General features: G+C 64.2%; 55 protein-coding genes, 2 tRNA genes, 1 other RNA gene and 1 pseudogene (1 of these 59 cut by a window edge). 36 read left to right on the forward strand and 23 right to left on the reverse strand.

Going from position 1 to position 56,812, the window contains the following annotated elements:
• Positions 1-93, forward strand: a pseudogene (locus tag QQM37_RS04835) (phosphate signaling complex protein PhoU); the annotation flags it as partial.
• 99 nt (positions 94-192) lie between these two features.
• Here QQM37_RS04835 and QQM37_RS04840 read toward each other — a convergent pair.
• Positions 193-939 carry a phosphoglyceromutase gene (locus tag QQM37_RS04840; protein WP_285725441.1) on the reverse strand — a complete coding sequence of 249 codons (747 nt, stop codon included), beginning with the start codon at positions 937-939 and terminating at the stop codon, positions 193-195.
• A gap of 57 nt (positions 940-996) precedes the next feature.
• Between QQM37_RS04840 and QQM37_RS04845 the strand changes: the two genes are divergently transcribed.
• A complete protein-coding gene (locus QQM37_RS04845) occupies positions 997-1,899 on the forward strand; it encodes a class I SAM-dependent methyltransferase (RefSeq protein ID WP_285725442.1) in 903 nt (300 codons plus the stop codon).
• Positions 1,900-1,971: 72 nt separating this feature from the next.
• Here the strand turns inward: QQM37_RS04845 and QQM37_RS04850 are convergent, their stop codons facing one another.
• Positions 1,972-2,301, reverse strand: a complete 330-nt coding sequence (locus QQM37_RS04850; RefSeq protein WP_285725444.1) for a DUF2516 family protein — start codon at positions 2,299-2,301, stop codon at positions 1,972-1,974.
• 9 nt (positions 2,302-2,310) lie between these two features.
• A complete protein-coding gene (locus tag QQM37_RS04855) occupies positions 2,311-3,516 on the reverse strand; it encodes a trans-sulfuration enzyme family protein (protein WP_285725445.1) in 1,206 nt (401 codons plus the stop codon).
• 89 nt (positions 3,517-3,605) lie between these two features.
• On the opposite strand from QQM37_RS04855, the gene tmk reads away from it, so the two are divergent.
• The 3 genes from tmk to QQM37_RS04870 all read left to right on the forward strand — a co-directional run bounded on the left by tmk (position 3,606) and on the right by QQM37_RS04870 (position 7,146).
• Entirely contained in the window at positions 3,606-4,310 is a 705-nt protein-coding gene (gene tmk, locus QQM37_RS04860) for a dTMP kinase (RefSeq protein WP_285725446.1), read from the forward strand.
• Complete coding sequence (locus QQM37_RS04865; protein ID WP_285725447.1) at positions 4,307-5,482, forward strand: DNA polymerase III subunit delta'; 1,176 nt, start codon at positions 4,307-4,309, stop codon at positions 5,480-5,482. Before tmk ends, QQM37_RS04865 begins: the two co-directional genes overlap by 4 nt.
• A 74-nt stretch (positions 5,483-5,556) precedes the next feature.
• On the forward strand, positions 5,557-7,146 hold the full coding sequence (locus QQM37_RS04870; RefSeq protein WP_285725448.1) for an alpha/beta hydrolase: 1,590 nt from the start codon (positions 5,557-5,559) through the stop codon (positions 7,144-7,146).
• 92 nt (positions 7,147-7,238) lie between these two features.
• Here the strand turns inward: QQM37_RS04870 and phnE are convergent, their stop codons facing one another.
• The 4 genes from phnE to QQM37_RS04890 all read right to left on the reverse strand — a co-directional run bounded on the left by phnE (position 7,239) and on the right by QQM37_RS04890 (position 11,922).
• Positions 7,239-8,966 (reverse strand): phosphonate ABC transporter, permease protein PhnE, encoded by a 1,728-nt coding sequence (phnE, locus tag QQM37_RS04875; protein WP_285725449.1) that lies wholly within the window; start codon positions 8,964-8,966, stop codon positions 7,239-7,241.
• Between the two features lie 4 nt (positions 8,967-8,970).
• Complete coding sequence (phnC, locus tag QQM37_RS04880) at positions 8,971-9,861, reverse strand: phosphonate ABC transporter ATP-binding protein (RefSeq protein WP_285725450.1); 891 nt, start codon at positions 9,859-9,861, stop codon at positions 8,971-8,973.
• Between the two features lie 123 nt (positions 9,862-9,984).
• Positions 9,985-10,938, reverse strand: a complete 954-nt coding sequence (phnD, locus tag QQM37_RS04885; RefSeq protein ID WP_285725451.1) for a phosphate/phosphite/phosphonate ABC transporter substrate-binding protein — start codon at positions 10,936-10,938, stop codon at positions 9,985-9,987.
• A 246-nt stretch (positions 10,939-11,184) separates the two neighbouring features.
• Positions 11,185-11,922 carry a phosphonatase-like hydrolase gene (locus QQM37_RS04890; protein WP_285725452.1) on the reverse strand — a complete coding sequence of 246 codons (738 nt, stop codon included), beginning with the start codon at positions 11,920-11,922 and terminating at the stop codon, positions 11,185-11,187.
• A gap of 211 nt (positions 11,923-12,133) precedes the next feature.
• Here QQM37_RS04890 and QQM37_RS04895 point away from each other — a divergent pair.
• A tRNA-Thr gene (locus QQM37_RS04895) sits at positions 12,134-12,209 on the forward strand.
• 86 nt (positions 12,210-12,295) lie between these two features.
• Here the strand turns inward: QQM37_RS04895 and QQM37_RS04900 are convergent.
• Positions 12,296-12,922: a YesL family protein gene (locus tag QQM37_RS04900; protein ID WP_285725453.1), complete on the reverse strand. Its 627-nt coding sequence runs from the start codon at positions 12,920-12,922 to the stop codon at positions 12,296-12,298.
• A gap of 141 nt (positions 12,923-13,063) precedes the next feature.
• On the opposite strand from QQM37_RS04900, the gene QQM37_RS04905 reads away from it, so the two are divergent.
• From QQM37_RS04905 to QQM37_RS04935, 7 genes are all read left to right on the forward strand, one after another.
• Positions 13,064-14,149 carry a LacI family DNA-binding transcriptional regulator gene (locus tag QQM37_RS04905; protein WP_285725454.1) on the forward strand — a complete coding sequence of 362 codons (1,086 nt, stop codon included), beginning with the start codon at positions 13,064-13,066 and terminating at the stop codon, positions 14,147-14,149.
• 156 nt (positions 14,150-14,305) lie between these two features.
• Positions 14,306-15,589 carry an extracellular solute-binding protein gene (locus tag QQM37_RS04910; protein ID WP_285725455.1) on the forward strand — a complete coding sequence of 428 codons (1,284 nt, stop codon included), beginning with the start codon at positions 14,306-14,308 and terminating at the stop codon, positions 15,587-15,589.
• A complete protein-coding gene (locus tag QQM37_RS04915; RefSeq protein ID WP_285725456.1) occupies positions 15,586-16,509 on the forward strand; it encodes a carbohydrate ABC transporter permease in 924 nt (307 codons plus the stop codon). The genes QQM37_RS04910 and QQM37_RS04915 overlap by 4 nt, the downstream gene beginning before the upstream one ends.
• On the forward strand, positions 16,502-17,374 hold the full coding sequence (locus QQM37_RS04920; protein ID WP_285725457.1) for a carbohydrate ABC transporter permease: 873 nt from the start codon (positions 16,502-16,504) through the stop codon (positions 17,372-17,374). Before QQM37_RS04915 ends, QQM37_RS04920 begins: the two co-directional genes overlap by 8 nt.
• A gap of 3 nt (positions 17,375-17,377) precedes the next feature.
• On the forward strand, positions 17,378-18,406 hold the full coding sequence (locus tag QQM37_RS04925; protein ID WP_285725458.1) for a hydroxyacid dehydrogenase: 1,029 nt from the start codon (positions 17,378-17,380) through the stop codon (positions 18,404-18,406).
• A gap of 239 nt (positions 18,407-18,645) precedes the next feature.
• Complete coding sequence (locus tag QQM37_RS04930; protein ID WP_285725459.1) at positions 18,646-19,395, forward strand: hypothetical protein; 750 nt, start codon at positions 18,646-18,648, stop codon at positions 19,393-19,395.
• Position 19,396: 1 nt separating this feature from the next.
• Entirely contained in the window at positions 19,397-19,702 is a 306-nt protein-coding gene (locus tag QQM37_RS04935) for a hypothetical protein (protein ID WP_285725460.1), read from the forward strand.
• Here the strand turns inward: QQM37_RS04935 and QQM37_RS04940 are convergent.
• Both QQM37_RS04940 and QQM37_RS04945 read right to left on the reverse strand, forming a co-directional pair.
• Positions 19,680-20,141 carry a hypothetical protein gene (locus QQM37_RS04940; protein WP_285725461.1) on the reverse strand — a complete coding sequence of 154 codons (462 nt, stop codon included), beginning with the start codon at positions 20,139-20,141 and terminating at the stop codon, positions 19,680-19,682. The two genes, QQM37_RS04935 and QQM37_RS04940, sit on opposite strands and share 23 nt — an antisense overlap.
• Positions 20,142-20,194: 53 nt before the next feature.
• Positions 20,195-20,797, reverse strand: coding sequence for a bacterial proteasome activator family protein (locus QQM37_RS04945; protein ID WP_285725462.1), 603 nt, complete (start codon positions 20,795-20,797; stop codon positions 20,195-20,197).
• A 125-nt stretch (positions 20,798-20,922) separates the two neighbouring features.
• On the opposite strand from QQM37_RS04945, the gene QQM37_RS04950 reads away from it, so the two are divergent.
• The 7 genes from QQM37_RS04950 (at position 20,923) to QQM37_RS04980 (ending at position 27,377) form a co-directional block, all read left to right on the forward strand.
• On the forward strand, positions 20,923-21,447 hold the full coding sequence (locus QQM37_RS04950) for a PaaI family thioesterase (RefSeq protein ID WP_285725463.1): 525 nt from the start codon (positions 20,923-20,925) through the stop codon (positions 21,445-21,447).
• A gap of 114 nt (positions 21,448-21,561) precedes the next feature.
• Complete coding sequence (locus QQM37_RS04955; protein ID WP_285725464.1) at positions 21,562-22,341, forward strand: DUF1684 domain-containing protein; 780 nt, start codon at positions 21,562-21,564, stop codon at positions 22,339-22,341.
• A 96-nt stretch (positions 22,342-22,437) separates the two neighbouring features.
• Complete coding sequence (locus tag QQM37_RS04960; protein WP_285725466.1) at positions 22,438-23,958, forward strand: ABC transporter substrate-binding protein; 1,521 nt, start codon at positions 22,438-22,440, stop codon at positions 23,956-23,958.
• A gap of 29 nt (positions 23,959-23,987) precedes the next feature.
• Complete coding sequence (locus QQM37_RS04965; RefSeq protein WP_285725467.1) at positions 23,988-24,932, forward strand: ABC transporter permease; 945 nt, start codon at positions 23,988-23,990, stop codon at positions 24,930-24,932.
• The gene (locus tag QQM37_RS04970) at positions 24,929-25,783 is read left to right on the forward strand and encodes an ABC transporter permease (RefSeq protein WP_285725468.1); all 855 of its coding nucleotides are present in this window, start codon (positions 24,929-24,931) and stop codon (positions 25,781-25,783) included. Before QQM37_RS04965 ends, QQM37_RS04970 begins: the two co-directional genes overlap by 4 nt.
• Positions 25,780-26,598, forward strand: a complete 819-nt coding sequence (locus QQM37_RS04975; protein ID WP_285725469.1) for an ATP-binding cassette domain-containing protein — start codon at positions 25,780-25,782, stop codon at positions 26,596-26,598. Before QQM37_RS04970 ends, QQM37_RS04975 begins: the two co-directional genes overlap by 4 nt.
• Positions 26,595-27,377 (forward strand): ABC transporter ATP-binding protein, encoded by a 783-nt coding sequence (locus QQM37_RS04980; RefSeq protein WP_285725470.1) that lies wholly within the window; start codon positions 26,595-26,597, stop codon positions 27,375-27,377. Before QQM37_RS04975 ends, QQM37_RS04980 begins: the two co-directional genes overlap by 4 nt.
• Positions 27,378-27,409: 32 nt before the next feature.
• Here the strand turns inward: QQM37_RS04980 and QQM37_RS04985 are convergent, their stop codons facing one another.
• Complete coding sequence (locus QQM37_RS04985) at positions 27,410-28,183, reverse strand: DeoR/GlpR family DNA-binding transcription regulator (protein WP_285725471.1); 774 nt, start codon at positions 28,181-28,183, stop codon at positions 27,410-27,412.
• 214 nt (positions 28,184-28,397) lie between these two features.
• Here QQM37_RS04985 and QQM37_RS04990 point away from each other — a divergent pair, with 214 nt between their 5' ends.
• Genes QQM37_RS04990 through QQM37_RS05015 form a run of 6 tightly spaced genes read left to right on the forward strand, consistent with a single transcriptional unit; the run spans position 28,398 to position 33,985 of the window.
• Positions 28,398-29,552, forward strand: coding sequence for an extracellular solute-binding protein (locus QQM37_RS04990; protein WP_285725473.1), 1,155 nt, complete (start codon positions 28,398-28,400; stop codon positions 29,550-29,552).
• Entirely contained in the window at positions 29,549-30,496 is a 948-nt protein-coding gene (locus QQM37_RS04995) for an ABC transporter permease (protein ID WP_285725474.1), read from the forward strand. Before QQM37_RS04990 ends, QQM37_RS04995 begins: the two co-directional genes overlap by 4 nt.
• Entirely contained in the window at positions 30,496-31,323 is an 828-nt protein-coding gene (locus QQM37_RS05000; RefSeq protein WP_285725475.1) for an ABC transporter permease, read from the forward strand. The genes QQM37_RS04995 and QQM37_RS05000 overlap by 1 nt, the downstream gene beginning before the upstream one ends.
• A gap of 18 nt (positions 31,324-31,341) precedes the next feature.
• On the forward strand, positions 31,342-32,391 hold the full coding sequence (locus QQM37_RS05005; protein WP_285725476.1) for an ABC transporter ATP-binding protein: 1,050 nt from the start codon (positions 31,342-31,344) through the stop codon (positions 32,389-32,391).
• Complete coding sequence (locus tag QQM37_RS05010) at positions 32,388-33,176, forward strand: glycerophosphodiester phosphodiesterase (protein ID WP_285725477.1); 789 nt, start codon at positions 32,388-32,390, stop codon at positions 33,174-33,176. Before QQM37_RS05005 ends, QQM37_RS05010 begins: the two co-directional genes overlap by 4 nt.
• Positions 33,173-33,985: an inositol monophosphatase family protein gene (locus QQM37_RS05015; RefSeq protein WP_285725478.1), complete on the forward strand. Its 813-nt coding sequence runs from the start codon at positions 33,173-33,175 to the stop codon at positions 33,983-33,985. Before QQM37_RS05010 ends, QQM37_RS05015 begins: the two co-directional genes overlap by 4 nt.
• A 110-nt stretch (positions 33,986-34,095) precedes the next feature.
• Here the strand turns inward: QQM37_RS05015 and QQM37_RS05020 are convergent, their stop codons facing one another.
• From QQM37_RS05020 to QQM37_RS05045, 6 genes are all read right to left on the reverse strand, one after another.
• Entirely contained in the window at positions 34,096-35,244 is a 1,149-nt protein-coding gene (locus tag QQM37_RS05020) for a mannitol-1-phosphate 5-dehydrogenase (protein WP_285725479.1), read from the reverse strand.
• Positions 35,244-37,193 (reverse strand): PTS mannitol transporter subunit IICBA, encoded by a 1,950-nt coding sequence (locus tag QQM37_RS05025; RefSeq protein ID WP_285725481.1) that lies wholly within the window; start codon positions 37,191-37,193, stop codon positions 35,244-35,246. Before QQM37_RS05025 ends, QQM37_RS05020 begins: the two co-directional genes overlap by 1 nt.
• A gap of 87 nt (positions 37,194-37,280) precedes the next feature.
• Entirely contained in the window at positions 37,281-38,003 is a 723-nt protein-coding gene (locus tag QQM37_RS05030) for a TetR/AcrR family transcriptional regulator (RefSeq protein ID WP_285725482.1), read from the reverse strand.
• A gap of 179 nt (positions 38,004-38,182) precedes the next feature.
• A complete protein-coding gene (locus QQM37_RS05035; RefSeq protein ID WP_285725483.1) occupies positions 38,183-39,022 on the reverse strand; it encodes an aldo/keto reductase in 840 nt (279 codons plus the stop codon).
• Positions 39,023-39,138: 116 nt separating this feature from the next.
• Positions 39,139-39,495, reverse strand: a complete 357-nt coding sequence (locus tag QQM37_RS05040) for a VOC family protein (protein WP_285725484.1) — start codon at positions 39,493-39,495, stop codon at positions 39,139-39,141.
• A 50-nt stretch (positions 39,496-39,545) separates the two neighbouring features.
• The gene (locus QQM37_RS05045) at positions 39,546-40,907 is read right to left on the reverse strand and encodes an MFS transporter (protein WP_285725485.1); all 1,362 of its coding nucleotides are present in this window, start codon (positions 40,905-40,907) and stop codon (positions 39,546-39,548) included.
• A gap of 382 nt (positions 40,908-41,289) precedes the next feature.
• Here QQM37_RS05045 and QQM37_RS05050 point away from each other — a divergent pair, with 382 nt between their 5' ends.
• The 4 genes from QQM37_RS05050 to QQM37_RS05065 all read left to right on the forward strand — a co-directional run bounded on the left by QQM37_RS05050 (position 41,290) and on the right by QQM37_RS05065 (position 47,113).
• A complete protein-coding gene (locus tag QQM37_RS05050) occupies positions 41,290-44,940 on the forward strand; it encodes a S8 family peptidase (protein ID WP_285725486.1) in 3,651 nt (1,216 codons plus the stop codon).
• Between the two features lie 152 nt (positions 44,941-45,092).
• Entirely contained in the window at positions 45,093-45,566 is a 474-nt protein-coding gene (locus QQM37_RS05055) for an SRPBCC family protein (protein ID WP_285725487.1), read from the forward strand.
• A 56-nt stretch (positions 45,567-45,622) separates the two neighbouring features.
• Positions 45,623-46,342, forward strand: a complete 720-nt coding sequence (locus tag QQM37_RS05060; RefSeq protein WP_285725488.1) for a DsbA family oxidoreductase — start codon at positions 45,623-45,625, stop codon at positions 46,340-46,342.
• An 81-nt stretch (positions 46,343-46,423) separates the two neighbouring features.
• Positions 46,424-47,113: a TetR/AcrR family transcriptional regulator gene (locus QQM37_RS05065; protein WP_285725490.1), complete on the forward strand. Its 690-nt coding sequence runs from the start codon at positions 46,424-46,426 to the stop codon at positions 47,111-47,113.
• 26 nt (positions 47,114-47,139) lie between these two features.
• On the opposite strand, the gene QQM37_RS05070 is transcribed toward QQM37_RS05065, so the two are convergent.
• The 4 genes from QQM37_RS05070 to QQM37_RS05085 all read right to left on the reverse strand — a co-directional run bounded on the left by QQM37_RS05070 (position 47,140) and on the right by QQM37_RS05085 (position 49,466).
• On the reverse strand, positions 47,140-48,057 hold the full coding sequence (locus QQM37_RS05070; protein WP_285725491.1) for a LytR C-terminal domain-containing protein: 918 nt from the start codon (positions 48,055-48,057) through the stop codon (positions 47,140-47,142).
• Between the two features lie 6 nt (positions 48,058-48,063).
• Positions 48,064-48,363 (reverse strand): type II toxin-antitoxin system VapB family antitoxin, encoded by a 300-nt coding sequence (locus tag QQM37_RS05075; protein ID WP_285725492.1) that lies wholly within the window; start codon positions 48,361-48,363, stop codon positions 48,064-48,066.
• Positions 48,364-48,436: 73 nt separating this feature from the next.
• Positions 48,437-48,949 carry a glutathione peroxidase gene (locus tag QQM37_RS05080; RefSeq protein ID WP_285725493.1) on the reverse strand — a complete coding sequence of 171 codons (513 nt, stop codon included), beginning with the start codon at positions 48,947-48,949 and terminating at the stop codon, positions 48,437-48,439.
• A gap of 34 nt (positions 48,950-48,983) precedes the next feature.
• The gene (locus tag QQM37_RS05085; protein WP_285725494.1) at positions 48,984-49,466 is read right to left on the reverse strand and encodes a DUF4188 domain-containing protein; all 483 of its coding nucleotides are present in this window, start codon (positions 49,464-49,466) and stop codon (positions 48,984-48,986) included.
• A gap of 70 nt (positions 49,467-49,536) precedes the next feature.
• On the opposite strand from QQM37_RS05085, the gene QQM37_RS05090 reads away from it, so the two are divergent.
• Positions 49,537-50,142: a TetR-like C-terminal domain-containing protein gene (locus QQM37_RS05090; protein WP_285725495.1), complete on the forward strand. Its 606-nt coding sequence runs from the start codon at positions 49,537-49,539 to the stop codon at positions 50,140-50,142.
• A gap of 48 nt (positions 50,143-50,190) precedes the next feature.
• Here QQM37_RS05090 and QQM37_RS05095 read toward each other — a convergent pair whose 3' ends face one another.
• A complete protein-coding gene (locus QQM37_RS05095; RefSeq protein ID WP_285725496.1) occupies positions 50,191-50,571 on the reverse strand; it encodes a MarR family winged helix-turn-helix transcriptional regulator in 381 nt (126 codons plus the stop codon).
• 85 nt (positions 50,572-50,656) lie between these two features.
• On the opposite strand from QQM37_RS05095, the gene QQM37_RS05100 reads away from it, so the two are divergent.
• Positions 50,657-52,171: an MFS transporter gene (locus tag QQM37_RS05100; RefSeq protein WP_285725497.1), complete on the forward strand. Its 1,515-nt coding sequence runs from the start codon at positions 50,657-50,659 to the stop codon at positions 52,169-52,171.
• Between the two features lie 231 nt (positions 52,172-52,402).
• Here QQM37_RS05100 and QQM37_RS05105 read toward each other — a convergent pair.
• Positions 52,403-52,490, reverse strand: a tRNA-Ser gene (locus QQM37_RS05105).
• Between the two features lie 164 nt (positions 52,491-52,654).
• Between QQM37_RS05105 and ffs the strand changes: the two genes are divergently transcribed.
• The 4 genes from ffs to recR all read left to right on the forward strand — a co-directional run.
• Positions 52,655-52,750, forward strand: an RNA gene (gene ffs / locus QQM37_RS05110) — signal recognition particle sRNA small type.
• 16 nt (positions 52,751-52,766) lie between these two features.
• The gene (gene gluQRS, locus QQM37_RS05115) at positions 52,767-53,663 is read left to right on the forward strand and encodes a tRNA glutamyl-Q(34) synthetase GluQRS (RefSeq protein ID WP_285725499.1); all 897 of its coding nucleotides are present in this window, start codon (positions 52,767-52,769) and stop codon (positions 53,661-53,663) included.
• Positions 53,664-53,694: 31 nt separating this feature from the next.
• Entirely contained in the window at positions 53,695-56,274 is a 2,580-nt protein-coding gene (locus tag QQM37_RS05120; protein WP_285725500.1) for a DNA polymerase III subunit gamma and tau, read from the forward strand.
• A gap of 84 nt (positions 56,275-56,358) precedes the next feature.
• Positions 56,359-56,812: the 5' portion of a recombination mediator RecR gene (gene recR / locus QQM37_RS05125; RefSeq protein WP_285725501.1), read on the forward strand. The gene runs 146 nt beyond the window's last position; only the first 454 of its 600 coding nucleotides appear in the window; the start codon lies at positions 56,359-56,361; the stop codon falls past the right edge of the window.

Raw genomic sequence — 56,812 nt, forward strand, 5'->3', positions numbered from 1 at the left:
GAACGCTTCGGCGATCATGGCGTCTCGGTGGCCCGCAAGGTCTCCTACCTGGTCACCGGGCAGTGGCAGCCTGAAAGCTACACGACGTTCTGAGCTCTTCCATTTCGATGTTCTTCCATCGATAGACCGACGGCGCCGCTCCCTCGAAGGGAGCGGCGCCGTCGGTCTATCGACAGTTATTTCTGAATGCCGTTACTTCTTGCCCTGGTTGGCCACGGCCTGAATCGAGGCGGCGGCGGCCTCCGGGTCCAGGTAGCGACCACCCGGGACGAGGGGACGCAGGTTCTCGTCCAGCTCGTAGACCAGCGGAACCCCGGTGGGGATGTTCAGCTCGGAGATGTCGTCATCGGAGATGCCGTCGAGGTGCTTGACGAGGGCGCGCAGCGAATTGCCGTGCGCGGTGACCAGCACGGTCTTGCCCAGGCGCAGATCGGAGACGATCTCAGACTCCCAGTAGGGCAGCATGCGCTCCAACACGTCCTTGAGGCATTCGGTGCGCGGCACGGCATCGCCCAAGTCGGCGTAGCGCGGGTCCCCCACCTGAGAGAAAGGTGAATCGTCGGCCAGTGGCGGCGGCGGCGTGTCATAGGACCGGCGCCACTGCTTGAACTGCTCTTCACCGAACTCGGCCAGCGTCTCCGCCTTGTCCTTGCCCTGGAGCGCACCGTAGTGACGCTCGTTGAGCCGCCAGGAACGCTTGACATCGATCCAGCCCCGGTCGGCTTCCGCCAGAGCCAGATTCGCGGTGTCGATGGCGCGCTTGAGACGCGAGGTGTAGAGCACCTCCGGCAGCAAGCCCTGCTCGGCCAGCAGCTGGCCGCCACGGATGGCTTCTTCCCGCCCACGCTCGGTCAGTTCCACGTCCACCCAGCCGGTGAAGAGGTTCTTTTCGTTCCAGACGCTGTGGCCGTGCCGCAGCAAGATCAAGGTGTAGGTCATGGGCTCAGTCTACTGGCCCGGCGGCATCCACCACGGAATAACCGGTACTGTGAAGCGGTGGTGGAGCGTGCACGCAAACTCGGACCGATGGCGGGTGGACCGCACCCAGCGGCCGCTCAGGACGGGGTCGGTAGCCAGCTTTCCGGGACTACTACTTCCGGCCGACCGGCTTCCGGCCGTGCAGCTTCCGGCCGACCGGTAGGGAACGTGACCCGGGGAACCACCAACCCGAACCGACTGCGACGCGTCGACCGCTGGATCGCCGCAACGGCAGCCCAGCGGCTCCGGGGTGTCCCACGCCCACTGGTGGTGGATCTGGGCTACGGCTCCAGCCCCCGCACGGCCGTGGAACTCTATGACCGACTGGCCGCCGTGGTGCCGCAGGTGGAACTGACCGGCATCGAGATTGAACCGGGCCGGGTCCGCGAGGCGCAGCCTTTTGCGACCGAGCGGCTGCAGTTCATCCGTGGCGGCTTCGAAGTGCCCACCGACCGGCCGCCGCAGCTGATCCGCGCCTTCAATGTGCTGCGCCAATATGAGGAGGCCGATGTCGACGCGATCTGGGCCACCCTGCGCAGCCGTCTGGCTCCCGGTGGGTTGCTGGTCGAAGGCACCTGCGATGAACTGGGCCGGCTCGCCACCTGGGTGGCCCTGGAGAAGGAGGGCCCGGTCAGCCTGAGCCTGTCCCTGCGGTTCGGCAGCTACGAGAACCCCTCAGAATGCGCAGCCCGGCTTCCCAAGGCGTTGATTCACCACAACATTCCGGGCCAGGCGGTGCACACCTTCCTCGAAGCGCTCGATCAGGCCTGGTGGGCGCAGGCACCGCTGGCGGCCTTCGGGTCACGGCAACGCTGGATGGCGAGCTGCGCCAGCCTGCGTGCGGCCGGGTGGCCGGTCCTCGACGGAGCGGCACGATGGCGACTGGGCGAAATCACGCTCGCCTGGAGTGCTGTCGCCTGACAGCCGGATTCCGCAGCCGGCCCCGGCCAGGGGCCGTAGGTCACGGGCCTCTCGGGTTACCGGGCCATACGTTTACCAGGGGCCGTAAGGGCCCATCCGGCGGTTACCACCCCGGCGGATCTCGCGCAGCGCCGGGCGCACATCCGCAAGATACGTGCCCGCACCGACGCAGGCAGCCATATTGAGCAGAAGCGGGAAGTTCAACCCCGGCACCAGCAGATAAAGCGCACCCATCACGGCCGAGAACGCGGTGATCGCCGTCCAGAACGATTTGGTCCGTTTATCTGAGCGTTCAAACTCCTGGGGCTTGGCCAGCAGGCAGTCGATCAGCGCCCAGAGCTGTACCGCCAACGCCGCAGCGCCAGCCAGGAACAGAATGCCTATAGTTATCCACCCCACCACGGTTTCAGCCTACGGCATGGAAGGAGGCGCCTGCTGTGCTGCTGCCGTCAGCGCCTGGTCCAGATCCGCCCAGAGATCCTGCACATTCTCAATGCCAACGCTCAGGCGCAGGAAGCCCTCCGGAACAGTCACGGGCTCATTGGCGTGCCGCCGCCGCCGCTCGATGAGCGACTCCACGCCGCCCAGCGACGTCGCAGGGGTCCACAGGCGCAGTCCGCTCACGACGGCATCGGCCGCTTCCGCGCTGGGCAGCTCCAGCCCCAGGATCGAGCCGAAACCGGACATCTGTGCCGCCGCCCTGACGTGACCCGGGTCCCCGGGCAGCCCGGGGTAGCGAACTCCACTGACCCGGGAATCTCCTGCCAGCCGCCGGGCCAGCCAGTCGGCACTGGCCTGCGAGCGCTCCACGCGCAGCGCGAGGGTTCGCAGGCCGCGCAGGCCCAGCCAGGCCTCGAACGGACCGGCGATGCCGCCGTGCAGCGAACGGAAGTGCAGCAGCCGCGCGCGCAGTCCGGCATCGGAGGTCAGCAGTGCCCCGAGCAGCACATCGGAATGCCCGGCCAGGTATTTGGTCACCGAGTGGAGCACGACGTCGGCGCCGAACTCAAGGGGGCGCTGCACCAGCGGTGTCGCGAAGGTGTTGTCCGCAATGACCAGGGCACCTTCCCGGCGAGCGGCCGCCGTGACCGCCGGAAAATCTGCCACCTCCAGCAGCGGGTTGGTCGGCGACTCGATCCACAGAGTCGTGGCACCAGCCAGGGCAGCCTCCACCGCAACGGTCTCCGCGATATCCACCAGCCGCAGTTCGAAGAGACCCTTCTGTGCGAGCTCGGAGGCCAGCACCAGTGCCCCCTGGTAGGAGTGACGGGGCATGACGAGCACGCCGCCCACCGGCACCAGGTCCAGAGCAGCGGCGGTGGCGGCAAGGCCGGAGGCGAAGAGCAGGCCGCTCTGGCTGGCGCCCTCGAGTTCGGCCAGCGCATCCTCCAGCGGATCCCAGGTGGGGTTGGCGTAGCGGCCATAGGCACGATCGCCATCGCGCACCTCACCGATCCCGTGGAAGGTCGAGGAGAGCACAATCGGCGGGTTCACGGCGGCATCGTGCGCGCGTTCCGGACGACCCGCCGCAACCACCACGGTGTCCAGCTGCAGGCCTTGGACCTCGGAACCCTCGATTGGCAGGCGGGCAGGCGGAGTGGCATTCGTCCCAGGCATGGACACAGTTTACGGTGGCCCGGCACCGTTCATGGGAAGGAACCGGGGCTGCTGGGAGAACTGTCACCGCTGACCGATAGGCTGGACGGGTGAGCCTGGACCTGCCCGGAAATACCTTCCCGCCCGCGGGAGCCGCCGCCGCGCCCGGACTGTTCATCGCCTTTGAGGGCGGTGATGGTGCCGGGAAATCGACCCAGTCGCGCCTGGTGGTGGAGAAGCTGCAGGCGCTCGGTCATACCGTCATTCCCACCCGGGAGCCCGGCGGCACGGATCTGGGCGAGAAAATCCGCTCCCTGGTGCTCGATCACGGGCACGGTCCGGTCGATGCCCGCACCGAGGCACTGCTCTTTGCCGCCTCACGCGCCGCCCATGTGGCACAGGTGATCCGCCCCGCTCTGGCCTCCGGCGGCATCGTGGTCTGCGATCGCTACATTGACTCATCAGCTGCCTATCAGGGCACCGGTCGAGGCCTGGGTGAGGAGGCTGTGCTCCGGCTCAACGGCTGGGCCACCGAAGGTCTTCATCCCGATCTGACGGTGTTGCTCGATGTTGCGCCGAGTAGCGGACGGGCCCGCAACTCTCTCCGGGACGCGGTCCAGGGCGCGGACCGGCTGGAAAGCGAATCCGAGGAGTTCCACGCAGCAATCCGGCAGGCGTTCCTGCATCTGGCGCGGGCGGTCCCCGAGCGCTATCTGGTGCTCGATGCCGGCCTGCCGGTCGAACAGCTGCATGCCGCGATCCTGGCGCGGGTGCAGAGGTTGCTCGAACAAGTGCTGCCCGGTGGTGCCCAGTGACCGAGGGAGTGTGGGCGGAGCTGCAGGGCCAGGAGACGATCGTGGAAATCCTGCAGCGGGCCGCCCGGGAACAGACACCGGCACATGCCTGGCTCTTCACCGGTCCGCCCGGCTCAGGGCGCTCCAATGCCGCCAAGGCCTTCGCCGCCGCACTCAACTGCGAGCAACCGGACCCGGCCCGGCGTGGCTGTGGTCATTGTCAGGCCTGCCGGACCATCCTGGCCGGCACCCATCCGGATGTCACCTTCGTCGCCACCGAGAAGACCACCATTGCCATCGACGAGGCCCGTGAACTGGTCACCCGGGCCCAGGACCGGCCCGCCAACGCCCGCTGGCGAGTGATGATCATCGGCGATGCCGACCGGATGGCCGAGCGCACCACGAATGTGCTGCTCAAGGCCATTGAGGAGCCGCCGCCGCGCACCGTCTGGATTCTGTGCACGCCCAGTCCGGCCGATGTCCTGGTCACCATCCGCTCACGATGCCGGATGATCGGCCTGCGGGTGCCCCCCGTCGAGGCGGTCGCGGCGCTGCTGGTCAGCCGGGACGGCATCGACCCGGAGACCGCCCGCCAGGCTGCCCATGCCGCCCAGAGCCACGTCGGCATCGCCCGCCGCCTGGCCCAGGATGCCGAGGCTCGCGCCCGCCGCGAGGCGATCGTCCGGCTGCCGCTGAGCCTGCGCAGTGTCCCGCGCGCCATGCGGGCCGCCGCCGAGCTGATGGAGCTGGCGACCGAAGAGGCCAACGCCTCCAATGAGGAGCGCGACGCGGTGGAGAAGGAGGCGCTGCTGCGCGCTCTGGGTGCCCCGGAAACCGGAACCCTGCCCCCATCTGTCCGGGCCCAGGTGCGCCGGCTGGAGGAAGACCAGAAGCGGCGCTCCAAGCGCTCAGTGACGGACACTCTGGACCGGGCGCTGACCGATCTGCTGTCCTTCTACCGGGACGTGCTGCTGGTGCAACTGGGATCGATACGACCGGACCAGGGCTCCGACATCGACCACACTCTGGTCAATCAGGCGCTGGTGCAGGAGCTGACGGCCTTCGCCGGTCAGGGCAGCCCAGAACAGACGCTGCGCCGGATCGAGTCGATCAACGCCGTCAGAAAACGCCTGGTGAGCAGCAATGTCGCACCACTGTTGGCGCTGGAAGCCATGGCGGTCAGCCTGCTGTAGGCCACCGGCCACAACCGGAACACCCGGTAGATTGTTTGCAAGGCCAGCACCATGCCGTCGAGCCAAGGAGCCCCATGACCCGCCGCAGCACCGACCACACCACCCAGCCCCGGACCGTTGCGCACCGGCGCGATCAGGGCTGGCGCGGCATCGGGCTCGCTCTGCTGCTGACCCTCGGACTGGTTCTCACCGCCTGCACTCCGATCTTCCCCCCAACCGGTGGCGGCATCGGTGCCAGTCAGGACCCCAGTGTGAGCTCCAATGCACCCTCAGAACTGAAGCAGTACTACACGCAGAAGCTGGACTGGACCAGCTGCGAGACCGGGATGTTCTGTACCGAGGTCACCGTCCCGATGGATTACAGCAAGCCCTCCGGGGACACCATCAAGCTGGCCATGGTCCGTCTCCCGGCGACCGGGACCAGGCAGGGTGCCATCCTGACCAATCCGGGCGGACCGGGCAGCTCCGGCTACGACCTGGTGGTGGACAGCGGCAAGAGCCTGTTCTCCGCCACTCTGCGCTCCTCCTACGATCTGGTGGGCTTCGACCCCCGCGGCGTGCAGCGTTCCGCCCCGGTGACCTGCCTGACGGATGCCGAACGGGACCAGGAGCGGCAGGTGGACTATGACCCGGACACCGCTTCCGGGTACCAGGCGATCGCCGCTCAGAACAAGGCAGATGCGCAGAAGTGTCAGCAGAAGACCGGGCCGGTGCTGGGACTGATCGATACCGTCTCCGCCGCCAGGGACCTGGACATTCTGCGGGCTGTGCTCAACGAATCTAAGCTCAATTACCTGGGCTTCTCCTACGGGACCAAGCTGGGTGCCACCTATGCGGATCTCTTCCCCACCCTGGTCGGGAAGTTTGTGCTCGATGGCGCGCTGGACCCGACGCTGACCATCGAGCAGCTGGGACTGGGCCAGGCCAAGGCCTTCGAGGTGGAAATCATGGAGTGGGTGAAGTCCTGCCTCAAATCCAGCAACTGCCCGGTCAGCGGAAGTCCGGATCAGGCTCTGCAACAGATTCGGGATCTCAATGCCAGCTACACCCGAACGCCGCAGAAAACCTCCGACGGGCGGCTCCTTACCGGCTCCGGGTTCAACTCGGGTCTGACCCTTGCCATGTACGCCACATCGCTGTGGGACAACCTCAAAAGCGCGCTCAAGCAGGCTTTCGCGGGCTCCCCCGACGGCATGATGCAGCTCGCTGACTATGCGGCGGACCGTGACCCTTCCACCGGCAAATACACCACGAATTCGGCCTTCGCCTTCACCGCGATCAACTGCCTCGACTACCAGATGCCCAAGGATGAGAGCGCCATGCAGGCCGAGTCGAAGACGCTGGAAGCGGCATCGCCGACCTTCGGCAAGTACCTCGGGTACTCGGGCCTGAGCTGCCTCGACTGGCCGTACCATTCCACCGTGACGCCCAAGCCAGTCTCCGCCCAGGGCAGCGGACCGATCATCGTTCTCGGGACCACCCGGGACCCGGCGACACCGTATGAATGGGCCGTGGCGCTGCGCAAACAGCTGGCCAGTGGCGTGCTGGTGACCCGCGACGGCGACGGGCACACCGCCTATGGGCGCGGCAACACCTGCGTCAACCGCGCCGTGGACGACTACTTCGTCAAGGGGACCACCCCGCAGGATGGGCTCAAGTGCTGAACTCCTTCTGATCTTGCATCGAGTGCTGCGTTGTGTGCCGATTCTGACGGGCGGAAAATCGGCACACAACGCAGCACTCGATGCAAAAGTCGCTACATGGACTTGCGCACCCACATGGCCATGCCCTCGAGGACCAGCACGATGGCCATGATGACCAGGGCAATCGTGAGCACCACGTTGTACTGACTGCGGCTTGCCGCTTCGAACATGATGAACCCGACGCCACCGGCACCCACCACACCCAGTACCGTGGCTGCGCGGATGTTTGAGTCCAGCATGTAGAACACGTGCCCCACGATCGCCTGTGAGGCCTGAGGGACGGTCGCTGAGGCGTACACCTGGGTGCGGCTGGCACCGACCGCGCGCAGAGCGATCTCCGGCCCGGGACTGACCTCCTCGAAGGAATCAGCGAAGAGCTTGCCCAGCAGGCCGATGCCGCCCAGCCCCAGAGCGAAGGCTCCGGCAATCGGGCCGAAGCCGGTGGCCAGGATCAACACGATGGCCAGCAGCAGCTCCGGGATGCCGCGGATCACCACCAGGACGAGACGGAAGACCGCGTGGACCCAGCTGTTCGGCGCCACATTCCGGGCAGCCAGCGAGCCGATGGGCGCCGAGAAGACAAAAGCGATCAGCGTTCCGGCGAGCGCGATGTAGATGGTCTGCCAGAACAGTTCCACCACCTTGGGCAGTGGAGTATCGCCGAAGCCGAGCGGGAACAGGGTGGATATCCGTTGCGGCACGGCCGCCCAGAACCCGAGGACGTCTGCCCAGTTGATCTGGGCGTACCAGAGCGACCAGACCAACACGGCGACCAGCGACCAGCCGATCAGGGCCACCTGGACCCTCCGTCCGTTCCACGGTGCGCTGAGCCTGCGGCGTGCCGTGGGATGGTCGCTCCCGGCAGGCGCAGCAGATTCCCCCCTCTGGTGCAGCGCCCGGGACAGCCGTGCACCCAGTGAGCGACCTGCGGCCGGCCTGGCCAGGATCATCGAGCGCAGCACGGTGGCCACGATCTCCATCAGCACGCAGAGCACAAAGAGGATGATCGCCGCGGCCAGCGCCCGCCGGTAGTCCAGCCGTTCGATCGAGGCCTTCAGCTCGTAGCCAATTCCCGGCATACCGACGATGGCGAGAATCACCGATCCGCGGAGGTTGATGTCATTGCGGTGCAGGGCGGTGGCAATCCAGGAGGGCAACACCTGCGGCAGCACCCCGGAGACGAACTCCTGAAGCCGCCCTCCACCAGCTGCACGGATGGCGATGCGCGGCCCCTCGTCGATCTGCTCGATCGCATCGGCAAAGAGCTTTCCGACCATGCCGACCGAATGCAGACCAATTGCCACGATGGATGGCCAGACCGGTCCACCGGAGACCAGCGTTGCCATGATGATCAGGATGACGATCTCCGGTGTGGAACGCGCCAGCACCGTCATCGCCCGGGCAATCCAGCGCAACGAAGCGTGGGGCGTGGTGTTGCGTGCGGCGCAGTAGGCCACCGGCACCGAGAGGATCACTGCGAACAGCGTCCCGCAGATGACGACGGCCAGGGTCAACAGGGTCAGTTGGAGCAGCACCAGCGGCTCGGAGAAATCAACGGGGACCGCACGAGCGAGGAATTTGCCGATTCGCGAGAAACTGTTGACCACGCGGTCCGGGGAAAGCCCCAAAGACAGACAGGACACGACGCCGGCCACCGCCAGTGCGGTGAGAATGACGACAACTCCCGCGGTGCGCAGCGAGGGGCGTGGGAGCATCACCCGACGGCCACGCTGGCCGCCGTGTTGTGCCGAACCGGCATCGCTGAGGGGCACGGTTGCCATCTGCTCAGGCCTTCCCGGTGATGGTCATGGCAGGGGTGCCGGTGCCCGGAATCAGCTGACCTGCCTGGCTGAGCTGCTCAACCGCCGCAGCCAGTTCTGTCCTGACAGTCTCGATCTCTGCAGTGGTGGTGGCCACCTGACCGTAGATCTGCATGACCTGTTCCTTGCCGAGGCCCTCGGTGGGCGTATCCAGCACCACGGACCCGGCGCGCAGGCCCACAATCCGGTCACCCCAGGCAAGGGCGAGTTCCACCTGGTGGAGGCTGCAGACCACGGTGAGGTTCCGTTCCATTCCGATTTCCCGGATCAGGTTCATCACCTGCTGGGAAGACTCCGGGTCCAGGGACGCCACAGGCTCGTCCGCCAGCAGAATTTCAGGATCCTGCATCAACGCCCGCGCGATGGCCACCCGCTGCTGTTGGCCCCCGGAAAGCGTGTCCGCCCGCTGGAAGGCCTTGGCCCCGAGCCCCACCCGTTCCAGATGATCCAATGCGGCGGCCCGCAAGGATCGGGGGTAGCTGAACAGGCCCAGCCGGGGGCCGGTGAGCCGCGCCAGTGCCCCGGTCAGCACGTTCTCCATCACCGAAAGGGAGGGGACCAACTCAAACTGCTGGAAGATCACCCCCACCCGCGAACGCAGGCGCCGAAGATCGCGCCCACGCAGGGCATCCACCCGCTGACCGAGCACCGTGACCTGGCCCGAGCTGGGCAGCTCCAATTGATTGAGCTGGCGCAGCAGGGTGGATTTGCCGGAACCGGAGAGCCCCAGCAGCACCACGATCTGGCCGGTAGGCACGCTCAGGTCGACGTCCTTCAGCGCCTGAACAGCACCGAAGTTCTTGCAGAGCCCCGTGACCCGGATGGCTTCGACATCGTGCTGCAGTGGCTGATTCATGACTACTCCTGGGAAGAAACTCAGCGATCAGGCTGGGTTAGCTGGCTGAGCGGGCAGGTGGAAGGGGTGGATGCCGCGAAGGCGGGGCACCCCGAAAGGTACCCCGCCTGGCGGTCAGCGGCGTCAGATGCCTGCGCAGGTCTTGACGTCCGGCAACTTCTTGCAGAAATCGCGCAGGTCGTTGTAGTAGGCGTCATCGACCGGAGCATTTCCATCGCCGAAGAACTTCTCAAACGCCGGGTTGGTGGTGATTCCGGCATCCTTGATGTCCTTGACGGTGACCTTGGACAGCTTGTCCGTCAGCGTCTTCTTCAGATCGCCCGGGAGCTTATCCGAGATGGCGAAGGGCGGGCCGGGGACCAGCACCTTGTCCACGATCTTCAGGTCGTTGGCCTTGAACAGACCGGCTGCCGGGCCAGTGGTGGTCACGGTGATCTCCTGGGCAAAACCGGCATCGCACTCGGTACCCTTGGCGACTTTCTGGGCCGAGACGTCGTGCGTACCGGCCATCACCGAGGTGATCCCGGTCTTGGTGTCCACACCGGCCTTCTTGAGCATGTACTGCGGGAACAGGTAGCCCGAGGTGGAATTCTCGTTGACGAAGCAGACCTTCTTGCCGGCAAACCCGGCAACGTCCTTGATGCCTGACGCGGCAGGCACGATGGCGGCTGAGTAGTAGCCGGGCTTGCCCGTGCCGGTTTCGGTGATGGTGGCGCCCACAGGAGTGAAGGTCGCGCCCTTGGCTTTGGCCTGCAGGTAGGTGAAGCCGGAGAAACTCACGACGTCCACTTGGCCGCCGACGGCGGCTTCGATCAGGGCAGCGTAGCTGGTGGACTGCTTGACCTCGACCTTCTTGCCGGTGACCTTTTCGACATACTGCTTGAGCGGGTCGTAGGTGGAGGTGGCCTGACCTTCATCCGGGACCATGCCCATGATGAGGGTGCTCGAATCCTGGGCGAAGGTACCCGCCTCGCTGCTCGACGAGCTGGCCGCGCCACCTCCGCAGGCGGTCAGGGCGAGGACGGCGGTCACACCGAGGGCTGCCAGGTGCAGCGCTGCTTTGCCGGTCTTTTTCATGATTGACCTTTCTGGTCTCACCGGACGGCCCTGGTCGCCGTCACCGGTGAGGAATTCGACGAGTGTTGGGAACATCTGCGGGTCTTCCGGGTGCCTGTACTGACAGTTGTCAAGACATGAAGCACCCTTTCCTGTGCAACGCTAACGAGGTGCGGTGGCCAGAAGGTTAACGATCAGCCAACGTCCATCGAACAGTTGTATAGACAACTTTGACGCCGACTTCACGCGCTTCAGGTCCTGAATCAACTACCCGACGAACCGGCCCAGCTGTGGCCGTAGCAACTCGGGCATGTCCTTCACGGAAGGCACGATGTCGGTCGCCCCCGAGGCGCGCAGCGCCTGCTCGTGATGGGCCCCGGTCAGCACGCCGACCACCCGGCTCGCTCCGGCCCGCAGGCCCGCCTGAACGTCAGCGGTAGTGTCACCCACCACCACGGTCTGGCGGACATCGTCCATGTCGAGGGCCAGCACAGCGGTCAGAATCATGTCTGGATAGGGCCGCCCACGCCCGGCATCGTCGGGGCACAGACTCAGATCCGCCAACCCCATCCAGCCCAGCGATTCCAGCACGATGTTCTGCGTGTGCCGGGTGAAACCGGTCACCAGGCAGACTTTCACCCCCGCTTCTCGCAACCAGGAAATCGCTTCTTCCGCACCGGGAACCGGGGAGATTCCCCCGGCAAGCACCTGGGCGTCATAGCTTTTCTCAAACGTGCGGTTGGCCTGGGCTGCACGAACCGGATCCGCGTCGAAGAGGTGTCTGAACACCGTGGCCTTGGAGATTCCCATAGTGTCCCGCGCGTACCCCATCATGCTCAGGAACTGCGGCGTCCCCTCAGTGATGCCCTCGGTGACCAGCGCCCGGGAGAACGCCTGATCCACAAGCCCCTCATCGACCACAGTGGTGCCCGTCATGTCAAGAACCACCAGCTTGCACGCGTGAAGGGGGCGGATGAGAGAAGGCGTGACGCCCTGGAGAGTCATAAGACGGAGGTCCTTCGTCGCTGTCGGCTGCGTGCGGTGAACAGAGTTGCCTCCCCCGGCAACCCTGTTCAGCCTGCGGCACAGAACAGACCACGCGCCGAATACCCGGCAACCTCCCGGTGAACAGCGGCAGAACGTTTTGACCTGAGGAAGCGTCCTGCCCTACAGTTATTTCTTGCGTCGCAGCAACCATTACCGGACACTGCGACCGGCCTCCTTAGCTCAGTCGGTAGAGCGTTTCACTCGTAATGAAAAGGTCAACAGTTCGATTCTGTTAGGAGGCTCCACCCGGAGCAGGCCCGTTTCTAGGGCCGCAGTGCCACGGCAAGTGTTACCCGTCAGCCGGGGTCTACGTTAGCAGCCTTGGGCACCCCTACGCTGCCCTGGCCTTCCGGTACCGCTGGATCCAGGGGCGGGCCACCCACCAGGCGAGCGCTGCCGGGACCAGTCCGGTACCCACCAGGAGCAGGGTGGGGAGCTGGGCCAGGAGCAGGAACCAGGTGCCCATGACCACAATGGACAGCGCCAGCGGCAGGGCGCGTGTCCGGACCAGCATCCGCGCGCCCGCACACCAGTCCCGCAGTGAATCCTCACGTTCCGCTGTCGTAGAGGAAGCAAGCACAGCCAGGTAGGCGGCGAGAGCCACGCCATACAGCGGGATCACGATACACAGCGCTACAACGCCCACAACACTATTGGCCGCGAGCCAAAACAGTAGTGACACCACAGCTGCCACCAGGACCATCGGAGGCAGCAGAGCCACCTTCCACGTCCGTTGCCAGGCCCAGACCAGATTGCGCCAGAACACCGCCATGGGCCGCGGATGGCCTTCCAGCAGCAGCTCGCGCAGCGACCGCTGCAGCGCCACGGCAGCTGGAAACATGGTGACCACCAGCAGCGAGGCCGTGACGAACAAGAGCTGGAGCCAGAGGACGTCGCCGACAATGACCAGAGCATTCAACCAACGGGGCGGCTTGGCTGCTGACTGATGGGTGTTCATGGGGTCCTTAGGATGGCAATGGGCAGCTCCGGGCGCGCTTTCGAGAGTGCAAAGTGGCCTGACCGACAAACAGGTCTTGCTCTATTTGAGCGAAATATGTTCGTATTGGCAATACCGAACGTACAATTAGCGTACCGAGCGATGGGGTTGGAAATGCTGGCGAGTGGGCGACACAAGTACATCCTTGAGCAGCTGCGGCTGCACGGGCGCGTCAAAGCAACGGAGATTGCGCAAGCTCTGTCGGTTTCGGAAATTACCGTGCGCCGTGACCTCAACGAGTTGCATGAAAGCAAGCAGCTCAATCGTATCCATGGCGGGGCAGTGCGCCTGGGAAGTATGGACCCGGGCCACAACCGGCAACTACTGGTCGGCATTCTCGTCCCCGGCAGTACCTACTACTTTCCTGAAGTCATCAAGGGCATGGAAATGATGGCTGAACGGCTGAACGTGCGCCTAGTACTTGGTATTTCCAGCTCCATAGATGCCGAAACAGCCCACCTCCGGCGCATGCTGGACCTGGGTGTGGAGGGCATACTTGCCACCACAGTGGTCGGTGACGACCACGCAGCGGAGGTCGGTTCCTGGCTGAACGACCTGCAGATCCCTGCAGTGCTCGTCGAACGGTCCTTCGGGTATCCGCATCTCCGTGACGAGCTGGACCATGTTCGCAGCGATCATGCGTACGGTGCTGCGCTAGCCATCCGACACCTCCACGAACTCGGGCACCGTTCCATGTCCGTAGCACTAGCTCCAACACCCACGTCGTACTGGCTGGCGCGAGGAGCATCAGAGGCTATGGAACTGTTGGGACTGGACGCGAAACTACCCGTGTTCCGGTTCCCCCGGGTGGCCACGGGCGTGGCTCACGCAGCTGTGGACCAACTACTCAATGACGTTCTGACGGGTGGGGTTACCGGGGTTTTTGTGCACAATGACACCCATGCCTCCGCTTTGGTGGATGCCGCCCTGGCTCGTGGCGTGCGCGTCCCCGAGGATCTTTCGGTGATTGCCTACGATGACGTCGTCGCGAATTTGGCTGCGGTGCCCCTGACAGCCGTCGGGCCACCAAAGCACACCGTAGGCGCCCTGGCCTTGGAACAACTGGTCCGACGCCTGGGTTACCCTGCGGAGCGGCGCGGCACCGTGGCCCACCTGTCCTTGATCCCGGAGCTCAATGTCAGGCATTCCACCAGCGCACCCGGTGTAGCGATCAGCACCACCCAGTGATCGATAATGATCGAATGGTCATAATTTGCTTGAACTGCTCGTAAATTGCGCCTAACTTCATTAAAGACGTTGATCGACGCGCGGTGAATCACCTCGACGGCCCCATGCCATCTGCTCCATCATCACCGCAAAGTACCGCAGTCAAAGGAGACAGCAGTGAAGAAGCGGCTTTTGAAGACCCTCACCCTGACCGTTGGGTTGGCATTGACCCTCGGGGCCTGTGGCTCGGGTGGGGCAGGTAACGCCTCGGGTGGGCCCAAGGAGGATCCGGCAACAGCAACGGGCACCATCCGGGTCATGATCCCGACCTATCCCTTGTCCGCCGACGGCAAGGCCGAGTTCCAGAAGGTGGTTGACGCCTTCAACAAGAAGTATCCGAAGATGACGGTTGAGCCCGACTTCGTCACCTACAACAACATGAACGAAAAGATCTCCACCTCGATCGCCAGCGGCCAGGGCTATGACGTCCTGGTGACCGGCGTCGGCTGGATCCAGCCCTTTGCCGCCAAGAAGGTCTTCAAGGACCTGGGCACCGTGGGTGTCACCACGGACACCATCACCAAGAACACGGTGGAGGCACTCGTTCCGACCGTGACCTACGACGGTAAGGTATACGGCTACCCGATGATCGCCGACGCCAGAGCGCTGGCTCTACGCAAAAGCGCCTTCGTCGAGGCCGGTCTGGACCCCAATAAGCCGCCGACCACCATGGCCGAGCTGAAGACTGTCGCCGAGAAGCTCACCAAGCGGGATGCCTCCGGAAAGATCACCCGCATCGGTTTCGACTTCAACGCGGCAGCCGGCGCCTACCGGCAGGCCTTCATCACCTTTCTCGGCTCGACCGGCACCCCGCTCTACAAGGACGGCAAGCCCAACTTCACCAATGAACAGGGCATCTCCACACTGAACTGGATGAAGTCCATGGTCAATAACGTCGAGCCATTTGGCTACCAGAACGCTGCCCAGAAGCCGCTGGTGCTCACCGACGAGGCGGCCATGGGGTTCGTCAAGGGTGCCGTGGACTGCAGCGACAAGGGCATCGGTCAGAAGAACTGCGATGACCTCGTCTATTTTCTCCCGGACAACGGCGCTAAATCCGAGTTCGTGGGCGGCGACATTGCCTCCATCGGAGCCACTACCAAACACACGGACGCTGCGTGGGCCTTCATCCAGGCGCTCACCACTCCCGAAGCATCCAACGTCCAGGCGAAGCTGAATCAGAAGATCCCAGCCTCCAACGCACCTGCGGCGCAAGAGGAAGCGAAGTCAAACGTACTGAGCAAATTTGTCTCCGAGAACCTCAACCACGCGGTGTTTGAGGGCGGCGCAGCCAACTGGCTCGAGGTCCGCAACTCCTTCAACTCCGGTTTTGACGAGGCGCTGCTGGGCAAGCGCCCCGCTGAAGAGGTACTGACCAGTCTGGCCGCGCAGTCGAAATGAGTGAGCTCACCACCTCGAAGCCGGGCGTGACCCGGTCCGCCAAACGGAAATCGCTGACCCGCAAACAGACCAGGGCCGGATGGTTCTTCCTCACACCGGCCCTGCTGCACTCCACCATCTTCATTTCCATTCCCACCGTTGCCGCTCTCCTGCTGAGCATGACGGACTACAGCTTCACTGGGGAGTGGCAATGGGTGGGCATCGCCAACTTTGTCGAGTTGATGGGCGACGCCCACTTCAAGACGGCCTTCATCAACACCGTGGTCTATGCGGTCGTCGTCGTGCCGATATCCATGGGCCTGGCCCTGCTGATTGCGTTGGGCCTGAACCAGAAAATTCGTGGCCTGTCCTTCTTCCGCACCGCCTTCTACATCCCCACCGTCACAGCCACTGTGGCCGTCGCATCAGTGTGGCTCTGGATGTATAACCCCGGCTCCGGGCTGGGCAACGGCATCCTGAGCCTGTTTGGCATCGGCCCTCAGGGCTGGCTGACTAACCCCGATATGGCCTTGGGATCTGTCATGGTAGTGGGTATCTGGCAGGGCCTGGGTGCCAAGATGATCATCTATCTGGCAGCACTCCAGGGCGTCTCGCGGGAACTCATTGAAGCTGCCGATCTGGATGGGGCCAACGCCTGGCAGATCTTCCGGCACGTCAAATGGCCCGCACTGGCTCCTGCTCAATTCTTTGTCCTCGTCACCGCCATCGTCAGCACTTTCCAGGTGTTCGATCTGGTCTACGTCATGACACAGGGCGGCCCCGGGGTCGCCACCAATGTCCTGGTGCTGGACATCTATAACAACGCTTTCCAAAGCTTGCGACTGGGATATGCGTCGGCGGAGACCGTCATCATGATCCTCCTGATCAGCGTGTTCATCTATGTGGGTCGCAAGCTCCAAGGATCGGATAAGAGTGAATAACACGACTAAGTCCCGGTTGGGACATGGCCTGCTGTACGGCATCCTCAGTGTGGGATCAGTCCTCATGCTGGCACCGTTCATCTGGATGATTCTCACCGCGCTCAAAGCACCCGGCGAAGTGGCCTCGTTCACCTGGCTACCCAAAAACTTCCTCTGGGGTAATTTTGTCGAGGCGATGCAGATCGCACCCTTCCTGAATTACTTCCGCAACAGCCTGCTCATTGCCGTGGGCGAGACGGCCGTCACCCTGGTCCTGAGCACCATGGCCGGCTACGCCTTGGCCAAGCTTCCCATCCGCGGCTCAAAACAGCTGTTGAACTATTTCATTGTGCTGCTCATGATCCCCTTCCAGATCATCCTGGTGCCCTTGTTCCTCGTGGTGAAAAGCATTCCCCTCTTCGGCGGAAATGACCTCTTCGGCATGGGTGGCACTGGCTGGCTCAACTCCTGGTGGGGCCTGATCATTCCGCTCGCGGCCGGGCCTATGTACACCTTCCTGTCCCGTCAGTTCTATGTATCGCTGCCGTCCGAGCTGGCCGATGCGGCCCGCATGGACGGCGTGGGTGAATTCGGGATCTTCCTGCGGATCATGACCCCGCTGATCAAGCCCGCCCTGATGACCATCATCGTCTTCCAGGTCGAGGCCGCCTGGAATGCCTTCCTCTGGCCGCTGATGATCACCAACACTGACGACATCAGACCGCTCCAGCTGGGCCTGGCCATCTTCTCGCAAAACCCGATGAACGTTCAGTGGCCGTATCTCATGGCCGGTACTGCGCTGGCCGCGCTGCCGATGATCGTACTCTTCGTCTTTGCGCAGAGGCGCTTCGTTGAAGGTATGGCCAACTCCGGGCTGAAGGGCTGAGCCGTGACCGTTGAGCGCGCCACGGGACGGCCTCAGGTCGCCTTCGCGATGAGATCCAACGAGCTCAGGGACCGACTCTTTGACGAGTCAGCCATGCGGCGTCTGACCCGGGTGGCCGACATCGTTCAGGAGGATGTCCTCACCGAATTTTCCTCGGAGAAGGCAAGGAGTGTCCTGGCCCGCACTACAGCATTGGTTACCGGATGGGGCTGTCCGCTCATTGACGTGGCGGCTCTGGACGCCAGCCCAGGTCTTGAACTGATTGCCCACGCCGCTGGCTCCGTCAAGGGTCACGTCTCGCGCGGATGCTGGAACAGGGGAATCAGGGTCACCACGGCTGCACAGGGCAATGCCATTCCCGTCGCCGAATACACACTGGCCTTCATCCTTCTGGCCGGCAAGAATGCTGCGGCGGAATACCACAAGCAGCATTCACAGCGATCCGCCTACCGCAAGGACGTGCTGTCCACAGGCTACGGGAACGCCTCGGGGACCGTCGGAATCATCGGTGCCTCCCGCATTGGCCGACTGGTTATCGACCTGCTCAAGCCGTTTTCCCTCGACATCCTGCTCTCCGATCCGACGCTTACTGCCGCCGAGGCGGAAGAGCTGGGTGCGGAGCTGGTGCCCCTCGAGAAACTCATGGATCGCAGCCGGGTCGTGTCCCTGCACGCCCCCGTCCTGCCCTCCACCCTTGGCATGATTGGTGCCCCGGAGCTGGCGAGGCTACAGGACGGAGCGACCTTCATCAACACCGCTCGCGGCGTCCTGGTGGACCACGACGCGCTCCGTACGGAATTGCTGACCGGCCGCATCAACGCCGTGCTGGACGTGACCTCTCCTGAGCCTCTGCCAGACGAGGACCCCCTATATAACCTTCCTAACGTCATCCTGACCCCGCATATCGCGGGGTCAGTGGGGAACGAGCTAGTCCGCATGGGCGCATTGGCAGTCAGCGAAATTGAAAACCTAGCCAGCGGCCACCAGCCTGCCTTCGCCATTACAGAAGAGGTGCTGCTCGCCATGGCGTAGGCCGTGTTGATCACGTCGGTTTTGATCCAGATCAGGGTCGCGGCGAGGCCGATCGCAGTGCGGTAGCGGGTTCTGACCCCGCCGGTATCTGTCAGAATTCTCGGAGGCAAGACACAGCTAATTTCCAGTTTTAATAGGTTTGATATACATGTCACCATGAAGTCCATTAGCGATCTTGATATCTCTGAGTGGCCGTTCTCACCGCGGGTGATCCGTACGGCTTACCCAGAAGGAGTCTCGTGCTTCACATCCTAAAACGCCTAGCAGCCATCCTTTTTGTCCTGATTCTGTGGACTACAGCAGGAGCCATCAGTGCCGATGCGGCGACCCTGGAGGCATCTACACCACCCCCAGCACTCACCAGTTCGCCGCCCCCCACACCACCTGTTGATCCAATGGGCGGTCTCGCCTCACCGGAGTTCGCACAACCTCCGGCGCTGCCCGAACCTACAGTCATCGGATGGGGAACTTCCCCGATTGGCCCCGGGCACGGATATACTAAACTCAAGCCAAAACCGGGACCAGTTGTTCTACTGAACCCATTTACGATCGGGCAGTGCAATCTCGGATTTGGCGATGTGGTTGTTGAAGAGTGGAACATAACAATCGGAAATGTCAAGATGTACTGTGGTGACGACAACTCCGGCTACGTTCACATCAGGAAAAATCATCAAACCGACTGGCAAACGCTGCTGAACAACATCGACGAACTCACCGGAATCCGTTCCCCCAGCAACTGGGATGACTTCATGATGTATGCCACCACCGCATCCCTGCAGGGCCCGGTACCCGGATTCCCCTTCGACATCGGGAATCAAAAGCTGTGTTATACGGCCGAGATTGATTTCTACAAGTACTATAGTGATCGGCCCCCTATGCTGTTGAAAACAATCTACCCCTCCATAATTGTTTCAGATAACAACAAGAAGGTCATCACATCCATCCCAACAACGGGCGCACCCCTGACGTCGTGCTATCACGGTGACTAGTATGGTGTCGAAGTTGAATTACCCGCAACCGCTAACCCTCTCGGTCGATTGGGGCATGACTTGGCCATTGAACGACTATACGCTGCCAGAGGGTGCGCCAGACTGGCCCTCGCTTCTCACACCGCTTCTGATCAAAAGGCTCCTCAACTGGCAGCGATTCTTCAATGAAAACGCCGATCTGGACTTGGGGTCATTCAACAGTGAAAACAAGCGAAAGTGGTTCGATCTGGAGGGCGTTCGCCTTCTCAACGACCTTCAAACCGAAGCTGGCCACCTTTATCGGTTCAAGCTCCATCTCTGGTTTTAAGCCGCAGTGCTATGGCAAGTGCCTCATCGGCAGCGCGCACCCGCTCTGCCACCTCCAGCGCGTGACGTTGCACGGCCGCCAGAGCAGAGCTCTCCGGGCGCGGCGCACCCTCAGCAAGCACCAGAGCCTGTGCAGCGGTGGCCAGGGCGGCACCAGCCCGGGTCAGCTCACGATGCACGGGAGCGAACCTCAGCGGGATCTCCATCCCTTCCCAGGGCGCGGCCTGGTGGCCCCGGATGCAGATCCGCCGCACGACGGGTAACAGTTCCGCCAGCCCGTTCGCCACCGGAACCAGCTCATTCTGCGCCTCGTCGGGAAACCGTTCCAGCACCTGATGAAAGCGATCCAAGGCCCGGACAAAGCTGTCATGCGCCCGACGCCACAGGCCGCGACCCAATTCCCGATCGTCCCGACCAGCAGACTGACGGCCGCTCGACAACCAAGCACTCGGCAACCAGGATTTGGCAGAAAACACCACTGAGGCCGCCAGGGCTAGAGGTACTGGCCGGGGCCAGGAGTGCCATCATCCGCGCTACGGACTGGATGTGCTCCGGCTGCAGCTGCACGCTGCGGCTCGCCATTCTCCCCGATCACCACGCCCGGGGCAATCATCGTCCCCGGTGGAAGCTGACGCAGTTGCAACCGCGCCGCCAGCTGCTGATTGGCCAGCTGCTGGGCCGCCATCGCTGTCTGGATGCCGTGAAACAATCCTTCCAGCCAACCGACCAGCTGTGCCTGGGCAATCCGGAGCTCCGCCTCGGAAGGCGTTGCGTCATCGCTGAACGGAAGGTTCAGCCGGTGGAGTTCCGCAACGAGCGAAGGAGCCAGCCCGTCCTCCAGTTCTTTGATGGAGCGCTCATGGATTTCCGCCAGCCGCCCGCGGGCGGCCTCGTCCAGCGGCGCGCTTCTGACTTCTTCGAGGAGCTGGCGCACCATGGTGCCAATGCGCATGACCTTGGCCGGCTCGTCCACCAGGGACGCAATCCCCTGCTGCTCCTGGTGCGGTGCGGAAGCCACCGGACCGGCCGGGGCGACCCGCTCACTCACTCCGCCCTCGAGGGGTCGATCCTGCTGATCCTGAGGAGATTCGCTCATGGGCCCATACTCTCACGATGCCGCCTGGGCGAGCTGGGAACTTCTCAGGTTACTGATCAGTAGCCTCGGGTTATGCTTGGCCGGAGGATCGGATATCTACAGGACGCGACTGACGAGGGGCCCCGATGACCGAAGAACAGGAACCCGGATCCAACCCAGCCCGCTCCCGGTTGGTGATCTGGGACGATCCCCTGATCGGAGCGAGCCAGGCGCGCCGGATGAACGGGCTGGACTACCTGCAGGCCATGATTGCCGGGATCATCCCGCCGCCGCCCATTACCGGGCTGATGCGGATGACTGCCACCCACGCGGAAGTGGGTATGGTCCGCTTCAGCTGCCAGCCCGACGAATCGCACTACAACCCGATCGGCACCGTTCACGGCGGTCTGGTCTGCACCCTGCTCGATTCGGTCTGCGGCTGCGCCGTACACACCACCCTGCCCGCAGGTCAGGGCTATACCTCCCTGGAGCTGAAGGTCAGCTATCTCCGACCAGTCCTTGCCACCACCGGCGAGCTGACGGCGATCGGCCGGGTGACCAAACCGGGCAGCCGGGCCGCCTTCGCCGAAGGAGAGGTCCGCGATGCTGCGGGCAAACTGGTGGCGACGGCCAGCAGCACTCTGCTGGTCTTTCCTCAACCGCAGGATTGAGGCCACAGAACACCTCGCGAGCCAGGTCATTCCGCCCGACTGGCGCGGATTCCTGCGGCAATATTGCGCCATCTCGACCCCAGCAGAAGGCTCCGATTCGGCTACAGTCAGAGCATGAGCACCCCTGCTGCCCCTGATGCCTCCCTGCCCGCCGCCGAGCCAGCGGGCGGCGCGGACAACCCGGACAGCCAGTGGCATCGGGAGCGGACCGCCTTCGTCACCAGCCCGCTGGGCAATCTGGCCCTGGTCCTGACGCACTGGGGCAATTCCGGTGATGCACCGGTTCCCGACGAGGAGGCCCTCGCGGGCTGGCCCGAGGACGTCGTTCTGACCCGTCTGGAACGCACCGGGATCGACAGCGGAGAGCCCGAATACGGCTACCGCATCTGGCAGGCGGACTCCCCGGCCAACCAGGCGTTTGAGCGGATCGACTACTACGATCACGATCCGTCCTGGATCATCGAAGGCTATTTTGAGCATGTCGCAGACGACCGGGTGATCCCCTTCGAGCACATTCGCGATGGCGGCAAATCACGTGGGCTGGGTGTCTCCGGGGATCTGGTCTTCACGCGCGATGGCGTCGAGTACCGCCCCAACGCCTTCGACGTCGGAGCCAAGCTGCAGCTGGTGTTCGCAGATGCCACTTCCGGGAAAGAAAGCTACGGCGCAGGCCGATTCCTCTACGTGGCACGCCCCGAGGCCGAGGATGGCGCCACCTTTGAGCCGGGTCAGAGATTCCCGGTCACCCTGAACTTCAACCGGGCCTTCGTGCCGCCCTGCGGCTTCTCGGTCCATATGAACTGTCCCCTCCCTCCCGCCCAGAACCGGTTCCGCATCCCGATCCGTGCCGGGGAGAAGAACGTTGTGTTCCGCGAGAGCTTCGAGCTTCACTGAGGCCTGGATCACGGGCCCCACTCCGACCTCGGCGGCTCACGGACCGCTGAACACAGCACCACCGCGTCACCTTTCATCGCATCACCTGGAGAAACCATGCATCCTCGCCGCACGTTCAGAAACACTCTGGGCGCAGCTCTTCTGGCAGCCACCACAGCCCTCGCTCTGGCGGCCTGCTCCGGTGGGGCCAGCCCCAGCGCGGGCACAGCCTCTCCGGATGCCGTGCTGACGGTCGGCTCGACCAACACCCCCACCAACCTGGATCAGATTGCGGGCGGCTCCTCCGGGGTCACCGAGGTGTTTACCGGCAACGTCTACGAGGGTCTGTTCCGGATCACCGATTCGGCTACCGTGGAACCCCTGCTGGCAAAAACCGCCACTGTGTCCCCCGATGGCCTGACGTACACCTTCGGGCTGCAGACCGCGAATTTCCACTCCGGAGCCCCGGTCACGGCGGCCGATGTGAAGTACAGCCTGGAGCGCTTCATCTCCACCGCCTCGCTGGCCGCCCGCAAGAAGCAACTCAGCGTGATCGACTCGGTGAGCGTCGTCGACGATAAGACCGTTGCCGTGAAGCTGAAGCAGAAGTCGATCAGCTTCACTTACAACCTCGGCTACGTGTGGATCATCAACCACACGGCCACCGATATTTCCTCCACCGAGGACGGCTCCGGCCCGTACACGCTCAAGAGCTATCACAAGGGAGATTCCATCGCCCTTGACGTGAACAAGAAGTACTGGGGCACGGCGCCTAAGAACGGCGGGGCGGTCTTCAAGTACTTCACCGATGCCACCGCGATGAATAACGCGCTGCTGACCAAGGCCGTGGACGTCGTCACCAGCGAGGCCTCGCCCGACGCTCTGGGCCAGTTCTCCGACACCGGGAAGTTCTCCATCATTGAGGGCACCTCCACCTACAAGGAACTGCTCGCCTTCAACGACAAGGTCGCCCCGTTCAACAATGTCACGGTGCGCAAGGCGCTCTACTCCGCCATCAACCGCGAGCAGCTGCTCAAGAGTATCTGGGATGGCCGCGGCCAGCTCATCGGCTCCATGGTGCCGCCCTCCGAGCCCTGGTACCTCGATCTGGCGAACAACAACCCCTACGATGTGAACCTGGCCAAAAAGCTGCTGGCCGATGCCGGCTTCGCCAATGGCTTCAGTTTCACCCTGCAGGTGCCCAATAACGCCACCGAGACCACGGTCGCCGAGTTCGTGAAGTCGGAGCTGGCCAAGGTCAACGTCAAGGTCACGATCAACCTGATCACTGATGACCAGTGGTACGCCAACGTTTACAAGGCTCATGATTTCCAGGCGACCCTGCAACAGCACGTCAACGACCGGGACATCAACTTCTATGGCGACCCAAACTTCTACTTCGGCTACAACAACCCGGATGTTCAGAACTGGCTGGCCCAGTCCGAGGCTGCGCCCACCGCGGCCGATCAGGCAGCTCTGGTCAAGAAGGCCAATCAGCAGATTTCCGATGACGCCGCAAGCGTCTGGTTGTACCTGAACCCGCAGATCCGCGTCTCCACAGCCAACGTCAGGAACGTGCCGAAGAACGGGCTGAACTCGCTCTTCTACATCTCCGGCATCGAGAAGGTGTCAGCATAACCGCGTACCTCCTCCGACGGACAGGACTGTTGCTGGCCAGCTTGCTGGTCTCGGTGACGGTCCTGTTCGTCGTGCTCCGGGTCCTCGGCAACCCGGTCTATTCCCTGATCTCTATCGGTGCCAGCCAGGCCGATATCGATGCCCTCTCCGCCCGACTCGGAATGGATCAGCCGATCTACGTGCAGTTCGGAAACTACCTGGCTCAGCTGGCCCGCTTCGATCTGGGCAACTCGATCACCAGCCACCTTCCGGTGGCCCCGGAACTGCTCCACCGACTCAATGTGACACTGCCGCTGACCCTGATTTCTTTCGTGCTCTCCGTGGTGATCGCACTGCCGGGCGGCTTTTTCGCTGGCTGGAAGTCCGGCACCTGGTACGGCACGGCGTTCTCCGCGCTGACCCAGCTGGGGGTCGCCATCCCAGTGTTCTGGGTGGGCATTCTGCTGATCCGCACCGTCTCCCTGCAATGGGGCATCCTGCCGGCTGGCGGCTTCCCGAGCGCGGGCTGGGGCACCCCTGGTGAGGCGCTGCAGTCGCTTGCGCTGCCCGTGCTGACCATCGCCATCGTCTCCGGCAGTGATCTGGCCCGTTATGTGCGCAGTGCCACGCTCGACGTACTGGGCCAGAATTACCTGACGATGGCCCGGTCGATGGGCCAGAGCTTCCCGCAGGCCATCCTGCGGCATGGCCTGCGCAACGGCATCGTTCCAGTGATCTCGATCCTGGCGATCCAGCTGGCTACGACCTTTGTCGGCGCAGTGCTGATCGAGACGGTGTTCGCTCTGCCCGGGCTTGGCGGGCTGCTGCTCGCGGGTATCAAAGAGCAGGATTTCACCACCGTGCAAGGGGTGCTGTTGTTTTCCACCGTGATGGTGCTGGTGCTCGGATTCCTGGCGGATCTGGCCCAGCGCCTCCTCGACCCTCGCTTGCGCGATTCGGTTTCCGGCAACCGGCGGGCCAGGGCGGCCGCATGAGCACCCTGCAGCTGATACGCCTCCGACGCCCCGCGAGCCACCGCGCGCTGACCCTGTGGATCGGCGTGGTGCTGCTCGGCATCGTCGTCGTGATGGCCGTGGCCTCCTTCGTGGCGCTGCCCTACGACCCCGCGGATACTACGGGTGGACGCCTCAAGGCGCCCTCAGCCGCACACTGGGCGGGTACCGATACCCTGGGCCGCGATATTTTCACCCAACTGCTGATCGGCGCCCGGTTAGCCCTCGCCGTCGGCGTCGGCTCGGTGCTGATCGCCGCGATCTGGGGCATCACTCTGGGCCTGCTGATCGCCTATGCCTCCCGGTGGCTCGATGACGCCCTGACCAGCCTGCTCGACGTCGCGATCGCCTTCCCCACCCTGCTGCTGGCGATGCTGATCGTGATCTGGCACGGTGCCTCGCTCGAATCCGCGATCCTGGCCATCGGCCTGGCCGGTTCGGCGGTGATCGCCCGGCTCACCCGGGTGGTAGCCAAACGGGTGCTCGGTGCCTATTATGTGACCGCGGCACGGACCTCGGGCGCCCGCGGGCTTCAGCTTGTCTGGTGGCATGTGCTGCCGAATGTCTGGACGACGCTGATTGTGCCGCTGGCCCTGCAGTTCGGCGGCGCGGTGATCGCGGAAGCTTCGCTGTCCTATCTGGGGCTCGGTTCCCCTCCGCCGAACGCCTCCTGGGGCAAGCTCCTGCAGGAAGCGCAGGCCACCGTGCTGCTCCAGCCCACCAGCGCGATCCTGCCCGGGGTGATGATCGTGATCACCGCGATCGGCATCAACCTGCTGGCGGATGGCATCCGCGATGTGGTGGATCCCACGGTGCGGGAGGGATCCCGATGAGTGAACGGCTTCTTCAGGTCAGCAATCTCAGCATCCGGACCGCCTCCCCGCGGGGGCAGAAAACCCTGGTCGAGGACGTCTCGCTGGAGCTGGCCTCCGGAGAGCGGCTCGGCCTGATCGGCGAATCCGGCTCCGGCAAGAGTCTCACCGCGCACAGCATTCTGGGCCTGCTGCCCCGCTCGCTCAAGGCCTCCGGTACGGTGCGGCTGGCGGGTACGGACATCCTGGCCAGCCGGGATCGCGACCTCAACGCGGTGCGCGGCACGGTGGCCAGCGCCGTCTTCCAGGAGCCGCTGACGGCACTGGATCCGCTGATGCGCGTGGGCAAACAGCTCGCCTGGCCGATTGCCCGGCACCAGGGTCTACGCGGAGCGGCCCTGCAGGCGGCTGTGCTGGAGGCCCTGACCGAAGTGCAGCTGCCCGCCCCTGAACGTATTGCCGCTTCTTATATTCACCAGATTTCCGGCGGACAGCGGCAACGGGTGGCGATCGCCATGGCGCTTGCCTGCAAACCGCAGCTGCTGATTGCCGACGAGCCGACCACCGCCCTCGATGTGACCGTCCAGGCGGGCATCCTGGATCTGCTGGATGAGGCGGTCCGCGAGCGCTCGATGGCGATGATCTTCATCAGTCACGACCTGGCCGTCGTCTCCCGGGTCGCCCAGAAGGTGGTGGTCATGGAGGCCGGGCGCGTGGTGGAGCACGGCCTGGTCAGCGAGGTGCTGAACCATCCGCAGCACCTGTACACCCAGGCGCTCGTGGCCAACTCCCGGCGCCTGGAGAGTTATCTGCCACCTCTGGAGGAGGCCCGATGAGCGCCGCACCCAACCACACCTCGGTACTGGCGGCATCGAATCTGGGCTTCCGCTACCCCGGCGCGGCCGCACCGGCGCTAGAGGGAATCACGCTGGACTTGCCCGCCGGCGTCAGCGTGGGCCTGGTGGGCGAATCCGGTTCCGGGAAGTCGACCATCGTGAACCTGCTGCTCGGTCTGCAGAGCCCCAGCAGCGGCTCGGTGACGTTCCGGGGTGCACCGCTGAACCTGCGGGACCGGCAGCAGATGCGCCAGTTCCGCCGTACCGTGCAGCCGGTGTTTCAGGATCCGTACTCCTCACTGGACCCGCGGCTGACCATTGGCCGCTCGGTCTCCGAGCCGCTGATCGCGCTCGGTCTCGCCACGGACCGGCAGGCCATCCGGAGCCGGGTGGAGGAGCTGCTGCTCGCCGTCGGGCTGGAACCGGCGATGGCGGACCGTTACCCGGCGGCGTTCTCCGGCGGCCAGCGCCAGCGGATCGCCATCGCCCGGGCGCTGGCACCGGAGCCGCAGGTCATTCTGGCCGACGAGCCAGTGAGCGCACTGGACGTGTCAGTGCGGATGCAGGTGATCGATCTGCTGCGAACGCTCGCGGAACAGCGCGGGCTCGGACTGCTGCTGGTCTCGCACGATCTGACGGTGATCGGGGCCTTGTGCCAGCGCCTGGTGGTGCTGGCAAACGGCCGGATGGTGGAGCAGGGTGAGACGGCCGAGGTGTTAGCCCGACCGCAGCACGCCTACACCCGGAAGCTGCTGACCGCCGTGCCACGCCTGCCCTGAAAACTTCCCTGAAACTGCCCTGATCTGCTGACTCAGACCGGGACCCGGAGGACGTCCTTCCCGGCCTTGACGGCCAGATCCAGCGCTTTCGGATCGGCCAGGCTGGTGGACACGACGACGTCGAAATCCTGGATGAAGGCAATCCGGTAGGACCCGTCGCCAGGGAATTTGAGCGAGGTGGCCAGCAGGATGGACCGGTCTGCCACCTCGCGCATCCGTTGCTTGAGCCGGGCCTCCTGGGTCAGGTCTGTCACCACCGAGCCGTCCGGCCGGACGCCGGTACTGCTGATCACGGCGACGTCCGCACGGATCAGCGCCAGCGCTTCTTCGGTGAGCGGGCCGGAAAGCGTGCTGGGCTTGGCACCGACCAGTCCGCCGAGCAGGATCAGCGAAGTGACCGGATCATCGGCCAGCACCTTCAGCACCGAGAGGTTATTGGTGATCACGGTGACGGGGCGGCCACGCAGTTGCCACGCCACCTGAAGGGTGGAATGCCCGATGTCCAGCAGGACGACGTCGCCGTCCTGGATGAGCCGGGCGGTCGCGATGGCGATCGCCACCTTTTCCTGAACATCCTCATCACGGTCTGCCGGCTCGGCGAGACCCGGGGCGATCTGGGGTGCCTGCTGGCTGGCCGTCGCTCCACCATGGACGCGCTGCAGTTGGCCGACGAGTTCAAGGCGCTCCAGGTCACGACGGATGGTCGATCCGCTCACCTCAAGGGTGTGGGCGAGTTCCTCCACCGTCACACTGCCCGCGTCACGGAGCCGCGCAACGATGGCGGCTTCTCGCTGGTGTGTCAGCACGCGTCATTCCCTTCTCCGCAGTTGGCTCAATTACACCATGATTCTGCGCATTTTCGCTCAGATTAACGCTCAGTGAACGGTTCACGGCGCTTGAGTGAAAGATAATGCGCAGTTATTGCCAATAATACGCAGGACTGATGTGCTGGCACTGTTCAGCCCTCGCTGTTCACCCCAAAGCTGCGAACGCTCATTCCCCCTACACAGGAGTCTTCCCGTGAAACTCTCCCGCCTGATGGCGCCCCTCGCGGCCCTGGCTGTGGCCTCGCTGGCACTGGCCGGCTGCTCCCAGGGCTCTTCCTCCTCGTCCTCCGCTTCTGACGGTTCCGCTCAGAAGCTCACGGTGTTCCTCAGTGCAGACACCAATATCCAGGATCTCTGGCAGAAAACCCTGATCCCGGCCTTCCAGAAGGCAAACCCGGGATACACCGTCTCGGTGGACCTGGATCTCCATGGCCTGCACGACCAGCAGACCGTGGCCAAACTGACCGCCGCGACGGTGCAGCACAAAGACCCGGGCTATGACCTGGTCGATGCCGGCTTTGTCTCCCAGGTGGCCGCGAGTGGCCTGCTCGCCCCCGTGAGTTCCAGCGATATTCCTGAGCTCAAGGATGTTCCGGCCGATCTGGTGAGTGCCGGCGGCAACGGCGGCATCCCCTACCGCGGATCCAGCGTCGTGCTCGCCTATGACACCAAAACCGTCCCCACTCCGCCCAAGACCCTGGATGATCTGCTCAGCTGGATCAAGGCGAACCCCGGTAAGTTCACCTACAACACCCCGGACTCCGGAGGCAGCGGACAGGCCTTCGTGACAACGGTGCTGGACAAGACGATTCCGGCAGACCAGCGCACCAAGATGGCGACCAGCTATGCTCCCGAGACGGAGACCGCCTGGAACGACGGCTTCGCCACACTGGCCGGGCTGAATCCCTATGTGTACCAGAAGGGTGTCTACCCCAATGGGAACAACCAGGTGCTGGATCTGCTCTCCAGCGGTCAGATCTCGATGGCACCGGTCTGGAGCGACCAGTTCGTCACCGGCAAGAAGAACGGGCACATCCCGGACACGGTCGGCTACACGCAGATCTCTGATCCCTCCTTCACCGGTGGTGCCAGCTACCTCGGCATCCCCTCCGCCTCGCCGCGCCAGGAAGGCGCCAGGAAACTCGTCTCCTGGCTGCTGAGCCCCGCCGCGCAGGCACTGGTCGCCGACAGCATCTCCGGCTACCCCGTCATCGCGCTCGACAAACTGCCCGCCTCGGTGCAGAGCCTGTTCAAGGACGCCGACATCGCCCACCTGCGCCCCTCCTACTTCGCCTCGATGAGTTCCGATCTGAACAAGAACTGGTCCCAGAAGGTCCCCGGCAAATGACCAGCATCCCTAGGGATCACCCGCTGACCTCCGGGCACAGCGCCGCCCGGACGGCCAGATGGTCCTCCGTCCAGGGCTTCCTCCTCGCTCTGCCGCCCATCGTGGTGATCCTAGTGTTCATTGGGGTTCCGGTGCTGCTGGCGCTGGGTTTCAGCGTCGGGTTCACCGGCGGCCTCAACTCGGTGATCGCCGCCGTGGGCCAGAATGTGCACCGTGGCGACGGCCTGGCGCCCAGCTTCGGTGCCTACGGGGATGTCTTCAGCACCGAGGAATTCTGGCGAAATCTGGGGTTGACCCTCCTGGTCACCCTGGCGAGCACCGTCATCGTGATGGTGCTCGCCGGGGGGATCGGGCTGTATCTGCGCCTGCACGGCGGCTGGCTGGCCCGCCTGCTCTCCGCCGTGTCGATGGTGCCGCTGTTCATCCCGGTCGTCATCGCCTCCTGGGCCATTCTGACCTTCTATTCGGCAGACGGCTTCCTGCGCAGCCTGCTGGCGCAGCTCGGCGTCGACGGCCCGGTCTGGTCCTACTCGGTCGTCGCGATCGTGATCGGATCGGCCTGGACCTCGCTGCCCTTCGCCGTCCTGATGATCAGTTCCGGCCTGCAGTCCATTCCAGATGCACTGATCGACGCCGCCCGCGATGCTGGTGCGGGTACGGTGCGGATCGTCCGAACCATCCTGGTGCCGATGAGCACTGTTCCGCTGGTCATCGCGGTGACCTTCACCGCCATCGGCGTGATCGGCTCCTACACCGTGCCCTACTTCACCGGCCCGAACTCGCCGACGATGCTCGGAGTGTCCCTGGCCAACTACTTCACCTCCTACAACCAGCCGCAGCAGTCCCTGGTGATGGCCTTCGTCGTCTTCCTGGTCGCCTCCGGCATCGGCGCACTATACGTCTGGGCGAATTTCCGTAGCGCCCGACGCGAAGGGAAAGTGTGATGCGCTCTTCTCCGTCGCTGGCCAGGCTGCTCCGGAATCTCGGAGTCGCCGCCTTCGCCCTGCTGCTGCTGACCTTTGTGCTGGGACCGCTGCTCTGGCTGGGTACCCATGCTTTTGCGGGCACCTGGACCTACCCGAATCTCGGGCCGGATTCCTGGACGCTGCGCTGGTGGGAGGCGGTGTTCACCGACGCCGGTCTCGGCCAGGCGGTGCAGAACTCGCTGCTGATCTCCCCGGTCGTCGTCCTGTGTTCAGCGCTCATCTGCCTGCCCGCGGCCTACGCCTTTGCGCGGTTCGAGTTCCCGGGGAGGCGGGCCTTTCTGATCGGGTTGTTCGCCACCAATGCGTTCCCCCGGATGGGCCTCTTCGCCACCCTTGCCTCGCTCTACTACGCCCTCGGGCTGATGAACACCGTGGTCGGCATCGTGATCGTGCAGTTGCTCGGCACCATCGTCTTCATGACCTGGATTCCGGCGGCGGCCTTCTCCGCCGTGCCGCGATCCCTCGAAGAGGCTGCGCGCGATGCCGGCGCCTCCCGGCTGCGAGTGTTCTTCACCGTCACGCTCCGGCTCGCCCTGCCCGGCATTCTGGTCGGCGCGGTGATGGCGTTTCTGGCGGCCTTCGATGAGGCTCAGGGCACCTATCTGGTGGGCGCTCCCGATGTGCTGACCATGCCCACCGAGATGTACACCCTGGTGCTCAATTACCCCAAACAGGTGGCCGCGGTCTTCTCGATTCTGCTCGCCATCCCTTCGGTGGTGCTGCTGCTCGCCGTGCGTAAGCACGTCATGGGCGGACAGCTCGCCGAAGGCTTCCAACTCAAGTAAGTCCAGCAAAGGATGCCCATGACTTCCCTCCCCGATGCGCCGTCCGACGGGTTGCAGCTACGTTCACTGCATAAAGAACTCGGCGGACGCACCATCATCGACCAGCTCGATCTCACCGTGGAACCCGGCGAACTGGTCTCCCTGCTCGGCCCCTCCGGCTGCGGTAAGACCACCACGCTGCGGATGATCGCAGGCTTTCTGGCACCCGATGGTGGCAGCATCCGGATGGGCGGGCGTGACGTCACGGCGCTCGGGCCGGACAAGCGGCCCAGTGCGATGGTGTTCCAGAACTACGCACTCTGGCCGCATATGACGGTGACCAGAAACGTCTCCTACCCGCTGCGGCTGCGTCGGCTGCCGCGTGCCGAGATCACTGAACGCGTCCAGCAGGTGCTCAGACTGGTGAACCTGCTGCATCACCGGGATTCCCGTCCGGCGCGGATTTCCGGCGGTGAACAGCAGCGCGTGGCCCTGGCCAGAGCTCTGGTTCAGGAGCCCTCGGTGCTGCTGCTCGACGAGCCGTTGAGCAATCTGGATGCGAAACTGCGCGTCAAGGTCCGTGAGGACATCCGGGAGATCCAGCAGCGGCTGGGAATCACCACGGTGATCGTCACGCACGATCAGGAGGAAGCACTGTCCATCTCGGACCGGGTGGCCGTGATGAATGCTGGGCGGATTGAGCAGTTCACCACCCCGGATGAGCTCTACACGCGTCCGGCCACCGAATTCGTCGCGACCTTCATCGGCTCGCTCAATCGCTTCGAAGGGACCTTCGACGGTACCCGTATCCTGCCCTCCACCACCGAAGGCGATGTGGTGGGTGTGCGGCCCGAACACGTGAGCTACTCCAGTTCGCCGCTGCCATCGTCGCTGCCCGCCGTCGTCGAGGGCGTGGTGCCGCACGGGCACTTCCACGAGCTGCGGTTGCGGCGCGAGGATGTCACGGTGCGCGCCTACCACTCCGGTGTCCCGCCGCAGCGGGGCGATGCCGGCCACGCCAGCATCACGAGCGCCCTGCACTTCCGGGACGGCCGGCTGGTGGATCAGCGGACGGCGGTGCCCGCATGAGCGCTCCCCTGCCGCTGAACACACCCGTCCCGATCCGCGCCCCTGCCCCGACGAGCACGCAGGCCTCCGCTCACCGGGGAGATTCCAGCAGGTTCCGGGAAAACACCCTGTCCGCCGTGCGCTCGGCCATCGACAAGGGCTCGGAGATCGTGGAGATCGACGTCCGGCTGAGCGCCAGCGGTGACGTCGTCGTCCTGCATGATCCGACGTTGGAGCGGCTCTGGGGCCTCCCTCGTCCGATCTCCGAGGTGCCGACCGCCGAACTGCTCAGCTGGGGGCCGCCGGATACCCGGCCACCACTGCTCGCCGAGCTGCTCCCGCTCTTCCAGGAGGCGGTCTCGCGGGGCCTGACCAGCCGGCTCGTCATCGACATGGAGCAGGCAGAGTTTGCCGTGCCCTCGCTGAGGGTGACGCGCGCGGCCGGGATCGTCACCGACTGGTGCGGCGATCTTGCGGCAATGCGCCTGCTCCGCGAGCTCGATGCCGAGGCCCGGCTCTGGCTACCCTGGGATCGGAGCACGGCGCCCAGCCCGGCGGAATGGTCCGAGCTGAGGCCGGTCACGGTCAACATGCCGTTCCAGCTGGTGGATGCGGCGATGGTGGAGGCCGTGCACGCGCTGGGCAGCACCGTGACGGTGTGGACGGTGGACGAGCGCGAGGACCTGGCCAGGATGATCTCGCTGGGAGTGGACACCATCACGACCAACCAGCTGGACCTTTTGCAGGAGTTGCTGCAGGCGGCATCGCTGCCTGAGGCCAAAGTACGCGGCGAGGTGAAGGCATGAGGCCAACAGAGCTGGCCACTACCCCTGAGATATCCAGGGCCCGCCAGACGGCCCTGGAACTCGCGGCCTGGGCGGTGGCGGAGACCCGCAGCTACCGTCCCAGCGGGGTGACCACCAAGGCCAACCCGGCGGACCTGGTCACCGAGCTGGACACCCGGATCGAACGTCAGGTGCGCGCCGTCATCGGCGACCGATTCCCGGATCATGGCTTCGTCGGCGAGGAATACGGCGGCGAGGCGTCGCCGGGCCGCCCCACCTGGTATCTCGATCCGGTGGATGGCACCACCAATCTGGCGAATGGGGTTCCCTGGACGGCATTTTCCCTGGCGCTGGCCGTGGACCGGACGCCGCTGATCGGGGTGATTGCCGATCCCTGGCGCGAGCAGATCTTCGATGCCGCGGCCGGCGCCGGTGCGCGGTGCAACGGTGAGCTGCTGCCATCCCTGACAGCCAGCACGCTCACCGGCAGCGTGGTCAGCACCGAGCTGGCGGGCCATCTCCCCTGGCCCGGGATGCGGGGGCTGGAAGCGGCGCTGGCAGAAAGGTTCTGTACGGTGCGGGTGATGGGCTCGGGGACCCTGACCCTGCTGGGGATCGCCGCCGGTCGTGGTGCCGGTGCGGTGATCGGCCGCTTCGGTGCGGAGGACCATCTGGCTGCGACGCTGATCGCGCAGGAAGCCGGGGCCGCGGTGCTCAATGAGGCCGGGCAGGTGTCGCTGTTCCCGGCCAGCGGCGGCATTCTGGTGGCGGCTCCGGCAGTGGCACAGGAGTTGCACGCGCTCTGGCGTTCGGCCCTCCCAACTGAGTAGCAGCCTCCCAGCTGAGTAGCAGATAGTGCACGTGGATACGTTTCCACGTGCACTATCTGCTACTCAGGGTGTGACGCTCCCGTTGGGTTGGGGGCGGGAGAGGCCGAAGGTCAGAGCTCAGCCTGCCTGGCCGCCACGAGAGATTGAACCTCCGCGAAGAGCGGGTGCTCCGGCGTCAGGCCGGTGATCGTCTCGGTCGCCTCGGCGGCATCGAGGGTGGCCAGCAGACGTGTCAGTTCGGTGGCTTCGCTGTCCGCCGGGTCATCGAAGCGCAGAGCTGCGGCGATGGCCGTCGACAGCGCCTCCGAGGCCATCCCCCGTTCGGCCCGTTCTGCGGCCGGTCCGATGAATCGTTCGTGCCGGCTCAGTTTGCGCAACGGAGCACGGCCCACACGATTCACCGTATCCGGCAGATAGGGATTGTTGAACCGGGAGAGGATCTTCTGCACATAGGCCTCCTGCTCCGCCTCCGGGAACTCGTGCTTCTCCACCAGCAGCCGCTTGGTTTCATCCAGCACCGCCCGGACCTTGGCGGCAACCTCGGCATCGGCCATGGCATCGGAGATCTTCTCCAGCCCTGCCGCATACCCGAAGTAGGCGGCCGAGGCATGACCGGTATTCACGGTGAACAGTTTGCGTTCGATATACGGGCTGAGATCGTCGACGAAGGTCGCACCAGGAATCACGGGTGGATTGCCCTGAAATGGCGTCCGGTCAATGACCCACTCGTAGAAGGTCTCCACCGTGACATCGAGCCCCTGGCCCGGTGCCTGGGCGGGAACGATCCGGTCCACAGCGGTGTTGGCGAACACCGCCCGGGCATCGAGCGCTGCCGCGTCTCCGTCCCAGGCCGCAAGAACCTCCCGATGCAGCAGGTCGGTGGCATTGATCGCATTCTCGCAGGCCATGACCTGCAACGGCGGCAGCGATGGTGCGCGCTCCGCCAGGCCGCGGGCGATCACCGGCGCCACAAACTTGAGGATATGGGGTCCCACTGCTGTGGTCACCACATCTGCCGTGGCGATCTCCGCGACCACGGCGGCTTCCTCGGTGGCGGAATTCAGTGCCCGGAACCCGGAGACGGTCTTCACCGAGCCTTCTTCCCCGACCTCGTGCACTTCATAGGATGACGCTGCTGCCAGTTGGCTGATCAGCTCCGCGGCAACATCCGCGAACACCACCTCGTACCCTGCCTCGTGCAGAAGCAACCCCACGAAGCCACGACCGATATTGCCTGCTCCGAAATGAACAGCTTTCACTATGCGTTGACCTTTCCGAAGAGTGCCAGGATTTCCTCGACCGACGTCGCTTCCTCGAGCTGGGCCACCTGAGCCTTGTCGGTGAAGATCTTGGCAATCGAAGCGAGGATCTGGAGGTGTTCGTTGTTGATGCCTGCCACGCCCACGACGAACTTGACGGGCTTGCCTGCCCAGTCGATGCCGCCGGGATACCGGATGATCGAAATGGCCGAGTGCAGGATGTGCTCTTTGGCATCGTTGGTTCCGTGCGGAATGGCCAGGAAGCTGCCCATGTAGGTGGACACCGATTCCTCGCGCTCATGCATCGCCTGCACATAGCTCGCATCCACGGCGCCACGTGCCATCAGGAGGCGTCCTGCTTCTTCGATGGCGGAATCGCGGTCTGTTGCCGTGCCGCTGAGCACCACGGAGCTGGGCAGCAGCACGTCCCGGCCGGCACTCTCTGCGGCCGACGGCGCCTCCCCGACCACGGTTTCCGCGGCCGCCGGAGCCTCAGCGGGCGAGTCACCGTTGCTGCTCTTCACCAGCTCAACGATCTCGTCATACCGTGGGCTGTTCATGAAGTTGTCCACCGAGACGTGCACGGCGCTTCCGGTGAGCGGCTTGGCGCGCTCTGTGAGGTCCTGGTGCGTGACCACGATGTCGTAGGTGTCACTCAGGTTGGCGATGGCTGAGTTGGTGACTTTGACCCCGGGGAATCCGGCGGCCTTGATCTTGTTGCGGAGCACTGAGGCACCCATGGCACTGGAGCCCATACCGGCATCACAGGCAAAGACGATGTTCTCGATGGGGCCGGCCAGCACCGCCGTACCCACTCCGCCGCCGGTCAGGACCGAGGCCACAGAGCTTTTCTTTCCCTTGAGCGCTTCCATCTTGGAGGTCGCCGCACCGAGGGCGTCCTCGTCCGTGCTCTTGCTGGCTTTGAGAATCACCGAGGCGATCAGGAAGGACACGGTAGCGGCAAGCAGCACCGAGAGCGCCACCCCGAGGTAGCTGTCGCTGGCGGTCGCAGCGAAGACGGCGATGATGCTGCCAGGTGCGGCGGGTGAACGCAGACCCGCGCCGGTGACCACCAGGGTGAAAATCCCGGTCATACCGCCACCGATGGCCGCCAGGAGAAGAATCGGCTTCATCAACACGTAGGGGAAGTAGATTTCGTGGATGCCACCGACAAACTGGATGAGTGCCGCCCCGGGAGCGGAGGCCCGGGCCAGCCCCTTACCGAAGAACATGTAGGCCAGCAGGATGCCGACGCCGGGGCCGGGGTTGGATTCGAGCAGGAACAGGATGGACTTGCCATTCTGCAAGGCCTGTTCAGTACCCAGCGGGGTCAGGATGCCGTGGTTCACGGCGTTGTTCAGGAACAGGACCTTGGCGGGCTCAATGAAAATGCTGGTCAGCGGCAGGAGACCGTGCTGCACCAGGAACTCCACCACCGCGGATGCGCCATTGCTGAAGGCGGTGACCACCGGACCGATCACCAACATACCGAGGATGCCCATCACGGCCGCCACGATGCCGGCAGAGAAGTTGTCGATCAACATCTCGAAGCCGGGTTTGACGCGGCCTTCCCAGACTTTGTCCAACTTCTTCATGACCCAGGCAGTCAGTGGACCCATGATCATGGCACCGATGAACATGGGGATGTCGGTGCCGACGATGACGCCCATGGTAGCCGCCGCGCCCACCACGCCACCGCGGACGCCGTGGACGGCGCGACCACCGGTATAGCCGATGAGCAGCGGGAGCAGGTAGGTGATCATGGGCCCGACGAGCTTGGCCAGGGTGTCATTGGGGAAGAATCCGGCCGGAATGAAGAGCGCCGTGATGATGCCCCAGGCAATAAATGCCCCGATATTCGGCATGATCATGCCGGAAAGGAAAGTGCCGAACTTCTGGACACCTACCCGAAGGCTGGTGCGCGGTGTCGCAACGGACTGTGTTGCCATGGTGTTTGTCCTATCGTAGATCCCGCGGCATCGCGGGTCGGCCGTCCTGGGCCAGGAAACAACAAAGGAATCAGAGCGAGAACAGGTTCAGGGACTGGTGGAGATACGGTGAAGCCATTCAAGAAAAAGTTTCAGCTCTGAACTGGACAGTTGATCTGAATGCGATGCCTGAAGGGCAGCATTCAGGGCGATGGCCGCAACCACCACGGAAGACTTCCCCGAGGTATCGGATGCAGCGCCACGGGCTTCCTCCGTGGAGATGGCGAAAATCATGGAATCACGGGTCATCGTGGAGAGCTCGAGATTCCTCTCTTCCACCGGCTCAGCGATGAGCATCAGGGTCACGCCGACGTTGGCCGCAAGGATGCTGCGGGCCGCCTCATGCGGTGGCACATTGAGCTGTCCCGCCGCCGCGGCCCGGTTCAGCATTCCCTCCATGAGCGCCTCGGCATCGGCAACGATAGTGGGGCGACTTTCCGGGCGGATATTGCCAAACATGACCAGATACAAGTGCGGTTGAGTCAATCCGAACTGGACATGGTGGTCCCACATCCGTCGGACATCCTCCAGGGGTTCTCCGGACGGGATAACACCCCGCTCCCCCGCCACATACTCCTCAAAGCCGACCGCCACCACTGCGTCGAACAGACCTTCTTTGTCACCGAAGTGGTGGTAGAGCGTCGGCGCGGTCACCCCGGCAAGCTTGGTGATCTGACGCGTAGAGACCGGTGCCCCCTCCGAGCTGGCCAGGAGCTCGGCAGCTGCATGAAGCAGCCGAGCCTTAGCCGGAGTCTGGTCGTCGATGCCCATGACCGCTACCCTAGCATCTATAGCACTGCTATATGAAGTAGGTCACACCAACTAATTTTCTTCTCGGCCTCCGCGCCCTGGGCCCACCTGACAGCCGGAAATGCACGATGGCGGGTGGCCCCGTGAAAGGGCCACCCGCCATCGTGGGTGAATCAGTGTTGCGCCGGTCGAGGTGAAGCTCAGGCGAAGTCGGAGACCGCCGGGTCGGGGCCGATCCGCCCCTCAGCGCCACGATCCAGAGCGTTGAGCGCCTCCACGTCCTCGGCATCCAGCGTCACGTCCAGGCTGGCGAAGTTCTCCGCGATGCGCGACTCGGTCACCGACTTGGGGATCACCACATTGCCCAGAGCCAGATGCCAGGCAATGACGACCTGCGCAGGAGTGGCCCCGTGCTTCTGGGCGATGGCGACGACCGTCGGATCGGAGAGCAGCTCGCCACCCTGGCCCAGCGGGGACCAGGCCTGGGTCAGGATGCCCTGGCTGGCGTTGAAGTCGCGCAGTTCGCTCTGGTTGAAGTACGGGTGCAGCTCGATCTGGTGAATCGCCGGGACCACGCCGGTGGCCTCAACGATCTCCTTGATGCCCTCTGCGGTGAAGTTGGAGACACCGATCGACGTCACTTTGCCGGCCTTCTGCAGGTCCACCAGAGCCTTCCAGGTGTCCGCATAGGCCCCCCGCTGCGGCTGCATCCAGTGGATCAGGTAGAGGTCCAGTGAATCCAGACCCAGGCGCTCCAGCGAGGCGTCGAAGGCGGCCAGCGTGGAGTCGTAGCCCTGGTCAGCATTCCAGAGCTTGGTGGTGATGAACAGCTCTTCCGGGCTCAGCTCCGAGGCGGCAATGGCGCGACCGACTCCCGCTTCATTGCCGTAGATCTTGGCGGTGTCAATGTGGCGATAGCCGGCGTCCAGGGCCTGACCCACCACGGTTTCCGCAACCGAGTCTTCTACTTGCCATACGCCGTAGCCCAGCTGCGGGATGGTGTTTCCGTCATTGAATGTGAGGTTTGGCGAAGTCGTCATACCACCATCCTGCCAAAAATGCCCCGCCCGGGCCATGTCCGGACTACCGCTTCACTGTGCGCGTAACCGGGAATAACCTGACTGACTCCACACCCCGTTTCAGTGGCGACGAGGGCTCAGCCCACGCAGAGACAGAAGGGGTGCCCCGCCGGATCCAGGAACACCCGGAACGTGGTCCCCGGCTGGACATCGGTCTTCGTGGCGCCGATCGCCAGCACCTCAGCCTCCGCTTCGTCGAGGTCCTGGACCATCACGTCGAAATGCATCTGCTGCGGCTGGTCCTGGCCCGGCCATTGTGGCGGGGTGTAGTTCTCCACCGGCTGGAAGCAGATACACTCGCTGGGACCGCCCCGCACCTCCGCCCAGTCGGGACGAATCTCTGCCTTCCAGCCGAGCAGCTCGGCGTAGAAGGTGGCCAGAACACCGGGGTCCGGGCAGTCGATGACAATGCTGGGGTAACGGGCAATAGCCATGCGACCGATCCTACGCCCGGCCTGCGGATTTGCCCACAGGCAGGCACGGCCTACTCGGCGGCAGGGACTTTGCTCTCGAAGGCGTTCCCTTCCTCCAGATCGAGCGCCGTCGGCCCCTTGTTCCGGAACGCCCAGATGTAGACGGCCAGTGAAATAGCGATGCACACCGTGACATAGGTGAAAAACACGCCGTCCAGATGCGCACCGGAGAGCGCCTTGCCCAGATACGGCGCCGTACCGCCGAAGAGCGCATTGGCCACACCATAAGCCAGCCCCACCCCGAGCGCCCGGATCTCCCGCGGGAACAGCTCCGCCTTCACCAGGGCGTTGATCGAGGTGTAGCCCAGCACGATGACGAGTGCCGCCATCATGAGCAGGAAAGACAGCACCGGGCTGGAGGTGGCGGTCAGGGCACTGAGGATCGGCCAGGTGAAGAGGACACCGCCGATGCCAAACCACAGCAGCAGAGGCTTGCGGCCCACCCGGTCCGAGATGGCTCCAGCCACGGGCTGCAGGACCATGAAGATCAGCAGCGCCACAAAGTTGATCATGGTCACCGTCGGTTTGTCCTTGACGGTCCCGTTCATCAGGATCTGCATATAGGAGGTGAAGGTGTAGAAGGCGAGGGTTCCGCCCATCGTCAGACCAATGACCATGAGGAACTGCTTCCAGTACCTGGACAGCAGCCGCAAAGTCCCGGGCGCCGCTTCGCCCGCCCGAGCGTTGCGGGCGGCATCGAGCTGTTCCTGCGGCACCGATTCGATCATGCCGCGCCGGATCCACATGACCGTCACGGCTGCGGCGGCACCGATCACGAAGGGGATCCGCCAGCCCCAGTCCATCAGCGCCTGGGCACTGAGCAGGTTCTGCAGGATGATCTGCACCACCAGCGCCAGGACCTGCCCGCTGACCAGCGTCACGTACTGGAAGCTGGAGAAGAAGCCACGCCTGTTCCGGGTAGCCATCTCTGACATGTAGGTGGCACTGGTGCCATACTCGCCGCCCACCGAGAAGCCCTGCACCAGCCGGGCGATCAGCAGGATGACAGTGGCTCCGGCCCCGATCTGCTGGACGCCCGGGGACACCGCGATCAGCAGCGAACCACCCGCCATGAGCAGCACGGACAGGGTCAGGGCCGCCCGTCGTCCGCGCCGATCCGCATAGCGACCGAAGTACCAGCTGCCGACGGGGCGCATGACGAAGGCTGCGGCGAAGACGCCCAGAACGCCCAGCGTGTCCTTGTCCTCGGAGCCCGAGGCGAAAAAGACGTGGCTGAAATAGGCAGTGAACACCGTGAAGGAGTAGAAGTCGTACCACTCGACCATATTGCCGGCCGAGCCACGCAGAATATTGCCCACCACCGAGCTGGCCTTGAGGGCTTCCCTCTGCGGATCATGTGCTTGTATCGTCATCGACGCCTCACCTGGGCTGGATCTTCGCAGCGGGCGGGGAACCCGTCCGCTTCCCGGCCACCCTATGCCCGCACCTGCCCGGGGGCAAGGCACATGACCGTGACACCTCCGCAGAGCAGCCGTGGATTAAGAGCAAACTCAAGGCTGATTTTCAGGCTATTTTCAGGCTTCCATGCCGCTCGATCGACAGGAACATTCCCCCGTCATAGATCCTTCACAGTCTCGGTGCAGGTCGCGTAGGGTGATGCCATCGACTCAGCAGAGCCGCCCTGTGCAACCCCCTGGCGATGACCCTCATCCCGGCGAGTCGCTATGAGAGGTGCAAAAGCGCAGGCAACGGTCCCGACCGGCATCCCGGTACGGGCGAACCCGAAGGAACACGATGACACCAGCCTCGAACAGGTTCGTCAGAACGGCGGTGGTGGCCGGGCTGACCGGCATCGCCTTGCTGTGCAGCGCTGCGGTTCCGGCGTCTGCTGCGCCGCCGTCGCCGCCGCAGCCGGGCGTGACAGCTGGCATTGACACCAATGCCAGCACCGCGCCGGCCAATAAGATCCACGGCAACCTGGCGGATGCTCAAGGCAAGGTCTCGGTCTACGTGCAGCTCTCCGGCCAGGGTGCCTACGAGGCCACCCAGCCACAGTCGGTGAAGAACAAACAGGCCGCCCCGGTGGATGCCAGCGGTGCGGTTCAGCAGATCCGCAGCTCGATTCAGCAGAAGGCCGACTCGGTGGCCCAGGCAGCATCGGCCAGCACCATCTACACCACCACGAACACCCTGCCCGGAGTGGCAATCACCGGCGATGCCACCGCGATCCGCGCGCTGGCCACGCGCAGTGACGTCGTGAAGATCACGCCCATTGTGTCCAAGAGTATTCCCGACAACAAGAACACGGATATCGACACCCGGGCGCTGAATACCTGGACCAGAACCGGCCAGACCGGCAAAGGCATCAAAATCGCGGTGATCGATACCGGTGTGGACTACACGCACACCGATTTCGGTGGCCCGGGCACGCAGGACGCCTACACGAAGGCAGCCGCCTCATCGACGCTGGTCCCGGGCACCTACGACCCGAACAAGTTCCTGGGCGGCTACGACCTGGCGGGCGACAGCTACGATGCCAACCCCAATGACTCAACGTACAACCCGGTCCCCACCCCCGATGCCAACCCACTGGACTGCCGGGCCGCCGGGCACGGATCCCATGTGGCCGGCACGGCCGCCGGCTATGGCGTCAACGAGGACGGCAGCACCTTCACCTCCGGCAAAAACGGGAATCCGCCCTATTCAGAACTTACTCCGGGAACGGTCAGCGGTATGCGCATCGGCCCCGGCTCCGCCCCTGAGGCCCAGATCATGGCCTTCCGGGTCTTCGGCTGCTACGGCAGCACCGACCTGGTGATCCAGGCGCTCGACCGGGCGCTCGATCCCAACCAGGACGGAAAGTTCGACGACCGCGCGGACATCATCAACATGTCCCTCGGCGCAGACTGGGCCACCACGGATGACCCGGAGAACGACGTCATCAACGAGCTGACCAAGAACGGCATCCTCTCGGTGGTCGCTTCCGGCAACGCTGGCGACTCCTATGACATTGGCGGTAGCCCCGGCAATGCGAAGACCTCGCTGACAGTGGCCAACTCGGTCGGTTCCAAGGTCGCGCTGGACCGGGTCGACGTGCTGGCCCCCACCGCAGGTCAGGCCGCCGGCCAGTACTCCGGCTTCGATGCTGCGAACTTCACCGCGGATCAGCTCAAGGGCACCGTTGTGATGGGGCCCGCCGGCACCAACGTCGAGGGCTGCCAGCCCTTCTCCGCAGCGGACGCAGCCCGGGTCAAGGATAAATGGGTCTGGCTGCACTGGACCGATGACTCTACCCGCCCGTGCGGTTCGGCCGTCCGGTTCAACAATGCGCAGGCCGCTGGCGCCAAGGGCGTCGTCCTCGACTCCGGTCTGGATGTCTTCGCCGCGGGCATCGCCGGCAATGCGACCATCCCGGGCGTCCAGCTGACCAAGACCTACTCCGATCAGCTGCGCCCCGCTGCCCAGGCCGGGACGCTCATCGTCGCGCTCAATGGCAGCTACCGCGGCACCGCCAGCGGAGTCTCCAACAAACTGGACACGCTTAATTCCTCCTCCTCGCGCGGCGTTCACGGCAGCAACGGCATCGTCAAGCCCGATGTCGCAGCCCCCGGCACCCTGATCGGCTCCGTGGGCGTGGGGACCGGCAATGGCGCCAGCGTCAAGTCTGGCACCTCGATGGCGACGCCGCACGTTGCCGGCATCGCCGCCCTGGTGATGGCACAGACCAAACTCCCGGCGCTGGCGGTCAAGGCCATCGTGATGAACACTGCGGTCCATGACATCTACAGCGGACAGTTCGTCTACGGACCCAACCGGGTTGGTTCCGGACGGGTGGATGCCCTGGACGGCACCACCACGAAGGCCTACGCCTATGCCACCGACGATCCCGAGCTGACCAGCCTGAGCTTCGGTGTGGTGGAGGTCGGTGACCAGCCGGTCAGCATCTCCAAGACGGTGACGGTGGCCAGCTTCGATTCTGCGGCACGCAGCTATGCCGCCACCTATCTGCCCGCCACCACCATCCCCGGGGTGAATTACCTGATCAGCCCGGCGGTCAACGTTCCGACGGGCGGCTCCGCGACGATCACGGTCACCCTGTCGATTCCGGATCCGAAGGCGCTGCGTAAGACGATGGACCCGACGTTGGAGAAGGTGCAGCTCAACAGCCCCCGGCAGTTCCTCGCGGATGCCTCGGGTCGGCTGGAGTTGAGCAGCCAGGGCGCGCCGAGCCTGCGGGTTCCGGTGTACACGGCACCCAAGCCGACATCTGCGATGACGGCCGGACCGGCGCTGACTTTCGCGAACACCACGGCGACGAGCACTCCGGTGACGCTGAGCGGTCGCCAGCTCAGCCAGGGCGCTCCGGGTGCCGACGGTTACAACGGCCTCGTCGCACCGTTTGTGTTGCAGACCTCCAGCCCGCGCATCGCCACGCTGGATCCCAGCGCGGCGAAGGGAGCCAAGGAAAATTCCAGCATCCGCGCAATGGATCTGCAGAACGTGGGCGTCTCCTCCACCGTTCCGGCGCTGAAGGCTGCCGGGCTCGATCCGCAGAAGGGTGACATCGCCTTCGGCATCAGCACCTGGGGCAACTGGCCGGCGCTGAGCAATTTCTATCGGATCTACATCAATATCGACACCAACAACGACGGCAAGCCTGATTACCGCCTGGGGCTCGCTCAGGCCACGGGTCTCGATCTGCCGTTGGTGCAGTTGCTGAAGATCAACCCGGACGGTTCCGGTACGCCCGTGAGCACTCGTCCGCTCAATGGCGTCAGCCCGGTGCTGGATACCAACATGATGGATACCAACGTGTTGGTCATGCCGGTCTCGCTGAGCGCGCTGGGCCTGGATGCCAGCAAGCCCGCACCGTTCAGCTACACCGTGACCACCTACTCGAACTATCTGGCGAAGGACGGCCAGCTGACCCCCGTGGACAGCACCACTGCCCAGACCTTCGATCCGGTCAACCCGGCTCTGTGGTTCGACAACGGTCAGCCCGGAACCTTGTTCTTCGATCGCGCTGACAATGCGCTGACCGCTCACAGGGCGGCCGACGCACCGGCCGGCACCAAGGTGCTCTTCCTGCACCTGCAGAATGCCACTGGGGACCTTGGAGCACAGGGCGATGGCGGCAAGAAGGCGGAGGTCGTTCCGCTCTCCTTCGCCTCCGGCAAGGTTCATGGCATCCCGGCCTTCGGTTTCCAGGGCTTCTACGGTGCGGTGCAGGGCAAGAGCTTCACCCCTGGAACTACGGTCTCGGTGATGCTCGATGGCGTCCCGGTCAAGAACCTGTTCCCAGCGAAAGTGAACCCGGGCGGGGTGGTGTTTGCGGTGTTCCAGATTCCGGCTGGCACCACGCCGGGTGAACATACCGTGACGCTCACCGATGAATCACGGATCACCGGATCCACCTCATTCACTGTCCTGAAATGTGGATGGTGACGGAAGGATCCTGACCAGCTGAGTGGCAGTAGGCTGAAAATCCTCGATTTTTGGACTGTTCGATTTTTGGACAACTACTGCCACTCAGTTGGGATGCGAGGGCCCGACCGTTGGGACGGGGAATACGCACCAGCACATGGGAGCATTCTGAGATGACCGACTTCGTGTACACGAGCTATCTCAAGACCACACCGGAGGAGCTCTGGCATGCCCTCACGGACTCGGATCTCATCCAGCGGTACTGGGGCGTCGCGCTGATCTCCGACTGGCAGGTGGGGTCAACCGTGGACTGGGTGGTGGGCGGAATCATCCTGGCCGATCCCGAGCAGGTCATTCTCGCTGCGGACCCGCTCCACACACTCAGCTTCACCTGGCACTCGATCACCGAGGAATTCGGCAGAGCGATCCAGGCTGATCCCGAGGAACTTGCGGTGATGGCCGCCGAAGACCGCTCGATGGCCACCTTCGAACTGACTCCGATGACCGGCATCGTCAAACTCACGCTCACCCATTCCGGCTTCGCCGAGGGCAGCGCACTTCGAGCGGGGATCTCAGAGGGCTGGCCGGCCATCCTGTCCAACCTCAAGACCTTCCTGGAAACCGGACAGCTCCTTCCCTTCGAGTAGCCCTTTCACCTCCAGCCGGCGGGAATGCACTGGACCGCGCGTCGGTTGGCACCAGAGTGAAGGTTGAAATCTGGTCAGATATCGCATGCCCCTGGTGCTACATCGGCAAGCGCCGGTTTGAGAGTGCACTCTCCGAGTTCCCGCACCGGGATGAGGTGGACGTGGAGTGGAAGAGCTTCCAGCTCGATCCCACGATCCCCGAGCACTACGACGGCACGGAACTGGACTACCTGAGCAAGCGCAAGGGAATGCCCGCCGATCGGGTGGCTCAGATGTTTGAGCACGTCAAGTCTCAGGCCGCCAGCGTTGGACTGGACTATGACTTCGGCTCCCTGGTCGTGGCAAATAGCCATCTGGGCCATGAGCTGATTCACTTCGCGGCCCAGTCCGGCGCACAGGACCTGGCCAAGGAACGCCTGCTCAAGCTGCACTTCGAGGAGGGCGGCGATATCGGCTCATGGGAGACTCTGGCCGGCGTCGCGGCTGAACTGGGCCTGGACGCCGATGCCGCCCGGACAGCCCTGACCGAGCGCACCTTTGAGGCGGCGGTGGATGCAGACATCGAGGAGGCTCAGAGCCTCGGCATTCAGGGCGTGCCGTTCTTCGTCATCGACCGCAAGTTCGGCATTTCCGGCGCGCAGAGCAGCGAGGTGTTCGGCCAGGCGCTGCGGGAGGCCTGGCGGGAAAGCCATCCTCTAGTCATGGTGGGCGAGTCCACCACAAGCTCCGACGGCCAGGACGCCCCGGCCTGCGGTCCAGACGGTTGCGCCCTCTGATCAGAACCGATCCGTGAGGCTCCTGCAGCGATAGCCTCGACAGACTAGGGATTTACTGACAAATCCGGCTAAACTGTCTCTATGCCTCGAATTGTCGCCTCCAGCAATGCCGCTCAGCGCGAGCTGACCCAGCGAAAAATCCTGGATTCCTTCGGGCAACTGCTCTTCTCCCATGGCCTGCCCGGGCTGACCATGACGGATGTGGCGCGGCAGGCCGGCGTTGGGCGGACCGCCGTGTACAACTACTATGCGGACCTGGAACAACTCCTGGTGGCCTACGCCCTGGATGAAACGGGCAGGTTCATCTCCGATCTGCGTCAGGAACTGGCCCGGTTGGACAATCCCGTGGACCAGCTGGCGTGCTACGTACGGGCACAGATCGAGGACCTCTCCAAGCGTCACCTGCCACCGGGCCCAGCGATGCGCTCCGTCCTCTCCGCCGATTCCTTCGCCAAGTTGTCGGTGCACGTGGGTGAGCTCAGTGCCCTGCTCCAGGACATTCTGCATCGGGCCATCGACGAGCAGTACTTGCCCGCCGCAGAGGTCAGCGATCTGGCCTATCTGATTCACGGCTCGCTCACGGCGAGCGCTTCCCGCGGCGGACGGCCCGGATCCACCCCGGACACAGCAGCGGAATCGGCTACGGACGATGACGGTGCGGCCGCCCGGCAGGCCCGCACCGAAGCCACGGTGCGTTTCATTCAGGCAGGCGTAGGTGCCCAGTTCGATGCCGACGGCCACCCGATCCGGAGGACGGGCAACGGCGCCTGAACGGCATTCAGACTACGGAGTGCAGACTATTTCACACCCGCGGTGCAACTGATGGTGCCCGGTGATTTATCCACCGCGGTGCCTGCCGTCGGAACTTTGAAGGTCTGCAGGAGGTAAACATCCACCGTGGCGTCAGCGCGGTCATCGTGACGGAACTCCAGGCCGGGGAGATTCCGTTGCAGATTGAAAGCCGCCGCCAGCCCCCCTGTTCCTGCGACGATCACGCCCGTCTTGGTACTGGCGATCTCCTTGTTCCCCACCGTTCCCACCTGGAAGCCCCGGCTGCGCAACTCGTTCGCCAGAGTGCCGGCCAGGCCGGGGACCTGGCTGGCGTTGTAGACATTCACGCTCACCGTGATGTTCTCCGGGTAGTTCAGCACCGTGGTGGGACAGTTCGGGTCTGCTGGGGCACTGCTGGAGGCCGAGGCAGACTGCGGCAGTTTGATGACTCCCTGGCTGATCAGCAGAGCGCCGGTCAGCGCCAGGACCAGAAGCAGGGCCAGAACTCCCAGAATGATGCCGTGCACCCGGCGGTAACGACGGCGCGTGAGCTGAGCATCCTTGGACTGATCGCCGAAGGCCGTCGCCAGGTCGGTGCTGTTGACCGGCCCAACATGCCCGAAGGCGTGCGGGCGCTCTGCCAGCCGCCGCTCTTCCTCCGCTGCCCGCTGCCGCTCCTTCTCTTCGCGCCTGGCCTGAACGGCTTCGCGCCTGGCCTGAATGGCTTCGCGCCTGGCCTGAGCAGCTTCGCGCCGCGCTGCCGCGGCGAGTTCACGCTGAAGCTTGGCTGGGGGCAAAGGAGGCTTAGGTGGCACGACGGGCTGGGAGCCGGTGGCGGGGCGGCCATCGGCCGCAGGCACAGATCCCGCAGGCTCAGCAACCTCGGCAGCCTCGGGGTCCGGGCCAGCGGGCTCCTCTGGCTTCGGTCCGGTCGACTCACTCATCTCGACTCACTCATCGAGGTTCAACACCCGGGCGTGCAGAATGGTCCGTTGATGGAGAGCCGTCCGCACCGCCCGGTGCAGACCGTCCTCCAGATACAGCGCGCCCTTCCACTGCACCACGTGCGGGAAGAGATCACCGAAAAAGGTGGAGTCCTCAGCGAGCAGCGCCGCCAGGTCCAGGGTGCTCTTGGTGGTGATCAACTCATCCAGGCGCACCTGCCGCGGCGCCACGGCCGCCCAGTCCTTGGGCGTCAAGAGCCCATGGTCCGGATACGGCTTAGTTTCGCCCACAGCTTTGAATATCACGTACCCAGCTTAAGGAAGAGTGACCGTCATGGCTTCCCATTCGTGCCCGGCGTGCACTGTTGTAGCCAAATGGTTACGCAGCCGACCCCGGCAGCACGGATTCGACCGCGGCACGGAGCGCATCGTCATCCGGCGTAACCTGTGAGCCGAACCGGCGTACGACCTCACCGGAGGGACTGATCAGGAACTTCTCAAAGTTCCATTTCACCTCGGTGGAACCGTCCTCGGCAGCCAACTGGGTCAGTCCGGCATACAGCGGGGCCTGCTCAGCACCCTTGACGTCCGTTTTGGCGGTCAGCGGAAAGGTCACGCCGAAGTTCCGGGTGCAGAACTCCACGATCTCCTCGTTGGTACCAGGTTCCTGGCCGCCAAACTGATTGGAGGGAACCCCCAGCACCTCGAGTCCGCGGTCACGGTACTCCGTGTACAGCTGCTCCAGCCCGGCATATTGCGGCGTGAAACCGCACTGACTGGCCACATTCACCACCAGCACGGCTTTTCCACGGAAGGTGCCAAAGGTCGTCATCTGCCCATTGCTCAACGTGAGAACGAGATTTTCATTGATGGTGGGGGCCTGATCAGTCATGGGAGCCTTCAATCCGGATAGTCAGAGACAACAGCTACTCCTGCGAACGCATCCGCTGGGTGAAGGTATTCCGACCCGCAGCGATTTGCACGTGCCCGGCAGCCCTGGCCAGACCGAAGAGCGGCATATTGGCATACACGGCCTCCCTGTTACGCGGGGCCAAACGGTACGTTTCATGCCAGACACCTACACTGCCGCTGGCGCCGATCTTTTTCATATAGCGACGCCAGGGAACCAGATGCGGCTGGTCCGGGCTGGAGGCGAAGGCCCGCAATTTGTCCGGCGAGGACCAGTAGCTGACCATGATGGTGGTGCGCCCAAACCACAGGTGATAGCCCAGCAGACCTAGTTCGGGACGGGATGCCAGCCGGGCGATCATTCCCGGCATGGCACAGAAGACCGGGAGCCACGCGCCCAGGTTCCAGAATCTGTTGATCCGCATGCCAATGAGAAAGACCGTCACCTCCTCGCCATCTGCGTTGACCGTGTAGCGACCGGGGAAAACCGAGGGTGCCATGATGTTCTCCTGAGGAGCGGCTCGAGTTTAATAACATCGTTACACAACATTGTTATGGAATTATGGGCTCATGGCAAGACCCCGAATTTACGATGACGAGCTGCGCCGCCGCCTGCTCGATACTGCGGCAGCCACGGTAGCCGCTGGCGGAACCGATGCTCTCAACCTGCGCACCATGGCTCAGGAATGTGAAACCTCCACCTCGGCCATCTATGCGCTCTTCGGCTCCAAGCCCGCTGTACTGGCAGCGGTGGCCCAGCACAGCGCAGACAGCTTCGCTACCTCACAGCATGCGCACGCCCCCGCCGAATCCGGGGTAGCCGATCTGCGAGCCCTGGGCCTGGCCTACCGACAGTGGGCCTTGGACCATCCGGCACTGTTCCAGCTCATGTTCCACCCCACGTTTTTTGCCGGCCTGGAGAGCCCTCAGCTGGAAGATCGCTCCAATGACTCCATCGAGCCATTGCGACGCGCCGTGCGCCGTGCGATAGCAGGTGGGGAGATCCGATTCAGCGATGAGCAGGCCGCCGTGCTGGCCATGTGGGGCATTTTGCATGGCATGGTCACCCTGGAGATGGGCGGCATCGAACCCCCTGCCATGCAGTTGAGCGAGAAGGACTGGCTGGGCGCATTCCATGCAGCGCTGGCTGGCTGGACCACCGCGCCGCTGTTCTGACCGCCACTTTCCCGGTCAGAACAGTTTTCTGATGAGAACAGTTCCCGGCTAGGACAGCGCGAGCTGATCCTTAAGAATGCCGCGCTGAACGGTGGCCGCCGCCAGATGCAGATCATGGCCAGCCTCGGTCAGTCCGACCAGCAGGGATCGCCGGTCATCCTGACAGGCCGCGCGCTCCACCAGCCCGGCCTTTTCCAGTCGATCCACAATTCGGGACAGTGCGCTCTGGGTCAGCGGCGAGCTTTCCGCGAGGTGCTTCATCCGGCAGGAGTCGTCAAATTTCTCCGCCAGAAGATCCAGGATTTCGAACTCGCTGCAGCCGATCTTGAAGCGGCTTTCCAGCTCACGCTCGATGGCGTTCGAGGTGCGCAGATAGACCGACTGGACTGAACGCCATTGCTCGACCAGTTGAGCATCTCCCGTGACCATGGCGCCCATCCTAGCATGACGAAGCATTAAATTCTAGAGCATTATTTTCCTTGTCAATCAATGACACGTCATGTACTTTGGTGCCATGACTGCGAATCAACGCCTCGCAACTGCCCCTCATCCCACTACTTCTGTTCTGCCCGGAGACCCCGCGGACAGTCACAATGCCAGCCATGCCCTCACCCAGAGCAGCGCACCTCGCACCTCCTGGTCGCTGGCCAAGATCATGCTGATCGTCGTACTCTGCACCGTGCTCGCTCTGGACGGCCTGGATGTCTCCATGGTCGGCGTCGCACTGCCTTCGATGGGCCACGAACTCGGCCTGAACACGGAGAGTCTGCAATGGATCGTCTCCGGCTATGTGCTGGGCTACGGTTCACTGCTGCTTCTCGGCGGCCGGCTGGCCGATCTCCTCGGCCGACGGAAAATCTTCCTGATCGCGCTGAGCATCTTCGCTCTGGCCTCCCTACTGGGCGGCCTGGTCAATGACCCCACTCTGCTGATCGCCACCCGCTTCATCAAGGGTCTGGCCGCCGCCTTCACGGCTCCCACCGGCTTCTCGATCATCACCACTAACTTCGCTGAAGGCAGCGAACGCAACCGTGCCATCTCGATCTACTCCACCTTCGGCGCCAGCGGCTTCTCCCTGGGACTGGTCCTGGGTGGCCTGATGACCTCGCTGAGCTGGCGCTGGACCTTCCTGGTCGCCGTGCCGGTCGCCGTCGCCGCCGTCCTGCTGGGACTGCGCTACATCCCCCGGGACAAGCCCTCCACAGACGGCCAGCATGGGCACGATATCGGTGGCGCGGTCACTCTGGCGCTCGGCATGCTCTCGCTCGTCTACACCGTGGTGTCCGCGCCGGGTGTCGGCTGGGCTGCCTGGCAGACCATCCTCGGCTTTGCGGTCTCCGCCGTACTGCTGACCACCTTCGCCCTGATCGAGGCCAAGGTCCGGCACCCGCTGATCCGGTTCGGCATCCTGCGTCAGGGCTGGGTGGCGCGCGCCAACCTGAGCATCATAGGACTGTTTGGCTCTTACCTGAGCTTCCAGTTCATCCTGACCATGTATCTGCAGAATGTGCTGGGCTGGTCGCCGCTCGGGATGGCTCTGGCGTTGCTGCCCACGGGTCTGATCGTGGTGGCGAGCTCACCGTTCGCCTCAGCGCTGATCGACCGGATCGGGGCGGTGCGCCTGATCATCGCAGGCCTCGCCTCGCTGTCGCTGGGCTACCTGTTGTTCCTGCACGTGGGAACCAGCCCCAACTACGCCCTGGATCTGCTGCCCTCGGTGCTGTTGCTGGGCGTCGGGTTCGCACTGGCCTTCCCCGCCATCAACGTCCAGGCCACGGCCGGGGTGCACGATGACGAACAAGGCCTCGCCGCAGGCCTGATCCAGACCAGCAGCCAGGTGGGTGCTGCACTGATCCTGGCCGTGACGACGGCGGTGGTCACGGGAGCGCAGGCCGGCCACGGCGAGCTGGGACCGGCGCGCATGCTGGACACCTTCCGCCCGGGCCTGATCCTCAGTGCGGTGATAGCCCTCGCGGCACTGGTGGTCGCGGCCATCCCACAACGCAAAGCCGCACGGGAAGCTCGCTGATCCCTCTGGCACTGCCTCCGCTCAGTGTCCAGTTGCGCACAGTCGCGGCACACACAGTCGCGGCGGCGGGAACTGTGCGCAACTGGACACTGAGCGATCGATACTAAGTGACCGGAGACTCCAGGACGCTTAGCGGATAGCAACCCCAGGACGCAGGAATGCCCCCGATCCGGAGATCGGGGGCATTCCTGCGTCCTGGGACTTTGTCCCTGAGCTGCGCTCCCGGGACACTGGCGGAGGATGGGGGATTTGAACCCCCGAGGGCGTTAACCCAACACGCGTTCCAGGCGTGCGCCATAGGCCGCTAGGCGAATCCTCCTTGCTTCCCAGGCCACTCTCGGTGCCCATAGAAAAGCAGACTCTAGACTACCCGAGCTGATCCCCATCACGAAATTGATACCGGAGATACAGGAACAGGCCACCCCGGGCAGGCGCCCGCCCCTGAGGTGAAAACATCCTCGCCCAGATCTGAGTAGAATAGACGGCAGCCCCTCGTGTGGCGTCATCCTGCGAACTCCCCCAGGACCGGAAGGTAGCAAGGGTAAGTAGGCTCTGGCGGGTGCACGAGGGGTCCTTTCGTTGTCTGGGGATGGTCATGGAGTTCACTGCATCGGCTGGTCGATTCGCTCCCAGCCCCTCCGGGGATCTGCATCTGGGGAATCTGCGCACTGCCGTGCTTGCCTGGCTCTTCGCCCGCTCCACAGGCCGCCGCTTCCTGCTCCGAATCGAAGATCTGGACCGGGTGCGTGCCGGTTCCGAAGCCGGCCAGATTCGCGATCTGGAACGACTCGGCCTGGACTGGGACGAGCCCCCGCAGCGGCAGAGCGATCGGCTGGAACGGTACCAGGACGCCAGCGGCCGCCTCCGCGACGCAGGCCTGCTCTACGAATGCTTCTGCACCCGCCGCGACATCGCCCAGGCGGCATCAGCACCGCACAGCATCCCCGGTGAATACCCGGGGACCTGCCGCGAGCTCACCGAGACCGAGCGTGCCGAACGGCGCAGCGAACGCCCCGCAGCCTGGCGGTTGCGCACGCCGCTGCACCGTTTCACAGTTCAGGATGAGCTCCACGGCAGCTATCAGGGGCCGGTGGATGACTTTGTGGTGGTCCGCAACGACGGAACGCCCGCCTACAACCTGGCGGTGGTGGTCGATGACGCAGCGCAGGGCATCGATCAGGTGGTCCGGGGAGACGATCTGCTCAGCTCCGCGCCGCGTCAGGCCGCCCTGGGCTCCCTGCTGGGCTTTGCCACTCCGTACTATGCGCATGTTCCGCTCGCCCTGAATCCCCAGGGGCAGCGGCTCGCTAAACGTGACGGCGCGGTCACGCTCTCCGAGGTGGGGCTCGATGCCGCCCGCGGCCTGATTTTCGACTCGCTGGGCCTGCCACCCAGCCTGGCGGAGGCCCTGGAGGCCTTCGATCCGCAGGAGCTGCCGCGCGGGCCGTGGGTCGTCCACCCCACAACTGTCGGCCAGGAAGCACTCAGTTAAGAATGTCCGTCCCTCACGATAGGGTTTCCACGTGACCACAGCTCTGTATCGCCGGTACCGGCCAGACACCTTTGCCGAGGTGATCGGGCAGGAGCATGTCACCGAGCCGTTGATGGCGGCGCTGCGGAAGAACCGGGTCAATCATGCCTATCTCTTCTCCGGCCCGCGCGGCTGCGGAAAAACCACCTCGGCCCGTATTCTGGCCCGCTGCCTCAACTGCGCCCAAGGACCTATCGACATCCCGTGTGGGGTGTGCCCCAGCTGTGTGGAGCTGGCCACCGGGGGGCCTGGCAGCCTTGACGTGATCGAGATCGATGCCGCCAGCCACGGCGGTGTGGATGATGCCCGCGATCTTCGCGAACGGGCCACCTTTGCCCCGGTGCGGGACCGGTACAAGATTTTCATCATCGATGAAGCTCATATGGTCACCAGCGCAGGCTTCAACGCCCTGCTGAAAATCGTTGAAGAACCGCCGGAACACATCAAGTTCATCTTTGCCACCACGGAGCCGGACAAGGTCATCGGCACCATCCGTTCGCGGACCCACCACTACCCCTTCCGCCTGGTTCCGCCCGAGCCGCTGATGGCGTACCTGCAGGAACTGTGTGAGCGGGAGCATGTCCCGGTGGCTCCGGGGGTGCTCTCCCTGGTGGTCCGGGCCGGAGGAGGATCCGTCCGGGACACCCTTTCCGTGCTGGATCAGCTCATGGCCGGGGCCACTGACGCGGGCCTGGACTACGAGCGTGCCGTGGCACTGCTCGGCTACACCCACTCCTCACTGCTCGACTCCGTGGTCGATGCTCTGGCGGCATCGGATGCGGGCACCGTTTTCCGTGCTGTGGACCGGGTCATCCAGACTGGTCTGGACCCGCGGCGCTTTGTGGAAGACCTACTGGAACGCTTCCGCGACCTGATCATTGTCCAGGCCCTGCCGGAGAATGCCGGTGCGATTCTGCGCGGAACGCCCGAGGATCAGATCGCCAAAATGCGCCAGCAGTCCACCCAGCTGGGGCGGGCAGAGCTCTCCCGCGCTGCGGACGTCTGCAATTCGGCGCTGACCGACATGAGTGGGGCCACGTCTCCACGGCTGCATCTGGAACTGCTGTGCGCTCGCCTGCTGCTGCCCGGCGCGGAGCAGGGCGAGCGTGGTCTGGCCGCCCGGCTGGATCGGGTCGAGCGACGCCTCAGCTACGCCGGATCCCCCGAATCAGGGTCCGTTGGCGCTGCACCTGAGGTCGGGCGTGCTGAGGCTCGGTCCGCCGTGGCTCAAACGAGTGAGGGGCTCCGACCGGAAACCGACCCGGCAGAAACCTCGTCGGCAGTAACCCGCACCGAACCGCAGCGTGAGGAGAGTGCCGCCAGCACCGGGCGGCCGGACGACTGGCCCTCCACAGCGCAGCCCGGCGCGGGCCGTCCTCGCACTGCACCGTCCGATTCCCCTGCACGCCCCGACTCCGCTGCACGCGCCGATGCCGCCGCATCTGCGGCACAGCCCGCGCCCAACGACGGCATCGAGATGCTCCGCCGGGCCTGGCCGGATGTGCTGGCCGCCTTGAGCAAGGTCAAACGGTCCAGCTGGGCTCTGATTGAGGCCAACGGCACCCCACTGAGCTTCGACGGAACCACCCTGATCCTGGGGTTTGCCACCGATGGTCTGGCCTCCGCCTTCACCCGCGGCGAGCACGGTCAGAATCTGGTCAGCGCCATCGCGTCAACGCTAGGCCTGAACTGCAAAGTCGCGGCAACAACCCATTCGGGCGGGAGCTCTGCACCCAACCCAAAAGCACCGGCTGAGCCGCCCCGGGAGGCGGCCACTCGACGCGATGTGCCCTCTTACGTGGCGCCGTCCTCCAGTGCGCCCTCGTACGAGCCGCACCCCGACGAACCGCCACTCACCGAGCCTCCGGAGGAGGACTATCCCGAACCGGAGCCCCGGCGTTATTCACCACCACCGCTGGACGAATCTCGAGAGCAGATCTGGAGCTCGGCTCCCCTAGCTCCCGAGGCCGCCGATACTCCGCCTTCGCGCGGCTCCTCATTTGCCGCGTCACTGGCCTCAACCCTGGCGGCATCGGTCATCTCGCCAGCACCATCGGAATCCTCTCCTCCCTCCTCTGAGTCCTCCGCACCGACTGCCTCGAGAGTGGCTGCTTCAGGCTCTCGGGAGGCCCAGCGACCAGCGTCCATTCCGGTACATCAGATCACCGAGGTGGCCGACCCGGGCTGGGGCAACCCACAGGAGGCACCGGACTGGATGACCGGGGGCCAACAAGCTGGCAGCCCAGAAGCCGATGGCGCGCAGGCTGGTGGAACCGAAAACACCGATCCGGCGCACAGCAGTGACGCCGCACCGGCGCGACCCGAGACAGCAGGCCAGAGCCTGTACCAGCGACTGAGCCAACAGGCGCACAGTTCCCAGCCTCAGGGGGCGCAACCCGGCGGGGCGGCTTCCGACAGGGCATCGGCCTCAGCTCCGGAACCAGCGGCCATGCCTGTGGAGGATGTGCCGAGCGCCGATGACGAGACTATTGAAGAGTCGGTAACCGTGGGCCGCGCGGCCGTCGAACGTATTCTGGGTGGCAGGCTCGTTGAAGAGCGCCCGCTCTCCTAGCACCGGGCCCCCGCACTCAGATCACCCGCCGCACGATCGCCCGCTTCACGACCACCCACTGGACGCAAAACTGGAGGCAACACCATGTACGAAGGTGCAGTCCAAGAACTGATCGACGAGCTGGGCCAGCTGCCCGGCATCGGACCTAAATCCGCCCAGCGACTTGCCTTCCACATCCTGGAGGCGGATCCGGAGGATATGAACCGGCTCGTTGCAGCGATCAGCACGGTCAAGGAACGGGTCAAGCACTGCACCATCTGCGGCAATGTCTCCGAAGAAGAAACGTGCAGCATCTGCCGGGACCCGCGTCGCGACGGCAGCGTGATCTGTGTGGTGGAGGAATCCAAAGACGTGATGGCGGTGGAGCGAACCCGCAGTTTCCGCGGGCGCTACCACGTGCTCGGCGGCGCCATCAACCCGATTGCCGGGATCGGCCCGGAGCAACTGCGCATCCGTGAGCTTCTCAACCGACTCAGCGACAGCGAGGTGCAGGAGATCATCATCGCCACCGATCCCAACCTTGAGGGGGAGGCAACCG

Source organism: Psychromicrobium xiongbiense (genome assembly GCF_030271165.1).
GTDB classification, from domain to species: domain Bacteria; phylum Actinomycetota; class Actinomycetes; order Actinomycetales; family Micrococcaceae; genus Renibacterium; species Renibacterium xiongbiense.

Bases quoted from the DNA above. Each gene is read 5' to 3' on its own strand.
- QQM37_RS04890 (WP_285725452.1), bottom strand. From the start codon at position 11,922: ATGACTCTCCAGGGCGTCACGCCTTCTCTCATCCGCCCCCTTCACGCG.
- QQM37_RS05095 (WP_285725496.1), bottom strand. From the start codon at position 50,571: ATGGTCACGGGAGATGCTCAACTGGTCGAGCAATGGCGTTCAGTCCAG.
- QQM37_RS04995 (WP_285725474.1), top strand. From the start codon at position 29,549: ATGACCAGCATCCCTAGGGATCACCCGCTGACCTCCGGGCACAGCGCC.
- phnE (WP_285725449.1), bottom strand. From the start codon at position 8,966: ATGGCAACCGTGCCCCTCAGCGATGCCGGTTCGGCACAACACGGCGGC.
- QQM37_RS04915 (WP_285725456.1), top strand. From the start codon at position 15,586: ATGAGTGAGCTCACCACCTCGAAGCCGGGCGTGACCCGGTCCGCCAAA.
- QQM37_RS04870 (WP_285725448.1), top strand. From the start codon at position 5,557: ATGACCCGCCGCAGCACCGACCACACCACCCAGCCCCGGACCGTTGCG.
- QQM37_RS05040 (WP_285725484.1), bottom strand. From the start codon at position 39,495: ATGGCTATTGCCCGTTACCCCAGCATTGTCATCGACTGCCCGGACCCC.
- QQM37_RS05000 (WP_285725475.1), top strand. From the start codon at position 30,496: ATGCGCTCTTCTCCGTCGCTGGCCAGGCTGCTCCGGAATCTCGGAGTC.
- QQM37_RS04980 (WP_285725470.1), top strand. From the start codon at position 26,595: ATGAGCGCCGCACCCAACCACACCTCGGTACTGGCGGCATCGAATCTG.
- QQM37_RS05035 (WP_285725483.1), bottom strand. From the start codon at position 39,022: ATGACGACTTCGCCAAACCTCACATTCAATGACGGAAACACCATCCCG.
- QQM37_RS05090 (WP_285725495.1), top strand. From the start codon at position 49,537: ATGGCAAGACCCCGAATTTACGATGACGAGCTGCGCCGCCGCCTGCTC.
- gluQRS (WP_285725499.1), top strand. From the start codon at position 52,767: ATGGAGTTCACTGCATCGGCTGGTCGATTCGCTCCCAGCCCCTCCGGG.
- QQM37_RS04960 (WP_285725466.1), top strand. From the start codon at position 22,438: ATGCATCCTCGCCGCACGTTCAGAAACACTCTGGGCGCAGCTCTTCTG.
- QQM37_RS05045 (WP_285725485.1), bottom strand. From the start codon at position 40,907: ATGACGATACAAGCACATGATCCGCAGAGGGAAGCCCTCAAGGCCAGC.
- QQM37_RS05025 (WP_285725481.1), bottom strand. From the start codon at position 37,193: ATGGCAACACAGTCCGTTGCGACACCGCGCACCAGCCTTCGGGTAGGT.
- QQM37_RS05010 (WP_285725477.1), top strand. From the start codon at position 32,388: ATGAGCGCTCCCCTGCCGCTGAACACACCCGTCCCGATCCGCGCCCCT.
- QQM37_RS04840 (WP_285725441.1), bottom strand. From the start codon at position 939: ATGACCTACACCTTGATCTTGCTGCGGCACGGCCACAGCGTCTGGAAC.
- QQM37_RS04975 (WP_285725469.1), top strand. From the start codon at position 25,780: ATGAGTGAACGGCTTCTTCAGGTCAGCAATCTCAGCATCCGGACCGCC.
- QQM37_RS04945 (WP_285725462.1), bottom strand. From the start codon at position 20,797: ATGAGCGAATCTCCTCAGGATCAGCAGGATCGACCCCTCGAGGGCGGA.
- QQM37_RS05085 (WP_285725494.1), bottom strand. From the start codon at position 49,466: ATGGCACCCTCGGTTTTCCCCGGTCGCTACACGGTCAACGCAGATGGC.
- QQM37_RS05100 (WP_285725497.1), top strand. From the start codon at position 50,657: ATGACTGCGAATCAACGCCTCGCAACTGCCCCTCATCCCACTACTTCT.
- QQM37_RS05015 (WP_285725478.1), top strand. From the start codon at position 33,173: ATGAGGCCAACAGAGCTGGCCACTACCCCTGAGATATCCAGGGCCCGC.
- QQM37_RS04970 (WP_285725468.1), top strand. From the start codon at position 24,929: ATGAGCACCCTGCAGCTGATACGCCTCCGACGCCCCGCGAGCCACCGC.
- QQM37_RS05080 (WP_285725493.1), bottom strand. From the start codon at position 48,949: ATGACTGATCAGGCCCCCACCATCAATGAAAATCTCGTTCTCACGTTG.
- QQM37_RS05065 (WP_285725490.1), top strand. From the start codon at position 46,424: ATGCCTCGAATTGTCGCCTCCAGCAATGCCGCTCAGCGCGAGCTGACC.
- QQM37_RS04955 (WP_285725464.1), top strand. From the start codon at position 21,562: ATGAGCACCCCTGCTGCCCCTGATGCCTCCCTGCCCGCCGCCGAGCCA.
- QQM37_RS04900 (WP_285725453.1), bottom strand. From the start codon at position 12,922: ATGAACACCCATCAGTCAGCAGCCAAGCCGCCCCGTTGGTTGAATGCT.
- phnC (WP_285725450.1), bottom strand. From the start codon at position 9,861: ATGAATCAGCCACTGCAGCACGATGTCGAAGCCATCCGGGTCACGGGG.
- QQM37_RS05055 (WP_285725487.1), top strand. From the start codon at position 45,093: ATGACCGACTTCGTGTACACGAGCTATCTCAAGACCACACCGGAGGAG.
- QQM37_RS04950 (WP_285725463.1), top strand. From the start codon at position 20,923: ATGACCGAAGAACAGGAACCCGGATCCAACCCAGCCCGCTCCCGGTTG.
- phnD (WP_285725451.1), bottom strand. From the start codon at position 10,938: ATGAAAAAGACCGGCAAAGCAGCGCTGCACCTGGCAGCCCTCGGTGTG.
- QQM37_RS05005 (WP_285725476.1), top strand. From the start codon at position 31,342: ATGACTTCCCTCCCCGATGCGCCGTCCGACGGGTTGCAGCTACGTTCA.
- QQM37_RS04855 (WP_285725445.1), bottom strand. From the start codon at position 3,516: ATGCCTGGGACGAATGCCACTCCGCCTGCCCGCCTGCCAATCGAGGGT.
- QQM37_RS04905 (WP_285725454.1), top strand. From the start codon at position 13,064: ATGGGGTTGGAAATGCTGGCGAGTGGGCGACACAAGTACATCCTTGAG.
- QQM37_RS05070 (WP_285725491.1), bottom strand. From the start codon at position 48,057: ATGAGTGAGTCGACCGGACCGAAGCCAGAGGAGCCCGCTGGCCCGGAC.
- QQM37_RS04935 (WP_285725460.1), top strand. From the start codon at position 19,397: ATGGTGTCGAAGTTGAATTACCCGCAACCGCTAACCCTCTCGGTCGAT.
- QQM37_RS05050 (WP_285725486.1), top strand. From the start codon at position 41,290: ATGACACCAGCCTCGAACAGGTTCGTCAGAACGGCGGTGGTGGCCGGG.
- QQM37_RS05030 (WP_285725482.1), bottom strand. From the start codon at position 38,003: ATGGGCATCGACGACCAGACTCCGGCTAAGGCTCGGCTGCTTCATGCA.